Origin of the sequence: Rhizobium sp. BK008 (genome assembly GCF_014197345.1) — a bacterium.
GTDB classification, from domain to species: domain Bacteria; phylum Pseudomonadota; class Alphaproteobacteria; order Rhizobiales; family Rhizobiaceae; genus Rhizobium; species Rhizobium anhuiense.
Window position 1 is genome coordinate 2,019,721 of sequence record NZ_JACIFK010000001.1, and the last position, 56,236, is coordinate 2,075,956.

54 protein-coding genes, 3 tRNA genes, 1 pseudogene and 1 riboswitch (2 of these 59 running past the window's edge) are annotated in these 56,236 nt (G+C 61.3%); of the genes and pseudogenes, 19 read left to right on the top strand and 39 right to left on the bottom strand.

Annotation, left to right across the window (positions count from 1 at the left end; genetic code table 11):
- On the bottom strand, positions 1–1,171 hold the 5' portion of the coding sequence (proS, locus tag FHT69_RS09930; RefSeq protein ID WP_047616535.1) for a proline--tRNA ligase. It extends 152 nt beyond the left edge of the window; only the first 1,171 of its 1,323 coding nucleotides appear in the window; its start codon is at positions 1,169–1,171; its stop codon lies off the left edge, out of view.
- Between proS and FHT69_RS09935 the strand changes: the two genes are divergently transcribed.
- A complete protein-coding gene (locus tag FHT69_RS09935; RefSeq protein WP_164735936.1) occupies positions 1,170–1,322 on the top strand; it encodes a hypothetical protein in 153 nt (50 codons plus the stop codon). The genes proS and FHT69_RS09935 overlap by 2 nt on opposite strands.
- A gap of 439 nt (positions 1,323–1,761) precedes the next feature.
- Here the strand turns inward: FHT69_RS09935 and FHT69_RS09940 are convergent, their stop codons facing one another.
- From FHT69_RS09940 to FHT69_RS10045, 22 genes are all read right to left on the bottom strand, one after another.
- Positions 1,762–2,037 carry a DUF1467 family protein gene (locus tag FHT69_RS09940; RefSeq protein WP_047616533.1) on the bottom strand — a complete coding sequence of 92 codons (276 nt, stop codon included), beginning with the start codon at positions 2,035–2,037 and terminating at the stop codon, positions 1,762–1,764.
- A gap of 113 nt (positions 2,038–2,150) precedes the next feature.
- Complete coding sequence (gene mce / locus FHT69_RS09945) at positions 2,151–2,555, bottom strand: methylmalonyl-CoA epimerase (protein WP_183904023.1); 405 nt, start codon at positions 2,553–2,555, stop codon at positions 2,151–2,153.
- 2 nt (positions 2,556–2,557) lie between these two features.
- Complete coding sequence (locus FHT69_RS09950; RefSeq protein ID WP_047616529.1) at positions 2,558–4,228, bottom strand: ribonuclease J; 1,671 nt, start codon at positions 4,226–4,228, stop codon at positions 2,558–2,560.
- Positions 4,229–4,245: 17 nt separating this feature from the next.
- A complete protein-coding gene (locus FHT69_RS09955) occupies positions 4,246–5,010 on the bottom strand; it encodes a biotin--[acetyl-CoA-carboxylase] ligase (protein WP_183904021.1) in 765 nt (254 codons plus the stop codon).
- On the bottom strand, positions 5,010–6,455 hold the full coding sequence (gene nuoN / locus FHT69_RS09960) for an NADH-quinone oxidoreductase subunit NuoN (RefSeq protein WP_048338649.1): 1,446 nt from the start codon (positions 6,453–6,455) through the stop codon (positions 5,010–5,012). The genes FHT69_RS09955 and nuoN overlap by 1 nt, the downstream gene beginning before the upstream one ends.
- A gap of 18 nt (positions 6,456–6,473) precedes the next feature.
- Positions 6,474–7,985 carry an NADH-quinone oxidoreductase subunit M gene (locus FHT69_RS09965; RefSeq protein WP_047616524.1) on the bottom strand — a complete coding sequence of 504 codons (1,512 nt, stop codon included), beginning with the start codon at positions 7,983–7,985 and terminating at the stop codon, positions 6,474–6,476.
- Complete coding sequence (gene nuoL / locus FHT69_RS09970) at positions 7,985–9,985, bottom strand: NADH-quinone oxidoreductase subunit L (protein WP_047616522.1); 2,001 nt, start codon at positions 9,983–9,985, stop codon at positions 7,985–7,987. Before nuoL ends, FHT69_RS09965 begins: the two co-directional genes overlap by 1 nt.
- A 7-nt stretch (positions 9,986–9,992) precedes the next feature.
- Complete coding sequence (nuoK, locus tag FHT69_RS09975) at positions 9,993–10,301, bottom strand: NADH-quinone oxidoreductase subunit NuoK (protein ID WP_003547388.1); 309 nt, start codon at positions 10,299–10,301, stop codon at positions 9,993–9,995.
- A 23-nt stretch (positions 10,302–10,324) separates the two neighbouring features.
- Entirely contained in the window at positions 10,325–10,939 is a 615-nt protein-coding gene (locus FHT69_RS09980; RefSeq protein ID WP_047616520.1) for an NADH-quinone oxidoreductase subunit J, read from the bottom strand.
- Between the two features lie 141 nt (positions 10,940–11,080).
- Positions 11,081–11,572, bottom strand: coding sequence for an NADH-quinone oxidoreductase subunit NuoI (nuoI, locus tag FHT69_RS09985; protein ID WP_003547385.1), 492 nt, complete (start codon positions 11,570–11,572; stop codon positions 11,081–11,083).
- A gap of 40 nt (positions 11,573–11,612) precedes the next feature.
- Positions 11,613–12,656 carry an NADH-quinone oxidoreductase subunit NuoH gene (gene nuoH, locus FHT69_RS09990; protein WP_047616518.1) on the bottom strand — a complete coding sequence of 348 codons (1,044 nt, stop codon included), beginning with the start codon at positions 12,654–12,656 and terminating at the stop codon, positions 11,613–11,615.
- A 12-nt stretch (positions 12,657–12,668) separates the two neighbouring features.
- Positions 12,669–14,750 carry an NADH-quinone oxidoreductase subunit NuoG gene (gene nuoG / locus FHT69_RS09995; RefSeq protein ID WP_183905280.1) on the bottom strand — a complete coding sequence of 694 codons (2,082 nt, stop codon included), beginning with the start codon at positions 14,748–14,750 and terminating at the stop codon, positions 12,669–12,671.
- 218 nt (positions 14,751–14,968) lie between these two features.
- Positions 14,969–15,724: a hypothetical protein gene (locus FHT69_RS10000; protein WP_063474304.1), complete on the bottom strand. Its 756-nt coding sequence runs from the start codon at positions 15,722–15,724 to the stop codon at positions 14,969–14,971.
- 2 nt (positions 15,725–15,726) lie between these two features.
- Positions 15,727–17,031, bottom strand: coding sequence for an NADH-quinone oxidoreductase subunit NuoF (gene nuoF / locus FHT69_RS10005; protein ID WP_003547378.1), 1,305 nt, complete (start codon positions 17,029–17,031; stop codon positions 15,727–15,729).
- A 10-nt stretch (positions 17,032–17,041) separates the two neighbouring features.
- Positions 17,042–18,208: an NADH-quinone oxidoreductase subunit E gene (locus FHT69_RS10010; RefSeq protein ID WP_047616510.1), complete on the bottom strand. Its 1,167-nt coding sequence runs from the start codon at positions 18,206–18,208 to the stop codon at positions 17,042–17,044.
- A gap of 16 nt (positions 18,209–18,224) precedes the next feature.
- On the bottom strand, positions 18,225–18,497 hold the full coding sequence (locus tag FHT69_RS10015; RefSeq protein ID WP_097595125.1) for a hypothetical protein: 273 nt from the start codon (positions 18,495–18,497) through the stop codon (positions 18,225–18,227).
- Positions 18,497–19,687, bottom strand: a complete 1,191-nt coding sequence (locus FHT69_RS10020; RefSeq protein ID WP_183905281.1) for an NADH-quinone oxidoreductase subunit D — start codon at positions 19,685–19,687, stop codon at positions 18,497–18,499. The genes FHT69_RS10015 and FHT69_RS10020 overlap by 1 nt, the downstream gene beginning before the upstream one ends.
- A 63-nt stretch (positions 19,688–19,750) precedes the next feature.
- Positions 19,751–20,353 (bottom strand): NADH-quinone oxidoreductase subunit C, encoded by a 603-nt coding sequence (locus tag FHT69_RS10025; RefSeq protein WP_047616504.1) that lies wholly within the window; start codon positions 20,351–20,353, stop codon positions 19,751–19,753.
- Positions 20,354–20,372: 19 nt separating this feature from the next.
- The gene (locus FHT69_RS10030; RefSeq protein WP_003578567.1) at positions 20,373–20,957 is read right to left on the bottom strand and encodes a NuoB/complex I 20 kDa subunit family protein; all 585 of its coding nucleotides are present in this window, start codon (positions 20,955–20,957) and stop codon (positions 20,373–20,375) included.
- The gene (locus FHT69_RS10035) at positions 20,948–21,313 is read right to left on the bottom strand and encodes an NADH-quinone oxidoreductase subunit A (RefSeq protein ID WP_010055493.1); all 366 of its coding nucleotides are present in this window, start codon (positions 21,311–21,313) and stop codon (positions 20,948–20,950) included. The genes FHT69_RS10030 and FHT69_RS10035 overlap by 10 nt, the downstream gene beginning before the upstream one ends.
- 246 nt (positions 21,314–21,559) lie before the next feature.
- A tRNA-Asp gene (locus FHT69_RS10040) sits at positions 21,560–21,636 on the bottom strand.
- A gap of 85 nt (positions 21,637–21,721) precedes the next feature.
- Positions 21,722–21,798 (bottom strand) — tRNA-Asp (locus FHT69_RS10045).
- 428 nt (positions 21,799–22,226) lie between these two features.
- On the opposite strand from FHT69_RS10045, the gene FHT69_RS10050 reads away from it, so the two are divergent.
- The 3 genes from FHT69_RS10050 to FHT69_RS34640 all read left to right on the top strand — a co-directional run bounded on the left by FHT69_RS10050 (position 22,227) and on the right by FHT69_RS34640 (position 23,480).
- Positions 22,227–22,302: transfer RNA gene (locus tag FHT69_RS10050), tRNA-Val, on the top strand.
- 102 nt (positions 22,303–22,404) lie between these two features.
- A complete protein-coding gene (locus tag FHT69_RS10055; protein ID WP_127430623.1) occupies positions 22,405–22,803 on the top strand; it encodes a hypothetical protein in 399 nt (132 codons plus the stop codon).
- Between the two features lie 464 nt (positions 22,804–23,267).
- Positions 23,268–23,480 (top strand): hypothetical protein, encoded by a 213-nt coding sequence (locus FHT69_RS34640; protein ID WP_048338652.1) that lies wholly within the window; start codon positions 23,268–23,270, stop codon positions 23,478–23,480.
- 55 nt (positions 23,481–23,535) lie between these two features.
- Here FHT69_RS34640 and FHT69_RS10060 read toward each other — a convergent pair whose 3' ends face one another.
- Positions 23,536–24,084, bottom strand: a complete 549-nt coding sequence (locus tag FHT69_RS10060; protein ID WP_047616651.1) for a glutathione peroxidase — start codon at positions 24,082–24,084, stop codon at positions 23,536–23,538.
- 129 nt (positions 24,085–24,213) lie between these two features.
- Complete coding sequence (locus tag FHT69_RS10065; RefSeq protein WP_097543023.1) at positions 24,214–24,567, bottom strand: hypothetical protein; 354 nt, start codon at positions 24,565–24,567, stop codon at positions 24,214–24,216.
- Positions 24,568–24,731: 164 nt separating this feature from the next.
- On the opposite strand from FHT69_RS10065, the gene FHT69_RS10070 reads away from it, so the two are divergent.
- The gene (locus FHT69_RS10070) at positions 24,732–25,337 is read left to right on the top strand and encodes a class I SAM-dependent methyltransferase (RefSeq protein WP_047616496.1); all 606 of its coding nucleotides are present in this window, start codon (positions 24,732–24,734) and stop codon (positions 25,335–25,337) included.
- Positions 25,338–25,342: 5 nt separating this feature from the next.
- Here FHT69_RS10070 and FHT69_RS10075 read toward each other — a convergent pair whose 3' ends face one another.
- Positions 25,343–25,744: a cupin domain-containing protein gene (locus FHT69_RS10075; protein ID WP_245294555.1), complete on the bottom strand. Its 402-nt coding sequence runs from the start codon at positions 25,742–25,744 to the stop codon at positions 25,343–25,345.
- A 242-nt stretch (positions 25,745–25,986) separates the two neighbouring features.
- Here FHT69_RS10075 and FHT69_RS10080 point away from each other — a divergent pair, with 242 nt between their 5' ends.
- A complete protein-coding gene (locus FHT69_RS10080; RefSeq protein WP_183905282.1) occupies positions 25,987–26,973 on the top strand; it encodes an aldo/keto reductase in 987 nt (328 codons plus the stop codon).
- A gap of 181 nt (positions 26,974–27,154) precedes the next feature.
- Here FHT69_RS10080 and FHT69_RS10085 read toward each other — a convergent pair whose 3' ends face one another.
- From FHT69_RS10085 to clpP, 6 genes are all read right to left on the bottom strand, one after another.
- The gene (locus tag FHT69_RS10085) at positions 27,155–29,353 is read right to left on the bottom strand and encodes an esterase-like activity of phytase family protein (RefSeq protein WP_127430625.1); all 2,199 of its coding nucleotides are present in this window, start codon (positions 29,351–29,353) and stop codon (positions 27,155–27,157) included.
- Positions 29,354–29,448: 95 nt separating this feature from the next.
- On the bottom strand, positions 29,449–30,348 hold the full coding sequence (locus FHT69_RS10090; protein WP_127430626.1) for a DMT family transporter: 900 nt from the start codon (positions 30,346–30,348) through the stop codon (positions 29,449–29,451).
- A gap of 94 nt (positions 30,349–30,442) precedes the next feature.
- Positions 30,443–30,701, bottom strand: a riboswitch (FMN riboswitch).
- Between the two features lie 140 nt (positions 30,702–30,841).
- Positions 30,842–31,117 carry a DNA-binding protein HupB gene (hupB, locus tag FHT69_RS10095; RefSeq protein ID WP_003558438.1) on the bottom strand — a complete coding sequence of 92 codons (276 nt, stop codon included), beginning with the start codon at positions 31,115–31,117 and terminating at the stop codon, positions 30,842–30,844.
- Positions 31,118–31,323: 206 nt separating this feature from the next.
- The gene (gene lon, locus FHT69_RS10100; RefSeq protein WP_047616487.1) at positions 31,324–33,741 is read right to left on the bottom strand and encodes an endopeptidase La; all 2,418 of its coding nucleotides are present in this window, start codon (positions 33,739–33,741) and stop codon (positions 31,324–31,326) included.
- A gap of 404 nt (positions 33,742–34,145) precedes the next feature.
- Positions 34,146–35,423, bottom strand: coding sequence for an ATP-dependent Clp protease ATP-binding subunit ClpX (gene clpX, locus FHT69_RS10105; protein ID WP_003573940.1), 1,278 nt, complete (start codon positions 35,421–35,423; stop codon positions 34,146–34,148).
- Positions 35,424–35,726: 303 nt separating this feature from the next.
- On the bottom strand, positions 35,727–36,356 hold the full coding sequence (gene clpP / locus FHT69_RS10110) for an ATP-dependent Clp endopeptidase proteolytic subunit ClpP (RefSeq protein WP_003573944.1): 630 nt from the start codon (positions 36,354–36,356) through the stop codon (positions 35,727–35,729).
- A gap of 391 nt (positions 36,357–36,747) precedes the next feature.
- Here clpP and FHT69_RS10115 point away from each other — a divergent pair, with 391 nt between their 5' ends.
- Together FHT69_RS10115 and FHT69_RS10120 are read left to right on the top strand one after the other, a co-directional pair.
- A complete protein-coding gene (locus tag FHT69_RS10115) occupies positions 36,748–38,001 on the top strand; it encodes a GGDEF domain-containing protein (protein WP_047616484.1) in 1,254 nt (417 codons plus the stop codon).
- Positions 38,002–38,057: 56 nt separating this feature from the next.
- Positions 38,058–39,302, top strand: a complete 1,245-nt coding sequence (locus FHT69_RS10120) for a cytochrome P450 (RefSeq protein WP_183905283.1) — start codon at positions 38,058–38,060, stop codon at positions 39,300–39,302.
- A 20-nt stretch (positions 39,303–39,322) separates the two neighbouring features.
- Here the strand turns inward: FHT69_RS10120 and FHT69_RS10125 are convergent, their stop codons facing one another.
- The 4 genes from FHT69_RS10125 to FHT69_RS10140 form a co-directional block, all read right to left on the bottom strand.
- Positions 39,323–41,452 (bottom strand): bifunctional diguanylate cyclase/phosphodiesterase, encoded by a 2,130-nt coding sequence (locus FHT69_RS10125; RefSeq protein ID WP_183905284.1) that lies wholly within the window; start codon positions 41,450–41,452, stop codon positions 39,323–39,325.
- A 224-nt stretch (positions 41,453–41,676) separates the two neighbouring features.
- Complete coding sequence (locus FHT69_RS10130; RefSeq protein WP_047616480.1) at positions 41,677–42,027, bottom strand: cupin domain-containing protein; 351 nt, start codon at positions 42,025–42,027, stop codon at positions 41,677–41,679.
- 17 nt (positions 42,028–42,044) lie between these two features.
- Positions 42,045–43,328, bottom strand: coding sequence for an O-acetylhomoserine aminocarboxypropyltransferase (locus tag FHT69_RS10135; protein WP_047616478.1), 1,284 nt, complete (start codon positions 43,326–43,328; stop codon positions 42,045–42,047).
- 117 nt (positions 43,329–43,445) lie between these two features.
- Positions 43,446–43,874, bottom strand: a complete 429-nt coding sequence (locus FHT69_RS10140) for a CoA-binding protein (protein WP_048338657.1) — start codon at positions 43,872–43,874, stop codon at positions 43,446–43,448.
- Positions 43,875–43,995: 121 nt separating this feature from the next.
- Here FHT69_RS10140 and FHT69_RS10145 point away from each other — a divergent pair, with 121 nt between their 5' ends.
- The gene (locus FHT69_RS10145; protein ID WP_063474297.1) at positions 43,996–44,319 is read left to right on the top strand and encodes a hypothetical protein; all 324 of its coding nucleotides are present in this window, start codon (positions 43,996–43,998) and stop codon (positions 44,317–44,319) included.
- Positions 44,320–44,797: 478 nt separating this feature from the next.
- Complete coding sequence (locus FHT69_RS10150; protein WP_047616474.1) at positions 44,798–45,634, top strand: EamA family transporter; 837 nt, start codon at positions 44,798–44,800, stop codon at positions 45,632–45,634.
- Position 45,635: 1 nt separating this feature from the next.
- Here FHT69_RS10150 and FHT69_RS10155 read toward each other — a convergent pair whose 3' ends face one another.
- Together FHT69_RS10155 and FHT69_RS10160 are read right to left on the bottom strand one after the other, a co-directional pair.
- Positions 45,636–46,466 (bottom strand): enoyl-CoA hydratase, encoded by an 831-nt coding sequence (locus FHT69_RS10155; RefSeq protein ID WP_168332310.1) that lies wholly within the window; start codon positions 46,464–46,466, stop codon positions 45,636–45,638.
- 99 nt (positions 46,467–46,565) lie between these two features.
- Positions 46,566–46,796 carry a DUF1127 domain-containing protein gene (locus tag FHT69_RS10160; protein ID WP_183905285.1) on the bottom strand — a complete coding sequence of 77 codons (231 nt, stop codon included), beginning with the start codon at positions 46,794–46,796 and terminating at the stop codon, positions 46,566–46,568.
- Between the two features lie 73 nt (positions 46,797–46,869).
- On the opposite strand from FHT69_RS10160, the gene FHT69_RS10165 reads away from it, so the two are divergent.
- The 7 genes and pseudogenes from FHT69_RS10165 (at position 46,870) to FHT69_RS10195 (ending at position 53,678) form a co-directional block, all read left to right on the top strand.
- Positions 46,870–47,769: a LysR family transcriptional regulator gene (locus FHT69_RS10165; RefSeq protein ID WP_183905389.1), complete on the top strand. Its 900-nt coding sequence runs from the start codon at positions 46,870–46,872 to the stop codon at positions 47,767–47,769.
- 316 nt (positions 47,770–48,085) lie between these two features.
- Positions 48,086–48,550, top strand: coding sequence for a 50S ribosomal protein L13 (gene rplM / locus FHT69_RS10170; RefSeq protein ID WP_012483399.1), 465 nt, complete (start codon positions 48,086–48,088; stop codon positions 48,548–48,550).
- Between the two features lie 2 nt (positions 48,551–48,552).
- Positions 48,553–49,020, top strand: a complete 468-nt coding sequence (gene rpsI / locus FHT69_RS10175; protein ID WP_047616469.1) for a 30S ribosomal protein S9 — start codon at positions 48,553–48,555, stop codon at positions 49,018–49,020.
- Positions 49,021–49,339: 319 nt separating this feature from the next.
- Positions 49,340–50,525: pseudogene (cml, locus tag FHT69_RS10180) on the top strand (CmlA/FloR family chloramphenicol efflux MFS transporter).
- A 223-nt stretch (positions 50,526–50,748) separates the two neighbouring features.
- Positions 50,749–51,711 (top strand): agmatinase, encoded by a 963-nt coding sequence (speB, locus tag FHT69_RS10185; protein WP_047616465.1) that lies wholly within the window; start codon positions 50,749–50,751, stop codon positions 51,709–51,711.
- A gap of 61 nt (positions 51,712–51,772) precedes the next feature.
- Entirely contained in the window at positions 51,773–52,705 is a 933-nt protein-coding gene (gene argC / locus FHT69_RS10190; RefSeq protein WP_047616463.1) for an N-acetyl-gamma-glutamyl-phosphate reductase, read from the top strand.
- Between the two features lie 181 nt (positions 52,706–52,886).
- Positions 52,887–53,678, top strand: a complete 792-nt coding sequence (locus tag FHT69_RS10195; RefSeq protein WP_047616641.1) for a sulfite exporter TauE/SafE family protein — start codon at positions 52,887–52,889, stop codon at positions 53,676–53,678.
- 18 nt (positions 53,679–53,696) lie between these two features.
- On the opposite strand, the gene FHT69_RS10200 is transcribed toward FHT69_RS10195, so the two are convergent.
- Positions 53,697–54,800, bottom strand: a complete 1,104-nt coding sequence (locus FHT69_RS10200) for a COX15/CtaA family protein (protein ID WP_183905286.1) — start codon at positions 54,798–54,800, stop codon at positions 53,697–53,699.
- Positions 54,801–54,915: 115 nt separating this feature from the next.
- On the opposite strand from FHT69_RS10200, the gene FHT69_RS10205 reads away from it, so the two are divergent.
- Positions 54,916–55,125 carry a DUF2842 domain-containing protein gene (locus FHT69_RS10205; protein ID WP_047616460.1) on the top strand — a complete coding sequence of 70 codons (210 nt, stop codon included), beginning with the start codon at positions 54,916–54,918 and terminating at the stop codon, positions 55,123–55,125.
- Between the two features lie 118 nt (positions 55,126–55,243).
- A protein-coding gene (locus FHT69_RS10210; RefSeq protein ID WP_097631035.1) for a GNAT family N-acetyltransferase crosses the window boundary here: on the top strand, positions 55,244–56,236 show its 5' portion. It continues 249 nt past the right edge of the window; 993 of the gene's 1,242 nt are visible here — the first part of the coding sequence; its start codon is at positions 55,244–55,246; its stop codon lies beyond the right edge, outside the window.

Below are 56,236 nucleotides of genomic sequence, written 5' to 3' on the forward strand. Positions count from 1 at the left end.
TCGTACCGGCCCGATCGTCGGTATCGTCGTAGAGCACATCCTTGCCGGCCTTGCTCAGCGCGGCATAGATCAGCTCGCAGGTATCGTCGCAGGCCTGATCGCCCGCCTTCATGTTGATCACCACGACATCGAAGGGCGCGACCGATGCCGGCCAGATGATTCCGTTGTCGTCATGCGATGCTTCGATGATGGCGGGAACAAGGCGTGTCGGCCCGATACCATAGGAACCCATGTGGACGAAGTGTTCCTTGCCGTCCGGTCCCTGCACTTTTGCGCCCATCGGCTCGGAATATTTGGTGCCGAAATAGAAGATGTGGCCGACCTCGATACCACGCGCCGAAAGCCGGTCGCCTTCGGGAACGGCGTTGAAAGCCGCCTCATCGTGCATTTCCGAGGTCGCCGCATAGAGCGAGGTCCACTTGTCGAAGATCGCCTGCAGGCCCTCGACGCTGTCGAAATCGGTGTGTTCGCCGGGAATATCGAAACCGACGAAATCCTTGTGGCAGAAGACTTCGGATTCGCCGGTGTCGGCGAGGATGATGAACTCATGGCTGAGATTGCCGCCGATCGGGCCGGTGTCGGCGCGCATCGGAATGGCGCGCAGGCCCAACCGATCGAAGGTTCTGAGATAGGCGGCGAACATCTTATTGTAGGAATGCTCCGCCCCTTCGCGCGTCAGATCGAAGGAATAGGCGTCCTTCATCATGAATTCGCGCGAGCGCATGGTGCCGAAGCGCGGACGGATCTCGTCGCGGAATTTCAGCTGGATGTGATAGAGATTGAGCGGCAGGTCCTTGTAGGATTTGACGGAAGAGCGGAAAATATCCGTTACCATCTCCTCGTTGGTGGGGCCGTAAAGCATCGGCCGATCCTGGCGGTCCTTGATGCGCAGCATCTCCTTGCCGTAGGCGTCATAGCGGCCGCTTTCCTGCCAGAGTTCGGCCGATTGCAGCGTCGGCATCGACAGCTCGATGGCGCCCGCGCGGTTCTGCTCGTCGCGGATAATGGCGTTGACCTTGTCGAGCACGCGCTTGCCGAGCGGCAGCCAGGAATAGATGCCCTGCGACTGCTGACGGATCATGCCGGCGCGCAGCATCAGCCGGTGGGAGACGATTTCCGCCTCCTTGGGATTTTCCTTGAGGATGGGCATGAAAAAGCGAGACAGACGCATGGCGGATTCCGAAGCAGTTGAGATCCCGCAGCAAGCGGAATCGAAGGCAATTGTTGATGTGGGAGCGTTCATAGCCGCTTCGCGGCAGGAAGGAAACCCGCAACGGATGTTGGCAACCTCCCGGAAGCGCATGTTCGCACCCGCAAAATGAACGGGCCAGAAAAAGCGCGTGTTTATAAGGACTTGAACGAAAATCTTGTCAACAGAAAAATTTTGCTAGAGTGTAGCAAAAATGCAAAAAAAGCTGATGACAAAGCCCAATGTTTGAGCTAGCTTTAGCTCACAAAACAGGCAGGAAGGATAAATTCTTGCCGAATTCGCGGTCAAGTCTTGGGAGGATCAGATCTTAGGCGCGCTCGTCGCAGCCCCGGCAACGGTTACAGATCACGCGATACTTAAAACAAGGCTTCTAGCCTTGTTTTTTTTTGGCTTTTCGGCTCCCCACCTCATCCACGAAACTCGCAGCTTCCGTAGGGGATGATCCTCATTCCGTTACGTCAGCTCTGTGCCGCAACAGCATGACGCCGGTATGACGAAATTCGCTTTTCAATAGATTTGCATATGCTCAAAGTTTGAGCAAAAGCCACACTTCAATAGAAGCTGGGACCGAGTTGCGGCAGGGCGTCGAAGCCCCAACCGAAATAGGTGTCGCAAACGTACCAGAGGCCGTAGATCACAGCCGAAATCAGCGTCGTCAGCGAAAAGACGAAAGCGGCGCGAAACCGGGCGGGCGCACTCGGAACGGTGCCGAGCACGACATCATTGTCTTCCGCCTGGGTGCGCAGGCCGATCGGCAGAACGGCGAAAAGCGTCATCCACCAGATGATGAAGTAGACGGCAAATCCCTGAAGAAAGATCTCGAGCATTATCGGTCCCGTTGATGTCGCGCTGATATCGCGTCCTTATACGGCGGAATGGCGAGCAACTCAAAGCGAGCGAGGCGTTTAGTCGCCTTCGGGTCACTCTGCCGCAGCAGGGGTCAGGCCTGTTCAAGCTCGATCAGCGTGCCAAAGAAATCCTTGGGATGCAGAAAGAGCACCGGCTTGCCATGCGCGCCGGTCTTCGGCTTGATATCGCCGAGCACTCTGGCACCCGCCTCGACCAGCCGGTCACGGGCGAGAAGAATATCGTCCACCTCGTAGCAGATGTGGTGCATGCCGCCGGACGGGTTCTTTTCGAGGAAGGCTGCGATCGGCGAAGCGTCACCCAGCGGCTGCAACAATTCGACCTTGGTGTTCGGCAGTTCGACGAAGACGACGGTGACGCCGTGCTCCGGCAGAGCCTGCGGCTGCGATACCGCAGCCCCCAGCGTGTCGCGATAGGCGGCCGTCGCCACTGCCAGATCGGGAACGGCGATGGCGATATGGTTGACCCGGCCGAGCATGATCAGACCTTGGTGACGAAGGCGGTGACGACGGGCTTCTTACCCCAGGCGTGATTGGCGGCCGAGCGGATGGCGCGGCGCACGGCCTCCTGCAGCATGTCGATATCCTTGCGGCGGGCGCGCGGAATGCTTTCAATGGCGCTGACCGCCGCGTCGAACAGCGTATCTTCCATCTCCTCGCCCTCGTCGTCATAGACCGGCAGGCCGATCGACACGAGATCGGGATCGCCGACGATGTCATAGCGGGCGTCGAGCACGACGTTGACGGCGACATGGCCGACATAGGAGAGCTTCTTGCGCTCGCCGATGCCCATCTCGTCGAAATCGCCGATCAGCGTGCCGTCCTTATAGATGCGGCCATGTGGCGCTTCGCCAATCACCTCGACGGGACCGGGCGCCAGTCGCAGGATATCGCCGTTGCGCACGCGCGGCACGATCGCGATCCCGGATTGCTCGGCCAATTCCTTGTGCGCCGTCAGATGCGTCGCCTCGCCATGCACCGGCACGACGATCTTCGGCCGCGTCCACTCATACATCCGCTGCAACTCGTTGCGGCGGGGATGGCCGGACACGTGGACCAGCGCCTCGGTATCGGTGATGATGTGCACGCCCTGCTCGACGAGGCCGTTCTTGATATCCTGGATCGCCTTCTCGTTGCCGGGAATGGCGCGCGAGGAAAAGACGACGATATCGCCTGCCGCAAAGGCCACATTGCGCATTTCGTCGCGGGAGAGCTTGGCAAGGGCTGCCCGTGCCTCGCCCTGGCTGCCGGTCAGGATGACGACGACCTTGTCGCGCGGGATATAACCGTATTCCTCCTCGGAGATGAAGGGCTTCACGCCTTCCATCAGGCCGATATCCTGGGCGACATCGACGACGCGCTTCAGCGAGCTGCCGAGCAGCAGCACTTCGCGGCCGGCCGCCTCGGCGGCCTCGGCAACGGTACGGATGCGCCCGACATTCGACGAGAAGGTGGTGATCGCCACCCTGCCCTCGGCATTCTCGATGATCTTGCGCAGGCTTTCGGACACATCCTTCTCGGAGGGCGAAACACCGTCGCGCAGCGCATTGGTGGAATCGCACATCAGCGCCAGCACGCCCTCGTCGCCGAGCTGGCGGAAACGTGTCTCGTCGGTCAGCGGCCCGAGCGAAGGCTCGTGGTCGATCTTCCAGTCGCCGGTATGGATGACATTGCCGACCGGCGTGCGGATCATGAGCGACATCGGTTCGGGGATCGAATGGTTGACGGCCACGCCTTCGATGCTGAAGGGGCCGACATTGATCGTATCGCCCGCCTTGAACGGCGTCACCGGCACTTCGCCGATCGTCGCCTTCTCGAAATTGCGCTTGGCTTCGAGCAGACCTGCAGTAAAGCCCGACGCATAGACCGGCACATTGAGGCCGGGCCAGAGATCGGCCAGCGCGCCGTAATGGTCTTCATGCGCGTGGGTGATGATGATCGCCTTGAGGTTCTTCCGCTCGCTGGCGAGGAAGCGGATATCGGGCAGCACGAGGTCGACGCCCGGCAGGTCGGGGCCGGGAAAGGTGACGCCGCAATCGACCATGATCCACTGGCGGTGCTCGGGCGGGCCGTAGCCATAAAGAGCGAGATTCATGCCAATCTCGCCAACGCCGCCCAGAGGCAGGAATACCAGTTCGTCCTGTTTCGCCATAATTTTCGTTTGTTCCGCTATCCAAAAAACACATCACCGGCGGCAATGGGCACTATCCTGCCAGCGCCGGTATCGAGCATCAACAAGCCATTATCATCAATTCCGGCGAATTGTCCGGAAATCGATCGGTCCGGCAAATTCACCGTAATCTTTTCGCCGATGCCGCAGGCGATGGCGCGCCAGAGCGCCGTGATCTCGCCGATGCCGCGGCCCTCGTCCCATAGATCAAGCACTTCAGCCATTGCGGCGAAGAGATGGGCGAAGAGTTCCTCCGGAGAGGCCGCACTTCCCTGCTGACGCAGGCAGGTGACGGGGTAGAGCGGATTATCCGGCATCACCGAGACATTGATGCCGATGCCGACAATCAGCGCGTAACGGCCGTCCGGCAGCCTCTCGCCTTCGACGAGGATGCCGCAGGTCTTCTTTCGGCCGATAAGAATATCGTTCGGCCATTTGACCTCGAGCGGCTCGGCGCCCGGAGGCAGCACCATGCGGATCGCCTGGTGTACGGCAACGGCAACGGCCAGCGGCAGGGAGCTCAGGCGCTCCATCGGCGCCGGGTCGATCAGCAGAAGCGAAGCGTAGAGATTGCCGCGTTCGGAAACCCAGAGCCTGCCGCGGCGGCCGCGGCCGCCGGTCTGCCTTTCGGCGGTCACCCAGAGATTACCGCCGTCGCCCGCCCGGGCCCGGGCAAGGCATTCGCTGTTGGTGGACGATGTCTCCGACAGAGCCTCGTGCCTGAAATCGCCGAGCGATATCCGGCGCCGCCCGTCGGGAGCCATCAAAAGAGCGTCGCGGCGGCAAGCTCTGCCGCACCGCCGATCGGACCGCCGATGAGGACATAGACGGTGACGAACAGGCCGGAGAGACCGAAGACCAGACGCAGCGCACCGGAGACGCGGGCGAATTCGCCGGTCGCTTCATCGAACCACATCAGCTTGATGACCCGCAGATAGTAGTACGCGCCGACGACCGAGGCGAGAACGCCGATGATGGCAAGCGCATAGAGCTTGGCTTCGATGGCGGCGACGAAGACGAAGTACTTGGCGAAGAAGCCGGCGAGCGGCGGGATACCGGCGAGCGAGAACATCAGCGCCGTCAGCACCACGGCCATGAACGGGTTCGTTGTGGAAAGGCCGGCGAGATCGTCGACATTCTCGACGACGGTGCCGTCCTTGCGGCGCATCGACATGATGATCGCGAAGGTGCCGAGCGTCATGACCATGTAGATGACCATGTAAAGCATGACACCGGTGACGCCGGTCTGGTTGCCGGCGGCAAGGCCGACCAGCGCATAACCCATGTGACCGATCGAGGAATAGGCCATCAGTCGCTTGATGTTCTTCTGGCCGATGGCGGCAAACGAGCCGAGCAGCATCGAGGCGATCGAGATGAAGACGACGACCTGCTGCCAGTCCGCCAGAACCGGCTGGAAGGCGGTGATGACGATGCGGGTCATCATCGCCATGGCGGCAACCTTGGGGGCTGCGGCAAGGAAGGCGGTCACCGGCGTCGGCGCGCCTTCATACACGTCGGGCGTCCACATGTGGAAGGGAACGGCCGAAATCTTGAAGGCGATGCCGGCGAGGATGAAGACCAGGCCGAAGATGAGGCCGAGCGAACGCGCACCCTCGACCGACAGCGCCTGGGCGATCTCGGAGAAGTGGGTGTGGCCGGTGAAGCCATAGACCAGCGACATGCCGTAGAGCAGCATGCCGGAGGACAGCGCGCCGAGGACGAAATATTTCAGCCCTGCTTCGGTCGACTTCAGGCTGTCACGGTTGATCGCGGCGACGACATAAAGCGCCAGCGACTGCAGTTCCAGCGCCAGATAGAGCGAGATCAGGTCGTTGGCCGAGATCATCAGCAGGATGCCGAGGGTCGCAAGCACCAGCAGGACCGGGAACTCGAACTTGTCGAGCTGGTTCTCGCGGGCGTGACCGATCGTCATGAACAGGGCGACCAGCGAACCGATCAGCGCCACCAGCTTCATGAAGCGGGAGAAGCCGTCGGCCATGTAGACGCCGCCATAAGCAAGGCCTTCTGCGGGCACGAAGAGCAACCACAGGCCGGAGGCCAGGAGCAGGACGATGGCGAGGCCGGTGACGACAAGGCCCGACCGCTCGCCTGAGAAGACGCCGACCATCAACAGGACAAGGGCGCCGACCGCGAGGATGAGCTCCGGCGCGGAAAGATGCAGACTGAGGAGAATTGTTTCAGCGGTCATGTCCAATAAGTCCCGTCATCATTTCATAGACAGCGCAACATTCTGCGCTGCGTGCACGGCGGCCGTGTAGTTGTTGACCAGCAGATCCACCGAGGCGGCCGTCGCATCGAAGACCGGAGCCGGGTAAACGCCGAAGAAGATGGTCAGCGCGACCAGCGGGTAAAGGATCAGTTGCTCACGCGGCGACAGATCGAGCAGCGCCTTCAGCTTCTCCTTCTCCAGCGCGCCGAAGATCACCCGGCGATAAAGCCAGAGCGCGTAGGCAGCCGAGAGGATGACGCCGGTGGCGGCAAAGAGCGCGACCCAGGTGTTGACCCGGAAGACGCCCATCAGCGTCAGGAATTCGCCGATGAAGCCCGACGTGCCGGGAAGCCCGACATTGGCCATGGTGAAGACCATCATCGCGACGGCATATTTCGGCATGTTGTTGACGAGGCCGCCATAGGCGTTGATCTCGCGGGTATGCGTGCGGTCGTAGACGACGCCGACGCAGAGGAAGAGCGCGCCGGAGACGATGCCGTGCGACAGCATCTGGAAGATCGAGCCCTGAACGCCCTGCATGTTGGCCGCAAAGATGCCCATGGTCACGTAGCCCATATGAGCCACGGAGGAATAGGCGATCAGCTTCTTGATGTCGTCCTGCATCATCGCCACCAGCGAGGTATAGATGATGGCAATCACCGACATGGCGAAGACGAGCGGCGCGAAATAATCGGAGGCGACCGGGAACATGCCGAGCGAGAAGCGGATAAGACCGTAGCCGCCGAGCTTCAGGAGCACGCCGGCCAGAATCACCGAGCCTGCCGTCGGCGCCTGAACGTGGGCATCGGGAAGCCAGGTATGGACCGGCCACATCGGCATCTTCACCGCGAAGGAGGCGAAGAAGGCAAGCCATAACCAGGTCTGCAGCGCCGGCGGGAATTTGTAGGCGAGCAGCGCGGTGATGTCGGTCGTGCCGGCCTGCCAATACATCGCCATGATGGCGAGCAGCATCAGCACCGAGCCGAGCAGCGTATAGAGGAAGAACTTGTAGCTCGCATAGACGCGGTCCTTGCCGCCCCACACGCCGATGATCAGGAACATAGGAATGAGGCCCGCTTCGAAGAAGACGTAGAACAGCACGATATCGAGTGAGACGAAGACGCCGACCATCATCGTTTCCAGGATGAGGAAGGCGATCATATATTCCTTCAGTCGCTTCTCGATCGAGAGCCAGCTCGCCAGCACGCAGAAGGGCATGAGGAAGGTCGACAGGATGACGAACAGCATCGAGATGCCGTCGACGCCGACGTGGTAGCCGATGCCGGTGCCGAGCCAGTTATGCTTCTCGACCATCTGGAAGCCCGGATTCGCGTTGTCGAAGCCGGTCCAGATCAGGAGCGAGACGACGAAGGTGAAGACGGTGGTGATCAGCGAGATCCACAGCACGTTCTTCCGGCCGGTTTCGCTCTCGCCGTTCATCAATAGCAGGAGCACCACGCCGACGAGCGGCAGGAAGGTGACCGTTGAAAGAATAGGCCAATCGGTCATCAGAAGGAACTCCCGAGCATCATCCAGGTAACGAGCGCCGCAATGCCGATCAGCATGGCAAAGGCGTAGTGATAGAGGTAACCGGTCTGCAGGCGGACGACGCGGTCGGTGACGGCGACGACGCGGGCGGCGACGCCGTTCGGGCCGTAGGTGTCGATGACGCCGACATCACCCTTCTTCCACAGGAAGCGGCCGAGCGCCTTGGCGGTGCGGACGAAGAGGAAGTCGTAGAGCTCGTCGAAATACCACTTGTTCAACAGGAACTGGTAGAGCACGCGATGCTGCTGCGCGAGGATGCGCGGCGTCTGCGGCGAGCGGATATACATGTACCAAGCCGTGACGAAGCCGAGCACCATGGCGATGAACGGGCTCAAAGCCACGAGCGCCGGCACATGGTGGAACTCTTCGACCAGTTCGTTCTCGGCGCCGGTAAAGAGCGCGCCCTTCCAGAACTCGGCATATTCCTCGCCATAGAACCGGCCTTCGAAGATCACGCCCGCAAGCACCGCGCCGAGCGCGAGGATATAGAGCGGCACCAGCATGACCTGCGGCGACTCGTGAACGTGGTGCATGACCTCGTGCGAAGCGCGCGGCTTGCCGAAGAAGGTCATGAAGATCAGGCGCCAGGAATAGAAGCTCGTAAACAGAGCCGCGATGACCAGCAGCGAGAAGGCAAAGCCCGCGACCGGCGAATGCGATGCATAGGTCGCCTCGATGATCACGTCCTTGGAGAAGAAGCCGGCAAGACCGAACGGCGTGAAGGGAATGCCGACACCGGTGATCGCCAGCGTGCCGATGATCATGAGGCCGGCTGTAACTTTGATGTGCGGCCACAGGCCGCCCATGTAGCGCATGTCCTGCTCGCCATCGACGGCGTGGATGACCGAGCCGGCGCAGAGGAAGAGCAGCGCCTTGAAGAAGGCATGGGTGAAGAGATGGAAGATCGCCGCGCCATAGGCCCCTACCCCGAGCGCCACGAACATGTAGCCGAGCTGCGAGCAGGTGGAATAGGCGATGACGCGCTTGATGTCGTTCTGCACCAGGCCGACGGTGGCCGCGAAGAAGGCGGTGATCGCGCCGATCACGGTGACGACGACGAGCGCATCCGGCGACAGTTCGAACAGCGGCGACATGCGGGCGACGAGGAAGACGCCGGCGGTGACCATGGTGGCGGCATGGATGAGGGCCGAGACCGGAGTCGGGCCTTCCATGGCGTCCGGCAGCCAGGTGTGCAGCAGGAACTGCGCCGACTTGCCCATCGCGCCCATGAACAGCAGCAGGCAGATGCCGGTCAGGGCATGCGCCTTGTCGAGCTGCATGCCGAAGAGGTTGAGGATCACCTCGCCCGCCTCGCCGCCGCCTTCATGCGGGGCGAAGTTCGAGGCATTGGCGAAGATCGTGTCGAAATTGATCGAGCCGAACAGCACGAAGACGCCGGCAATGCCAAGCACGAAGCCGAAGTCGCCGACGCGGTTGACGATGAAGGCCTTCATCGCCGCCGCCGTCGCCGACGGCTTCTTGAACCAGAAGCCGATCAGCAGATAGGAGGCGAGACCGACGCCTTCCCAGCCGAAGAACATCTGGGCAAGGTTGTCGGCGGTCACCAGCATCAGCATGGCGAAGGTGAAGAGCGAGAGATAGGCAAAGAAGCGCGGGCGATGGGGATCGGTGTGCATGTAACCGATCGAATAGACATGCACCAGCGTCGAGACCGTGTTGACGACGATCAGCATGACCGAGGTCAGCGTATCCACGCGCAGCGACCAGGAGACGTCGATGCCGCCGGACTGGATCCAGCGCAGCACCTCGACCTTGATCGGGCCGCCTTCGGCGTGGCCCATGCCGACGGTGAAGAAGACGATCCAGGACAGGATGGCGGCGATGATCATCAGGCCGCTGGTGACATATTCCGAAGCCTTGGCGCCGATGGCGCGGCCGAAGAGGCCGGCGACGATCGCACCGATCAAGGGAAGAAAGACGATAGCCTTATAGAGGAACATGAGCCACTCAGCCCTTCATCATATTGACGTCTTCGACCGCGATCGAGCCGCGGTTGCGGTAGAAGACAACGAGAATTGCAAGACCGATCGCCGCTTCGGCTGCCGCGACCGTCAGGATGAACAGCGCGAAGACCTGGCCGACGATGTCGTTCAGGAAGGAGGAGAAGGCGACCATGTTGATGTTGACGGCAAGCAGGATCAGTTCGATCGACATCAGGATGACGATGACGTTCTTCCGGTTGAGGAAGATGCCGAAGACGCCGAGCGTGAAGAGGATGGCGCTGACCGTCAGGTAGTGGGAAAGTCCGATGACCATGTTCTTTGTTCCTTGACCTGCCTTTAGACGCCCTGCCCGGGCTTGACCGACACCACCTCGACGGCGGTGGCGGGCGTGCGGGCAACCTGCCGGGGGATATTCTGCCGCTTGATGTTGGTGCGGTGCCTGAGCGTCAGCACGATCGCGCCGATCATGGCCACCAGCAGCACCAGACCGGCGATCTGGAAGAAATAGACGTAGTTGGTGTAGAGCACGTCGCCGAGGGCGGCCGTATTGGTGCGCTCCGTCAATGCCGGTATCGGCATGGCGACCGATTTGGCGATCTCAGGCGAAATCACGCTGCCGCCGATGACGACGATCAGTTCGGCCGCCAGGATCACCCCGATCAGCCCGCCGATCGGCGCATATTCGAGAACGCCGGCCCTCAGTTCGGTGAAGTCGATATCGAGCATCATCACCACGAAGAGGAAGAGCACGGCGACGGCGCCGACATAGACGACCAGCAGGATCATCGCCAGGAATTCGGCACCGAGCAGCAGGAAGAGGCCGGCCGCGTTGAAGAACACCAGGATCAGGAACAGAACCGAGTGAACCGGGTTCTTCGCCCAGATGACCATGAACGCCGACGCCACCGCGACAAAGGCGAAAAGATAGAAAAATAGAGCCTGCAGACCCATGTTGGTGCCTTTTTCATCTTCCCCCGGGCAGCCGGGAGTTTCCCTGCCCGATAGAGCTTTGCGCGGCGCGAACCGTCAAAGCTCCTGTGCATATTGACCGCGATCGTAGCCGTTGCTCCATCGCGGCATTTCAAATCTCAATCAGCGGTACGGCGAGTCGATCGCGATGTTGCGGGCGATTTCGCGCTCCCACCGGTCTCCGTTGTCCAGAAGCCGCGCCTTGTCGAAATAGAGTTCTTCGCGGGTTTCCGTCGCAAATTCGAAATTCGGGCCTTCGACGATCGCGTCGACCGGGCAGGCTTCCTGGCAGAAGCCGCAATAGATGCACTTCACCATGTCGATGTCGTAACGCACCGTGCGGCGCGTGCCGTCATTGCGGCGCGGACCCGCCTCGATGGTAATCGCCTGGGCAGGACAGATCGCCTCGCAGAGCTTGCAGGCGATGCAGCGTTCCTCGCCGTTCGGATAACGGCGCAGCGCATGCTCGCCGCGGAAACGCGGGGAGACCGGGCCCTTTTCGAAGGGATAGTTGATCGTCGCCTTCTGGCGGAAGAAATAGCGCATCGACAAGAAGAACGCGCCGACGAATTCCTTGAGAAACAGCGAGCTGATGGAGCCGGACAAGCTTGCCATCTTCAACCTCCAATTTTGCCGGAAACGAGAGCGGACATGATCATGCCCAACCCGTCAGTTTCAGCACGAATGCAACGATGACGACCATGGCGAGCGACAGCGGCAGGAAGACCTTCCAGCCGAGGCGCATGAGCTGGTCGTAGCGGTAACGCGGAACGAAAGCCTTGACCATCGCGAACATGAAGAACACGAAGCAGGCCTTCAGCATGAACCAGATGATGCCCGGCACCCAATTGATGAGCCAGAAATCGACCGGTGGCAGCCAGCCACCGAGGAACAGGATGGTCGTCAGCGAGCACATCAGGACGACGGCCGCATATTCGCCGAGCATGAACATCATGTATGGCGAGGAACCGTATTCGACCATGAAGCCGGCGACGAGTTCCGATTCGGCTTCCGGCAGGTCGAAGGGCGGACGGTTCGTCTCGGCAAGTGCGGAAATGAAGAAGATGATGAACATCGGGAAGAGCGACAGCCAGTGCCAGTCGAGGAACGACGACGGCAGGCCGAGCATGGTGCCAAGGCCGGTATGCTGGGCATTGACGATATCGGTCAGGTTCAGCGAGCCGACGCAGAGAAGCACGGTGACGATGACGAAGCCGATCGAGACTTCATAGGAGACCATCTGGGCCGCCGATCGCAGCGCGCCGAGGAACGGATACTTCGAGTTCGAAGCCCAGCCGCCCATGATGATGCCGTAAACCTCGAGCGAGGAGATGGCGAAAATATAGAGGATGCCGACATTGATGTTGGCGATCACCCATCCGTCGGCGAGCGGCACCACGGCCCAGGTGGACAGCGCCAGAAGCACCGTCACCAGCGGGGCCAGCAGGAACACCGCCTTGTTGGCGCCGGCCGGAATGATCGGCTCCTTGAAGACGAACTTCAGAAGGTCGGCGAAGGACTGGAACAGGCCGAAGGGGCCGACGACATTCGGGCCGCGGCGCAGCTGCACGGCCGCCCAGATCTTGCGGTCGGCAAGCAGCACATAGGCGATGAAGACGAGCAGGCAGACCAGAAGCAGCAGCGATTGACCGATCATGATGATCGCCGGCCAGACATAGGTCGAAAAGAAAGAATCCATAGTCCCCTGCCCTTACTCTGCCGCGACTTTGAAGTTGTTGCGGGCCAATGCCGAGCACTCCGCCATGACAGCCGAGGCGCGCGCTATCGGGTTCGTCAAATAGAAGTCTTTGACCGGCGACGCAAACCCTGACTTGTTCATCTTGCCGGCTTTTTTCGCAACTGCGGCAATTTGGGCGCTATCGCTTTCGGCGATCTCGTCGATGGCAGCGAAATGCGGGAAAGCGGCATAGAGCCGGACGCGCAGTTCGCTCAGCGAATCGAAGGGAAGCTTCTTGCCGAGCACGTCGGACAGGGCGCGGATGATCGCCCAGTCTTCGCGGGCGTCGCCCGGCGCAAAGCCGGCGCGGTTGCCCATCTGGACGCGGCCCTCGGTGTTGACCCAGGTGCCGGACTTTTCGGTATAGGCTGCAGCCGGCAGGATGACGTCGGCATGATGCGCGCCGTTGTCGCCATGCGAGCCGATATAGACGGTGAGCCTGGCCTTCTTGGCGGCGAAATCGAGTTCGTCGGCGCCGAGCAGGAAGAGCACGTCCATCGCGCTCAGCATTTCGGCGGCATTGGCGCCGGCAGCACCCGGCACGAAGCCGAGGTCGAGGCCGCCGACACGCGACGCTGCGGTATGGAGGACGGCAAAGCCGTTCCAGCCCTCGACGACCGCGCCGACCGAACCGGCAAGCTTGGCGGCACTGGCGAGAACGCCGGCGCCGTCGCTGCGCGACAGCGCGCCCTGGCCGATGATGATCATCGGTTTGGCGGCGTTCTTCAGCACATCGGCGAAAGCGTGGTTGCCGTCGATCAGATCCTTCAGCGTGTCGGGACCGCCACCGAGGTAATCATAGCTGTAGCGCAGTTCGCCCGGCTCGCCGATCACGCCGATCGGGAACTTGCCGCGGCGCCAGCGCTTGCGGATGCGGGCGTTGAGGATCGCCGCCTCGAAGCGCGGATTGGCGCCGATGATCAACAGCGCATCGGCCTGGTCGATGCCCGAAATGGTCGGGTTGAACAGGTAGCTTGCGCGGCCGAGCGACGGATCGAGTGCCGCCCCATCCTGGCGACAGTCGAGATTGGTCGAGCCCAGCGACTTCACCAGTTCGGAGAGCGCATACATTTCCTCGACGGAAGCGAGATCGCCCGCGATCGCGCCGATCTTGTCGCCCGAAGTGGCGCTGACGGCGGCCTTGATGGCGCCGAAGGCTTCGGCCCAGGTGGCGGGCTGCAGGCGGCCGTCGCGGCGCACATAGGGCCGATCGAGGCGCTGGGTCTTCAGTCCGTCCCAGATGAAGCGGCTCTTGTCTGAGATCCACTCTTCGTTGATCGCCTCGTTGACGCGCGGCAGGATTCGCATGACTTCGCGGCCACGGGTGTCGACGCGGATCGCCGAACCGACGGCATCCATGACGTCGATTGATTCGGTCTTGTTCAATTCCCACGGGCGCGCGGTGAAGGCGAAGGGCTTGGAGGTGAGCGCGCCGACCGGGCAAAGGTCAACGACGTTGCCCTGCAGCTCGGAGGTCATCGCCTGTTCGAGATAGGTGGTGATCTCGGCATCCTCGCCACGGCCGATCAGGCCGAGTTCGGAAATGCCGGCAACCTCCGTCGTGAAGCGAACGCAGCGCGTGCAGTGGATGCAGCGGTTCATCACCGTCTTGACGAGCGGGCCGATATACTTGTCTTCGACGGCGCGCTTGTCTTCCTGATAGCGCGAGGTGTCGATGCCGAAGGCCATCGCCTGGTCCTGCAGGTCGCATTCGCCGCCCTGGTCGCAGATCGGGCAATCCAGCGGATGGTTGATCAGCAGGAATTCCATCACGCCTTCGCGGGCCTTCTTGACCATCGGGGTGTTGGTGAAGACCTCGGGCAGTTCGCCGTTCGGGCCGCCGCGAATGTCGCGCACGCTCATGGCGCAGGAAGCCTGCGGCTTCGGCGGGCCACCCTTCACCTCGACGAGGCACATGCGGCAATTGCCGGCAACCGACAGGCGCTCGTGGAAGCAGAAGCGCGGAACCTCGGCGCCGGCATCCTCACACGCCTGCAATAGCGTGAAATGATCCGGAACTTCGATCTCGTTGCCGTCAATCTTCAGTTTTGCCATCGTCGCTCAGTCCTGTTTCCCGTTTGCCTGATGACGGCAAACAAACCCATTTTTGCAACATTCTCATTGCCAAGCCGGATCTTTCGTCCTGCCGACACCGGATGTCGCCGAAATTCTCTGTCACGCGTTCCAGACCCGGAACCCGCACCGGCATCGAAAGGCCCCCGCCCGTCCGCCGATCTGCCCATTCTTCCGGCCGATTGACACGGCCGGACAGTTCATTTCTTCCTGCGGCCTCGCCCTGCCAGAACTTTTGCCTGACCGGTCCAGTCGTCACGGCCGATGCGGCCGTTGAAGCCGAGTTCGGCGTCGAGCCGGGCGATTTCCGCGTCGGTCCAGGCGGCAATCTCGGCGAAGCTGCGAATACCCTTGGCGTTCAGCACCTGCTCCAGCTTCGGGCCGATGCCGGCGATCAGCTTGAGATCGTCGGCCTTGACAGCCCGCGCAGCCGGTCTTGCCTTCACGGCCGGCTTCAGCTGGCCCGGCTTCGTATCGCTAACCGACTTCGTTTGGCCGACAGACTTCGCTTCAGTGACCGGCTTCGCTTCAGTGACCGGCTTCGTCTGGCTGGCCGGGATCGGTTCGCTGACCGGCCTGACGACAGTCAGTGTCGGCCCTGCCTTCTTCCCGGCCGCCGGCTTGGTGAAAGCCTTGACGGCAGGGCGAATATTCTCCGGCCGGATTTCGACATCGGGCGCCGGCTCGTCCGGCGGCGTGTCATCGAGAGCGGCAGCGACTTTGCTCGTGGTTTCCAGGGCGCTCTGCCAGGCGCCGAAGAAGGCGCCGGCCATCTGCGTCGAGAAACCGAAGCCGATCGCCGTTGCCGCGGCAAAGGCTGCAGCCGGATGCGCCATCAGCGGATGCACCGGCATCGCCTGTGCATTTTCAAGCATCTCGGCGGCAAGGCGGCCGAAACCGGCCGCGAAATCGGCGACTTCTTCCTTCTTCCCAGCCTTGGATGCATTGTCCGCCATGATTATTCAGCCGCCTCCAGAACCGCGCCGTGATCGAGCGCGCTCGCCGTATACTGGTCGATGCGCTTTTCGATCTCGGGACGGAAGTTACGGATCAGACCCTGCACCGGCCATGCGGCTGCGTCGCCCAGCGCACAGATGGTGTGGCCTTCGATCTGCTTGGTCACCTGGAACAGCATGTCGATTTCGCGCTTCTGGGCATTGCCCTTGGCCATGCGTTCCATCACCCGCCACATCCAGCCCGTGCCTTCGCGGCACGGCGTGCACTGACCGCAGCTCTCGTGCTTGAAGAAGGCGGAGATGCGGGCGATCGCCTTGATGACGTCGGTGGACTTGTCCATGACGATCGCCGCCGCCGTGCCGAAGGAGGAGCCGACGCCGCGCAAGCCGTCGAAATCCATCGGGCAGTCGATGATGTCCTTGGCCGGAACGATCGGGCAGGATGCGCCGCCCGGAATGACGGCGAGCAGATTGTCCCAGCCGCCGCGGATGCCGCCGGCGTGGCGATCGACCAGCTCGCGGAAGGTGATGCCCATTTCCTCTTCGACCGTGCACGGCTTGTTGACGTGGCCGGAGAGCATGAACAGCTTGGTGCCGACATTGTTCGGGCGGCCGATGGCGGAGAACCAGCCGGCGCCGCGGCGCAGGATCGTCGGTGCAACAGCGATCGATTCGACGTTGTTGACAGTCGTCGGGCAGCCGTAGAGGCCCATATTGGCCGGGAATGGCGGCTTCAGGCGCGGCTGGCCCTTCTTGCCTTCGAGGCTTTCGAGCAGCGCGGTTTCCTCGCCGCAGATATAGGCGCCGGCGCCATGATGGACGAAGATGTCCATGTCCCAGCCGAGCTTGTTGTTCTTGCCGAGCAGGCCGTAATCATAGCATTCGTCGATCGCCGCCTGCAGCGCCTCGCGCTCTCTTATATATTCGCCGCGCACATAGATGTAGGCCGCATTGGCGCCCATGGCGAAGCTCGCGATGACGCAGCCTTCGATCAGCGTATGCGGATCGTGGCGCATGATGTCGCGGTCCTTGCAGGTACCGGGCTCGGATTCGTCGGCGTTGACGACGAGGTAATGCGGGCGTCCGTCGCTTTCCTTCGGCATGAAGGACCATTTGAGACCCGTGGGGAAGCCAGCGCCGCCGCGACCGCGAAGGCCGGATGCCTTCATCTCGTTGATGATCCAGTCACGGCCCTTTTCGAGGATCTGCTTGGTGCCGTCCCAGTGGCCGCGGCTCATCGCGCCCTTCAGGGACTTGTCCTTGAGGCCGTAGATGTTGGTAAAGATGCGGTCTTTATCTTGTAACATGCTTCACCTCTTACCGCGGCTTCTTGCCGAAGACCTTGATATATTCCGCTTCCCCGCCCTTGGCGAGCGCCTTGGCCTGCTTGACCCAGTCATCGCGCTCGATGCGGCCGCGGAAGTTCAGGTAGCCGTCGACCCATTCGCGTTCGGCCTTCTTCCAGCCCGCGACCTGCGCGAAGGTGAAGATGCCGATTTCGTTCAGCGTCGCCTCGATCTTCGGACCGACGCCCGAGATCATCTTCAGATCATCCGGGGCTGCGGGCTTTTCGATGCCGGACGGACGGTTCTTGTCGGTTAGGGAAGGCTTGGCCGACGGGGCGGCTTCGGCCTTGACGGTAGCTTTCGGCGCCGGTTCGGCAGCCGCCGTGCCCGATATCGGCTGCTCTTCGGCGGCCTTGGCGTTCTTCGCCGCCGCCTTCGGTGCGGTTGCCGGCGTCTTCAGCGCTGCATTGGTCTCGGCATCGGTGCTCTTCGGGCGGGCGGCCTCGGAAGGCGGAACCGGCGCGGCATCGACCGGAGCCGACACGGTTTCGGCATCGGCCTTCTTGGCGCGCGTCCTGGCCTTCGGCTCTTCCGTCGTCAGCGAGGTCGGGCCGCCTTCGGGCGCTGAAAATATCCGGTCGATCTGGGTGCCGGGCTTGATGCTGGCGCCATTGCCGGCGGCAAAGACGTCGATGATCTCTTCGAGACGCTCTGGCGTCAGGTCCTCATAGGTGTCCTTGCCGATCATCACCATCGGCGCGTTGACGCAGGCCCCGAGACATTCGACCTCTTCCCAGGACAGCGTGCCTTCGGCATTGCGCTCGAAGGCATGGGCATGGATCTTGCTCTTGCAGACCGACATCAGCGCTTCCGAGCCGCGCAGCATGCAGGGCGTCGTGCCGCAGACCTGGACATGGGCGCGCGTGCCGACAGGATGCAGCTGGAACTGCGTATAGAAGGTCGCGACCTCGAGCACTCTGATATAGGCCATGTCGAGCATGTCGGCGATCTTTTCGATCGCCGCGCGCGTGACCCAACCGTCCTGCTCCTGCGCCCGCATCAATAGCGGAATGACCGCCGATTGCTGGCGGCCGGCGGGGTATTTCTGGATCGTCTTGTCCGCCCAGACCGCATTCTCATCGCTGAAGGCGAATGCGGCAGGCTGAAATTGATCTTCGGCTAATCGACGAACGGACATTCTTTCTCACGCCTTGTCAGTTTAGGGTTCCACACCGCGAAGCGGTCAAAGACTGCATTTCGCAGGCATAGGCCGACTGGTCTTTCTGCATAAACACTACGAATTTGCCGCCGTTCGGAACGGCAGCCTTGATCTGATAGCCCTTGGACAAAAGCTCGCCCATGGACGATTGCTGCGCCGGCGGCGTCTCTTCCTTATGGCCCAGCGGCGTGCCGAGGCTATCGGCCTCCTGAGCCGAAACTCCGGATGCCGAAAGAAGGAATGCGACGGCCAGCGGCAGAAGCTGCATCAGCGGTCCACCTCGCCGAAGACGATGTCGAGCGAGCCGAGCACGGCCGCGACGTCGGCAAGCTGATGGCCGCGGCACATGAAGTCCATCGCCTGCAGATGGGCATAACCCGGCGCGCGGATCTTGCAGCGATAAGGCTTGTTGGAGCCGTCGGAGACGAGATAGACGCCGAACTCGCCCTTCGGCGCCTCGACGGCGGCGTACACTTCGCCGGCCGGCACGTGGTAGCCTTCGGTATAGAGCTTGAAGTGGTGGATCAGCGCTTCCATCGAGCGCTTCATCTCGCCGCGCTTCGGCGGTACGACCTTGCCGTCGATCGACGAGAAGGCGCCGGTCTTGGCATCGGACAGCAGGCGATTGACGCATTGCTTCATGATGCGGACCGATTCGCGCATCTCGATCATGCGGATCAGGTAGCGGTCGTAGTTGTCGCCGTTCTTGCCGATCGGAATGTCGAATTCGAGATCGGAATAACATTCATAAGGCTGGGCGCGGCGCAGATCCCAGGCAGCGCCCGAACCGCGCACCATGACGCCGGAAAAGCCCCAGGCCCAGCAGTCTTCCAGCGAGACGACGCCGATATCGACGTTGCGCTGCTTGAAGATGCGGTTGCCGGTGAGCAGGTCGTCGATGTCGTCGAGCGCCTTCAGGAAGGGGTCGCACCAGTCGCCGATATCCTGCACGAGCTGTTCCGGCAGGTCCTGATGGACGCCGCCCGGGCGGACATAAGCAGCGTGCATGCGCGAACCGCTGGCGCGCTCGTAAAACACCATCAGCTTTTCACGCTCTTCGAAGCCCCAGAGCGGCGGCGTCAGCGCCCCGACGTCCATGGCCTGCGTGGTGACGTTCAGAAGATGCGAGAGGATGCGGCCGATTTCCGAATAGAGCACGCGGATCAGCTGGCCGCGGATCGGGATCTCGATGCCGAGCAGCTTTTCGACGGCCAGCGCATAGGCATGCTCCTGGTTCATCGGCGCGACATAGTCGAGGCGATCGAAATAGGGCACGGCCTGAAGATAGGTCTTGGTCTCGATCAGCTTCTCGGTGCCGCGATGCAACAGGCCGATATGCGGATCAACCCGCTCCACAATTTCGCCGTCAAGCTCCAGGACAAGACGAAGAACGCCATGCGCCGCCGGATGCTGCGGTCCGAAGTTGATGTTGAAGTTGCGGACGTTATGTTCTGTCATGGCGATGGCTCGCGTTCTCAGATAACCGATGAGTGGCGGCGAAAGCCGCCAGCCGCCTTTAATTTATTGCTTCGCTTTTTCATCACCGGGCAGCACATAGTCGGTGCCTTCCCATGGCGACATGAAGTCGAAGTTGCGGAATTCCTGCTTCAACTCGACCGGCTCGTACACGACGCGTTTCGCGGCGTCGTCGTAACGGACCTCGACGAAACCTGTCGTCGGGAAGTCCTTGCGCAGCGGGTGGCCTTCGAAACCGTAGTCGGTCAGGATGCGGCGCAGGTCCGGGTGACCGGTGAAGAGCACGCCGTACATATCCCAGGTCTCGCGCTCGAACCAGTCGGCGCCGGGATAGACGGCGCAGGCCGAGGGAACTGGCGTATCTTCGTCGGTCGCGACCTTGACGCGGATGCGCAGGTTCTTCTTCGGCGACAGCAGATGATAGACGACATCGAAACGCAGCTCGCGCTGCGGCCAGTCGACGCCGCAAATATCGATCAGGTTGACGAAACCGCATTTGGCGTCGTCGCGCAAAAAAGTCAGCAGCGCGACCAGGTTTTCACCCGTCGTCGTCACCGTCAGCTCGCCATACTTCGTCTGCGATGCGGCGACCAGGTTGCCGCGCGCTTCACCAAGGTAGGACGCAAGCTCAGTCAGGGCTTCACTCATATTGCCTTGTCCTTAACCCTTAGCGTTCGATCGTGCCGGTACGCCGGATCTTCTTCTGCAGCAGAAGCACGCCGTAAAGCAGCGCCTCCGCCGTGGGGGGACAGCCCGGCACGTAGATGTCGATCGGCACGATGCGGTCGCAACCGCGCACCACCGAATAGGAATAGTGATAATAGCCGCCGCCATTGGCGCAGGAGCCCATCGAGATGACGTAGCGCGGCTCGGGCATCTGGTCATAGACCTTGCGTAGCGCCGGCGCCATCTTGTTGGTCAGCGTGCCGGCGACGATCATCACGTCGGACTGGCGCGGCGAGGCGCGTGGCGCAAAGCCGAAGCGCTCGACGTCGTAGCGCGGCATCGACAGCTGCATCATTTCGACGGCGCAGCAGGCCAGACCGAAGGTCATCCACATCAGCGAGCCCGTGCGGGCCCAGTTGATCAGCTCGTCGGTCGAGGTGACAAGGAAACCCTTGTCGGCGAGCTCATTGTTGATCTCGCCGAAGAAGGCGTCGTTGCTGCCGATCGGCTTGCCGGTCGAGGGATCGATGATCCCCTTCGGCTGCTGGGCGACGAGGGGCTGATTGCTCACAGGGGCTACTCCCATTCCAGGGCTCCCTTCTTCCATTCATAGATAAAGCCGATGGTCAGCACGAGAAGGAAGACCATCATGGACCAGAAGCCGAACCAGCCGATGGCGCCGAAGGAAACGGCCCAGGGGAAGAGGAAGGCGACTTCGAGGTCGAAGATGATGAAGAGGATCGACACGAGGTAGAAGCGGATGTCGAACTTCATGCGGGCGTCGTCGAACGCGTTGAAGCCGCATTCGTAAGCCGAGAGCTTTTCCGAATCAGGCGCTTTGAAAGCCACGGCGAACGGCGCAATGAGCAGCGCCAGGCCGATAACGAGCGCGATAGCGATGAAGATAGCGATCGGAATATAAGAACTGAGCAGTTCAGTCATCATGTTCATCCCTGCTTGCCGGAGGCGCCAGGCGCGCATTTGGGCAAATGCCCGGCAAGCGAACGTGCGTTGCAACAAGCCGTGGTTAGCGCAGCCGACGCCCCGGCGCAAGAGATTTACAGAGGCAATTCGACGCGTCGCGCGCGGACATTATCAAGCAGATGCAACGATGTCGCGACAAATCCACGCAAGCTGCCTGAAGCTGCATGTCTGACCATTGGAAACTGCATGGCTTTCGGAAGAAAATGGCGCGAGTGACGGGGCTCGAACCCGCGACCTCCGGCGTGACAGGCCGGCACTCTAACCGACTGAGCTACACCCGCGCATATGATCGGCCATTGGCGGCCGCGAGGATGAAGAAAACCGGACAAACGACAAATCGCATTTGCGTTTTACAAAGACTTGAAATGGCGCGAGTGACGGGGCTCGAACCCGCGACCTCCGGCGTGACAGGCCGGCACTCTAACCAACTGAGCTACACCCGCAATTCATTTCAAGCAGTCCGGATGCCTTCGCACCCTCACCAAAACGGCTGCCCGTTTCGATGAGCGGCTAACTACGGGGTTCGTCTTTTAGTGTCAAGCAGGTTTGGAGACAAAACCATGACAGTCTGTGAAATGTTTCGGCGGGTTGGGTGCCAGACGAACAAAAGCCGGCACTTCCGTGTTCCGCAGCGATGCTCAGGCGCAGACGCAGCGCCTTCGAAACGGAGATGCTCGCCACCCTCCCCTCACTTTTCCACAGCCGAGCCGAACCTAAGCGGCATTGCCAGACACGGGGCAAGACACGGGGCAAGACACGGGAGCACCACCAAAAAAATCAAAAAATCTTCACAAACACTCTTGCGGTTTTGCCGCGTTCCGCATAGATCACGGCCACCAACGCGGCAGGCCGATCCGGCTTCGTTTGCGATGGGCGATTAGCTCAGTTGGTAGAGCGCCTCGTTTACACCGAGGATGTCGGGAGTTCGAGTCTCTCATCGCCCACCATTTCCAAACTTTCCCGCTGCTTGTCCATCCGATTCGGGATTCCGAATTCGCTCGCTAATGCGCTCGCGATCTGTGCAAGGTGTTCCGGTCAGGAGACACCTCATGAAAATCGTTGCCATCACCTCCGCACTGCTTCTCGCCAGCGTGGCTGCGCCGCCGTGCATTGCCAAGGAGCCCGCGCAAGAGGTGTTCCTGTCTGTCGGAGACCAGACGATGACGACGTCGGGAGAAACTCCGGGCCGCGAAGCCAGAACATATCTCCTGAGAATGCAGTCGGATCTGCCGATTGTTTTTTCGGTCGATGCCGACAATTCAGCCTGCAGCCTGGAAATCATGAAAGCCAGCCAGCGCGGCGTCTTCAGCAAAATCAGCCGATTCCCCGCATCTTTTAGAGACAGCGGTCAAAGTGGCGATGAATATAGGTTTTCGTTTTTCCAGAACCGCGTCTCATTTATGAGCGGCGCCCGATGCGCCTTCTCATTTTCTCTGAAGCAGAAGTGATTGCGTGATTGGGGTGATGGGTACGCCTTCCGTCTGGCGGGCACTCATCGTTACGCTTCGCCAGTTGTTGATCCACCGCCGAAACCAGCTGCGAATCGTCTTCCGGTGGATCGACGCAAAGCGAAACGGTGATCCTTCCTAAACCCCATACGCCGCCTGTCGGTTGTCACGATTCTCCGTGCCCGGTGCAATCGGCTGGCCGATGCCCGGCTCGCCGCATGATCCGAATTGTGGGCGGGTCTACATTCTCGAGGCGGCATTCGGCGAGACGTTCCGGCGCAGTAAGGCGTTACGCCCGGCAGCTTCAGATGCGCGCCATCGCGACAGCACTCCACCAAAATGGACTACTCCTGGCCGCCGCGCCACCTCCTATTGGGCGAATGGATGGGGCTCGGCAAAAGTGGGAATATTTGCCGCCCGGAAAGTTTCCGCGCTTAAAGGCTTACGACGCCTGGAGGTGTGCCATGAAGGCCCTGTGCTCCGCCTTGACGCTGTGCATCGCTATTGCCCTTTGTACGCCAAGTGCCATCTATGTCAGCCTGCCCGGATACGCCTTCAAGACGAATCCGAAATGCCAGCGCCACGAACCAAAAACGCGATTCGACAGAAGGTGTGACTGGCCGAGACTGGGCTACAAGGACTTTACGCCCCCGCTTGTGACCGTGCTTGGGATCTGAACACCGGCCGAGCACTCATCGCAGTCCAGACGCCACTGGTGTCGCCCGAGGGCCTTCATCTCTTCGCCAATTCCTTATCCACCGCCGAAACCAGCCGCGAATCATCTGCGGTCACGTCAGGCGCGAAACGGGCGGCGACTCTGCCGTCGCGGCCGATCAGGAATTTTTCGAAGTTCCAGAGGATGTCGTCCTCGTCGCCGCCTGTCATGCCGTGGGATTTCAGGCGCTCGCGCATCGGTCCGTCGCCGGTCGTCGCGACACCCGATTTGGTCAGTTGCCGGTAAAGCGGATGCTGCGCCTCGCCCTTGACCGAGATCTTCGAGAAGATCGGGAAGGTGACGTCATAGGCGCTGGTGCAGAAGTCGAGGATCTCGGCGTCGGTGCCGGGTTCCTGGCCCTTGAAGTCGTTGGCGGGGAAAGCGGCGATGACGAAGCCGCGCTCGCGCTTTTCGCCATAGAGCTTTTCCAGCCCCTCATATTGCGGCGTGAGCCCGCATTTCGAGGCGACATTGACGACCAGGAGCACCCTGCCCTTGTATTCGTTGAGCGTGGTCTCGCGACCATCCACAGTCTTGACCGGGATATCCAGCACGTTGCCTGTCACGGGAACCTCCAATTCGTAAGGATATGGTTCGCCCAAGTTAGCGATATCGCCGCCGTTGTCATCAGCGTCGGGATCAACTTGGCTTCCACAGGACGCCGGTGCGGCTTCCGGCCGCACCGGGCCACAGCCTCAGGCGGGAGACGTTTCCTTCACATCGTCGAGCAGGAAGTGCACGATGAGATAATCCGTCTTGTAATGGCGGCCGCTGTCCGACACGGAATCGACGCTGCCGCCGTCCTTCGGGTGCCAGGCGTGGTAATGGGGATTGGTGGTGATCAGGGTGATGGCCTTGCCATCCCTTTCGCCAAGCCGGAAGCGCATCTCGGCGAGCGGCCAGATCCGCTCATAATCCTGCATGGTGATTCGCGCCTTCAGCGCCTTGCGCTGCAGAGGCGCTTCGCCGGCCTCGGCTGGTGTTTCCAACATCACCTCCTCAGCACCGCTGATGATGGCGTTGAATTCTTCAGGCCACATGCGTCTCATGAAATCGCTCCTCCCGAGGCTTTTTCGTCAGTTCACAGATGGAACTTAGCGGTTTGTCGAAAAGAAGCAAATTCCCGTCATGCGGTTGTCATCGGCACCAGTCGCTCCTACCTTCCCGTCAAACCGCATCAGGGCCGTCGTCGCCCGCAATCCCGAGATCAGAGATGAAGACACGTGAAGAAAGGCAGGCGCTCCGGGCGAGCATGCCGCGCACGCCGCTCAGCGCCCATCATATGGAAAACGCCCGGCTGCTGCCGGACCGCGGCGAATTGCTCTATCGCATCCCGAACGGCGGCATCGGCGTCGAGGTCGGCGCAGCCTTCGGCGAATATACGGCGGAGATCCTGGAAAAGAACCGTCCGGCGCAGCTCTACCTCATCGATCCCTGGTCGATGGATCGCTACAGCTCCGGGTTAGACGCGATCCACACGAACTTCGCGGCCGAGATCGCGGCCGGCCGGTTGCACCTGATGCAAGGCACATCGCTGGAGAAGCTTGCCGAATTCGAGGACGATTTCCTCGACTGGGCCTATATCGATACCGACCATTCCTTCGACCTCACCTGGCAGGAACTGCTGCTCTGTGACAAGAAGGTGAAGCGGACGGGGCGCATTGCCGGGCATGATTTCTGCACCGGCAATACGGTCAAACCGATCGTCTATGGCGTCGTCGAGGCGGTCACCAAGTTCTGCAAGGATTACGGCTGGCAATTCGAGTTCCTGACGGTCGAATCGCACGCGCATTTTTCCTATTGCCTGAAACGGCTCTGATCCGCTCACACTTTGCCGGAATATTGCTCGTCGCTGACCTTTTCCATCCAGTCGACATGGCTGCCGTCCAGCGCCTCGTGCACGGCAATATGCGTCATCGCCGTATCCGGGGCAGCACCGTGCCAATGTTTTTCATCAGGTGCGAACCAGACGGTATCGCCGGGGCGGATTTCGCGGATGTCCCCGCCCCAGCTCTGGGCGAGGCCCTTGCCTGATGTGACGATCAGTGTCTGGCCGAGCGGATGCGTATGCCAGGCCGTGCGGGCGCCGGGTTCGAAGGTGACGGAGACCGCCCTCGCCCGGGCCGGCGCCGGCGCTTCCATCAGCGGATCCTGGCGGACGGCGCCGGTGAAATAGTCGGCCGGTGGCTTCGTCGAGGGGCGAGAGCCGGCGGGTTTGATCTCCATGATCTTTCCTTTTCCATTCATTGCGGTTGAAGCCTTGTGGCGGAACGATATTTCATCGAGGCGGCCAATCAAAGCCGGATCGACAATTGCCGCAAAGTCGCCCGACTGATAATTCCAATGTCTTTCATCACCAAAGCGCATCGCATCGCGCTTGCTTCATGCGACGCGCCTTGGCTCTTTGTTTTTATGCATGTCGTTATCCCTACACAGTTTCAGGCGACATGCAGTAGGGAGGATTTTTCATGAAACACCATGCTTTTGGCCGCATGCCCTTCACCGTCACCAATGTCGGCTTCGGCGCCTGGCAGATCGGCGGCTCCTGGGGCGATATCAGCGAGGCGGACGGACGCGCCGCCCTGAATGCCGCACTCGATGCCGGCATGACATTCATCGATACGGCTGATGTCTACGGCGACGGCCGCTCGGAAAAAATCATCGCCGACGTGCTGAAGACGCGCGGCGGCGCCCGCCCGATGGTCGCCACCAAGGCCGGCCGCCGCCTCAACCCGCATGTCGCCGAAGGCTACACCACGGCCAATCTCGAAGGCTTCATCGATCGCAGCCTCAAGAACCTCGTGGTCGACAGCCTCGACCTCGTGCAACTGCACTGCCCGCCGCGCGAGGTGCTTTACCAACCGGAGGTCTTCGAGAGCCTGGACGCGCTGCAGAAGGCCGGCAAGATCAAGGGTTACGGCGTCAGCGTCGAAAAGGTCGAGGACGGGTTGAAGGCGATCGAATATCCCGGCGTCGTCAGCATCCAGATCATCTACAACGTCTTCCGCCAGCGCCCCGACCACCTGTTCTTCCAAGAGGCGCGCCGCAAGAACGTGGCGATCATCGCCCGCGTGCCGCTCGCAAGCGGTCTCCTCTCCGGCAAGATCACCCGAGACACGCACTTTGCCAGCGACGACCACCGTAATTTCAATCGTCACGGCGAGGCCTTCGATGTCGGCGAGACCTTCGCCGGCGTGCCCTTCGAGGTCGGCCTGCAGGCGGTGGAAGAGGTGCGCAAGCTGGTGCCCGCAGGCGCCACGATGGCCGCCTTCGCGCTCCGCTGGATCCTGATGGCTGAAGCCGTCACCGTCGTCATCCCCGGCGCCCGCAATGCCGAGCAAGCCAGAGCCAACGCCGCCGCCGCCGACCTTGCCCCGCTTTCGGCCGACATCATGGCCGCAACCCGCGAGATCTACGAGCGGCTGATCGCGCCGCATGTGCATCAGCGCTGGTAGGGTTGGAGTGCTGATTCTTTGCTGGGGAGGCCAGATGGCCCCTCATCCGGCTTCCGCCACCTTCTCCACGCTCGCGGGGTGAAGGGACCATGCCGCAACGCCTCCGTTCCCCGTATACCTCTCGCAGGGCACGTCCCCTCTCCCCGTTTTACGGGGAGAGGGCTAGGGCGAGGGGCAGGTTTCAGTTTGTCGCATTCAGCTCGACCGGGAAGAACAGTGTCTCGCCGGAGGAGTCGCTGACGCCGTCATTGTCGGTGACCGCGTAGGGTTTGCCCGAGGCGTCGAAGGTGAAGCCTTCGAGCTTGTCGAGCACATAGCCGTTGGTCGCGGTCTTGAGTTCACCGAGGAAGTCGTGTGCTTCGGTCTTCTTGACGACCGGCAGTGCACCGCCAAGCTTGGCGGGCTTCAGCTCCGATATCGCGACCTTGTAGAGCTTCTTCAGCCTGGCGGCATCGCCGACCAGGTTGTCGCGCTCGATGATGTAGACGCTGTCGCCCTGGGCCGAGATTTCCGACAGGCCGACCCAGCCGCTTTCCGTCTTGTCGAGCGGATAGCGCACGGCGCCCCATTCCTTCCTCTTCGGATTGTAGGAGACGAGCTTGACGAAGCCCTTCTCGTCGTCACCCCACTCGCGCTGCACCGCCATCCAGAGTGTCGTATCGTCACCGGTGCCGACAATGGTCACGCCTTCGAAGCCGTAGCGGATTTCGTTGGCGGCAAGCTCCTTCGGCAGGGCGATCTCGGCCTTGATGTCGCCCTTGGCATTGACGTTATAGAGGGCGTGCGGAACGAGACGTTCACTGTAGCCTTCCGAGGCGAGCCAGAAGGAGCCGTCGGCGGCAGCCGCGATGCCTTCGATGTCGAGCTTCTGGGCCGGAGCGCCGTCACGCCTGACGACAAGGGCCTCGGTGATGACGGCCGGCTTCTTGCTGGCATCGATCGTGTAGATCGTCGGCTGCGAGCCGAGAACGCTGTCGCTGACGGCATAGAGCATGCCCGGCTTGCCCGGAACGGCAGCAAGACCCGAAAGAGCTGCAAAGCCGATCGGATTGCCGTCCTTGTCGGCGGAGACGATCTGCGGATAGGCCTTTTCGCCTTCCGAGCGCTCATAGATCATCACATGCGAGCGCGCACCGCCGTCCTTGCCGAGGTCGAGTTCGTTGGCGGTCGCAAGCAGATTGCGCGCAGGAATGGCGATCGCGCCTTCCGGCGAAATGCCGGACGGCAGCAACTGGACGAGTTCGGGATCGGCGCCGGTATCCTTATAGACGCCGACGACCGAGGCGCGTTCGGCGAGCAGGAAGAAATATTGCTCGTCGCCGAATTTGGCGGCTTCGAGACCTTCGGGCTCGACGCCCTTCGATCCCGACCGGCTTTCCGGATAGTGGCCGATATGGGCGACAGCGCGTTCGAAGGATGCGCCCGATTCGTAGAGAAGCTTGCCCGTCTTGTCGAAGATGGTGAAACCACGCGAGCCGCCCTGGTAGTCGCCTTCATTGGCGACGAGGAGGCGGTTGTCGTCGAGCCACTTCACGGCGTCGGGCTCGCGCAGCACGCCCTTGGATTCGCCTGAAAATTTCAGGGCGCCGTCACGCTTGGTGTCGATGCCGGTCAGATCGACGCTGCCGGCGGAGAAATGCGTCTTCACCGCGGCCGTATTGGCGTCGATGATGACAATCTCGTTGTTTTCCTGCAGCGTCAGCGCAATCTCGTTCAACCCGTTGAAGGCGACGAATTCCGGCTCCGGATCCTCCGGGGCGACGCCGGCAAGGCCGGTCAGCGCCACATGCTTGATGGTGCCGCAATCGACGGTGCCGTTCCTGACCTGGAAGACGACGAGGTCGCCGGCCGGCATCTGCGGGATCTTGCCGTCATTGACCTCTTCGTCACGCTCGTTTTCGATGGCGATGGCGCCGAGCGTCTTGTCCTTGTTGAGGGCGATCGAATCCGGCTGGCCGCCGAGATCGCAAGTGCTCTCGATCTTCCTGGTCGCGACATCGACGATCGCGAGACGCCCCGAGGGCTTTGCCTTGCTTTCGGAGGTGTTGACGGCGACGAGCGCCTTGCCGGCGCTCGAGGTGACCGAGGTCGGCTCACCGTCCATCATGACAGCGCCGCCGGCTTTCGGAGCCTTGGCGTCGGTGATGTCGATGAAGCCGATCGCGCCGAGCGGGCTGTCGCTATAGATCAGCGTGTTGCCGTCGTCGGTCGCAGTGATGATTTCGGCGGAGCTGACCGACAGCTTGTCCTTGTCATCAGGCAGGTTCTGGGCGACCGGGAAGGAAGCGATGCGGTTGAAAACTGGTTCGGCCGCGGCCGGAAAGGCGACGGATGCGAGAAGCACGGCAGCAAGCGCTGCCTTGCGCGATGAAATGGTCATGAAATCCCCCATGTGTCGAATATTCGAAACATGAGTTTTCTGCGGGAGCGGCATGACAGAGGCATGACAGAGGCGGCATTTTTCGCCGGATCACCTCAGGCGGGTTTGCGCTCCCTGCGCATCTCGTTTCGCATGATGAAAAGCGACGCGGAGAGGATCAGAGCCGCTCCCAACCAGAGATAACCCGCCGGCGCATAACCGAAGAACAGCCAACCGGCCAGCACGTTCAACGGCAGCTTCAGATCGTCGAAAGGCTGGACATAGGCGGCATCGGCTGCGGCATAGGCAAGAGTGAGGAAATACTGGGCTGCCGCGGTCAAAAGCCCCGCCAGCAGGAACAGGGCAAGGGTCGCCCCGGTCGGCACGGCAAAGCCTGCCGCGAGCGCCAGCCCGCCATTGATCGGCGTCAGCAGCACGAGCAGCCAGACGGTGATCGTCTCCGGTCGTTCGATGCCCGTCAGGCTCTTGGTGATCAGCGACGAGGCGCCCCATAATAGCGCCGAGAGCACGGGCAGGAGAGCCGCCCAGCCAAAACCGTCCGACCAGGGCTGCAGAATGATCATCGCTCCGGTGAAACCGGCCGCGGTCGCCGCCCAGCGGGCCGGGCCGACGCGCTCGCCAAGGAAAAGCCGGGCGCCCAGAATGATGAAGAAGGGTGAGGTCATCACCAATGCGATCGCCTGCCAGATCGGCACCGAAGCAAGGCCGGCGATCCAGGCCTCGACGCCGAGCGCGGCAAGTGCGACGCGCGCCAGGTGACGCCAGGGATAGCGCGTGCGCATCGCCGCAAGGCCGAGCCTGCGAAGGAAGGGCAGCGAGAACAGGAAAGCGAAGCCATATTGCCAGAAGGCGGCCGGGGCCGAGGGGAAGGCAAGCTTCATCGTCAGCCATTGGGTGACGACGTTGAGAAGCGAAAAAGCAATGCCGGCAAGGACCATCCAGAGGGCGCCGACAACGGCGCGAGACGGCTCTGCGGCTAGGGAAGTCTGATTCATGTCTCTCATCCGAAACCAGGGACCAACATAAATCAGGACGCATGAGCCACGACCAAGCGACACGGGGCAGACCCCTGCCCTTCGCACAGCCGACACTCATTCTCTTCCATCCGGACTTTAACCGTCGGCTCCGGAATCGCACCGGATCTGCTGACCCCTCCCCCGCTTCGACATGAGAGAAGGCGCTCGCGGGCTTGAGCCTACTGGATAATTTCCTTAAATCGGAACCGATTTAAGGGAAAAATTATGCAGCAACTTAAAATGCTACAGCGTCCTTTGCGCGTCTGAAAAGACGCGCGGCGCTGTAGACCCTTACCGCCGGTGGGGAGTTTCACCCCGCCCTGAGAACAGAAATGTCGTAGATCAAAGCCCGCGCGGCGGCAAGATCAACCAAAGCAAAAAGGTCCGGCAAAGCAAAAGGGGTCCGGCAAGCCGAACCCCCTCTCAAATCCTGCACAACCGGTCTCGTTTCCGGTTGGCGGATAATCTCAGATCAGCCGTTGACGGCATCCTTCAGGCCCTTGCCGGGCGTGAATTTCGGCACGTTGCGAGCCGGAATGTCGACTTCAGCGCCCGTGGACGGGTTACGGCCCTTCGTTGCAGCGCGATGAGAAACGGTGAAGCTGCCGAAACCCGCGAGGCGGATGTCGCCCTTGTTCTTGAGTTCAGCCTGGACAACGTCGAAAACCGCGTCAACAGCGGAAGCCGCGTCAGACTTCGTCAGTCCTGCCTTTTCGGCTACTGCGGACACGAGTTCATTCTTGTTCATGTTTCCACCCCTTTCTAAATGGTATGAAACGACTCAAATGTAAGCTAGGCGCAGAATAGGTTTCATCAGGCCCGCCGGAAACCCAAAAGCCCTGCAAATCAAGGAAAAGCAAGCGTCTACATGACGTTTTCACAAAAAAGGCTGGCGTTTCCGCCAGCCTTTTTGCGTGTTTTGTCCCAATGGGGCATAAATGTGGCACAGGCCACTCAATGCGCTATGGTTGCGCCCGTCTCATCGAGGCCTTCGACCGTTGCGATGACGGGCGTTTCCACCGTGCCGTCCCATTCGATCGGCTCCGGCCGCCGGATCAGCGCATGCTTGATCACCTCGCCCATGCGGGATACCGGGATGATCTCCATGTTGTTCTTCACGTTGTCCGGAATCTCCGCCAAGTCCTTGGCGTTTTCTTCCGGGATCAGCACCTTCTTGATGCCGCCGCGAAGCGCTGCGAGCAGCTTTTCCTTGAGACCGCCGATCGGCAGCACACGGCCGCGAAGGGTGATTTCACCGGTCATGGCCACATGCCTGCTCACCGGGATACCGGTCATGATCGAGACGATCGCGGTTGCCATGGCGACGCCGGCCGAGGGGCCGTCCTTCGGTGTCGCGCCTTCCGGCACGTGCACGTGGATGTCGCTCTTGTCGAAGCGCGGCGGCTCGATGCCGAAATCGACGGCGCGCGAGCGGACATAGGAGGCCGCTGCCGAGATCGATTCCTTCATGACGTCCTTCAGATTGCCGGTGACCGTCATGCGGCCCTTGCCCGGCATCATCACACCTTCGATGGTCAGCAGCTCGCCGCCGACCTCCGTCCAGGCAAGACCGGTCACGACGCCGACCTGATCCTCGCCCTCGGCTTCGCCATGGCGGAAGCGCGGGACGCCCAGATAGTCGGAGATGTTGGCGGCCGTCACGTGAACGGACTTCGTCTTGCCCTTGATGATCTCGGTGACCGCCTTGCGGGCGAGCTTCATCAATTCGCGTTCGAAGCTGCGGACACCGGCTTCGCGGGTGTACTGCTGGCTGATCGCCATCAGGGCGTCGTCGCTGACCGAGAATTCCTCCGGCTGCAACGCATGTTCCTTGATGGCCTTCGGCAGCAGGTGCCGCTTGGCGATCTCGCGCTTTTCATCCTCGGTGTAGCCGGCGATACGGATGATTTCCATGCGGTCCATCAGGGGTGCTGGAATGTTCAGCGTATTCGCCGTCGTGATGAACATCACGTCCGACAGGTCGTATTCGACTTCCAGGTAGTGGTCCATGAAGGTCGAGTTCTGCGCCGGATCGAGCACTTCGAGCAGAGCCGAGGACGGATCACCGCGGAAGTCCATGCCCATCTTGTCGATCTCGTCGAGCAGGAAGAGCGGGTTGGACTTCTTCGCCTTCTTCATCGACTGAATGACCTTGCCGGGCATCGAGCCGATATAGGTGCGGCGGTGACCGCGGATTTCGGCTTCGTCGCGAACGCCGCCGAGTGCCATGCGGACATACTCACGGCCGGTCGCCTTGGCGATCGACTGGGCGAGCGAGGTCTTGCCGACGCCCGGAGGGCCGACGAGGCACAGGATCGGGCCCTTGATCTTGGTGGCGCGGGCCTGCACGGCCAGATATTCGACGATGCGCTCCTTGACCTTGTCGAGACCGAAGTGATCGGCTTCGAGGATCTTCTCGGCATTGTTGAGATCGGCCTTGATCTTCGACTTCTTGCCCCACGGAATGCCGAGCAGCCAGTCCAGATAATTGCGCACGACGGTGGCTTCCGCCGACATCGGGCTCATCTGGCGCAGCTTCTTCAGTTCCGCATCGGCCTTTTCACGGGCTTCCTTGGACAGCTTGGTCTTGGAGATGCGCTCTTCCAGCTCGCTCATCTCGTCGCGGCCTTCCTCGCCGTCGCCGAGTTCCTTCTGGATCGCCTTCATCTGCTCGTTAAGATAATATTCGCGCTGGGTCTTCTCCATCTGGCGCTTGACGCGCGAGCGGATACGCTTTTCGACCTGCAGGACCGAGATCTCGCCTTCCATGAAGCCGAGAGCTTTTTCGAGGCGCTGTTTGACGCTGGTCGTCTCCAGCATCTCCTGCTTCTCGGTGATCTTGATCGACAGATGCGAGGCGACCGTATCGGCGAGCTTGGAATAGTCGTCGATCTGGCTGGCGGCGCCGACCACTTCGGGCGAAATCTTCTTGTTGAGCTTCACATAGCTTTCGAATTCGGAGACGACCGAACGCGACAAGGCTTCCAGTTCGACCGGATCGTCATGCGGCTCCTCGAGCACATGGCCGAGCGCCTCATAGAAATCCTCGCGGCTGGTATAGGTGTCGATCTCGGCGCGGGCGCGGCCTTCGACCAGAACCTTGACGGTGCCGTCGGGCAGCTTCAGGAGCTGCAACACGTTCGCCACGGTGCCGACATTGTGAATCGCGGACGGATCCGGATCGTCGTCACTGGCGTTGATCTGCGTCACCAGCATGATCTGCTTGTCGGAACCCATGACCTCTTCGAGCGCACGGATCGACTTTTCCCGTCCGACGAACAGCGGCACGATCATATGCGGGAAAACCACGATGTCGCGCAGGGGCAGAACAGGGTAGGCAGTGCTGCTCGCTACAGACGTTTTCTTCGTCATTTTATGTCCTTTCCATCGTCCCGTTACCGGGCTCTCTGCACGGCCGCTTGGGACCGGCCGGCACTCTCACTTGTTGCTACAAGTGGAGGTTCTGACTACGCTTTTCAAGCCACGCTAACGCCCGCGTTCCCCGGATGTGACGGCTTTGTTACAACGGAACGCCAACACTATGAAGCGCGTGGCTGGACCGGCGCTTACCACTTCCGACCCGGCTAAAATACAAACGCCAACAATAGGCTTACGGAATCACCGCATCATTGCCAAGCACTCCCCTTTGCGCAACATCGGCAAAGGCAATTCCGGTTCCCACCGGCAAAATACTAACAGCGCCTCGCATGGTTTTTCAAATAGAAAGGGGCCTGCCGATGGCAAGCCCCCAAAATAATCATAGGAAAGCAGCAAGATCACGCCGAAGCGTTGGCCTTTTCTTCCTGACGATCGGCATAGATGTAAAGCGGACGGGCCGAACCGCGCACCACTTCCTCCGAGATGACGACCTCGCGCACGCCTTCCAGCGTCGGCAGTTCGAACATCGTGTCGAGCAGGATCTTCTCCATGATCGAGCGAAGGCCGCGGGCGCCGGTCTTGCGCACGATCGCCTTGCGGGCGATTTCGCGCAGGGCATCCTCGTGGAAGGTCAGTTCCACGTCTTCCATCTCGAACAGGCGCTGATACTGCTTGATCAGCGCGTTCTTCGGCTCGGACAGGATCTGGATCAGCGCATCTTCATCGAGATCCTCGAGCGTCGCCAGAACCGGCAGACGGCCGATGAACTCGGGGATGAGGCCAAACTTGACCAGGTCTTCCGGCTCCAGTTCGCGCAGGACTTCGCCGACGCGGCGGTCGTCCTGGGCCTTGACGGTGGCGCCGAAGCCGATCGAGGTCTTCTCGCCACGGGCGGAGATGATCTTGTCGAGGCCGGCGAAGGCGCCGCCGCAGATGAACAGGATGTTCGTCGTGTCGACCTGCAGGAATTCCTGCTGCGGGTGCTTGCGGCCGCCCTGCGGCGGTACGGAAGCGACCGTGCCTTCCATGATCTTCAGCAGCGCCTGCTGCACGCCCTCGCCCGAGACGTCGCGGGTGATCGACGGGTTGTCGGACTTGCGCGAAATCTTGTCGACTTCGTCGATGTAGACGATGCCGCGCTGCGCACGCTCGACGTTGTAGTCGGCAGACTGCAGGAGCTTCAGGATGATGTTTTCGACGTCCTCGCCGACATAACCGGCCTCGGTAAGCGTCGTCGCATCGGCCATGGTGAAGGGAACGTCGATGATCCGGGCCAGCGTCTGGGCAAGATAGGTCTTGCCGCAGCCCGTCGGGCCGACGAGCATGATGTTCGACTTCGCCAGCTCGACTTCGCCGTTCTTGGAGGCGTGCGCCAGGCGCTTGTAGTGGTTGTGCACGGCGACCGACAGGATCTTCTTCGCCTGCCGCTGGCCGATGACATATTCGTCGAGGACCTTGATGATGTCCTGGGGCGTCGGAACGCCGTCGCGGGACTTGACCATCGAGGACTTGTTCTCCTCGCGGATGATGTCCATGCACAATTCGACGCATTCATCGCAGATGAAGACGGTCGGTCCGGCAATCAGTTTCCGGACTTCGTGCTGGCTCTTTCCGCAGAACGAACAATAGAGAGTGTTCTTGGAGTCGCCGCCGTTGCTGCCGCTGACCTTGCTCATATCATTTTCCTTCCAGCACGCCGCATTTCAAGGCGAAATCGCGGTCCACTCTATCAGCTCCTGGCGGCACTCCGTTTCCGGAGCCTTTGCCGAGAAGGGCTTCAGGGGGTACGAACCGGTCCCAACCAATCATGTCCGGGTTCCGGCGGCAACGAATTCCCCTTCGAATGCCGAATGCTATGTCATAAAAATTCAACATAGCATTAATAGTTACTATTAGCGTCTTCGTCGCCGGATGAAAGCCCTTGTTCAATCACAAATGGGATAGAACTGTGGCGACAAAAACACCATCCCAATTAATTACTAGGCCTGTTCGCCTTCCATTTCGAGGCGCGACGTCAGAACCTTGTCGATGACGCCCCAGCCCTGGGCTTCGTCCGCATCCATGAAATGGTCACGATCGAGCGTCTTTTCAACTTCTTCATAGGTGCGGCCGGTGTGCTTGACATAGACCTCGTTCAGGCGGCGCTTCATCTTGAGGATGTCGCGGGCGTGGCGCTCGATGTCCGAAGCCTGGCCCTGGAAGCCGCCCGAGGGCTGATGCACCATGATGCGGGAATTCGGCGTGGCGAAGCGCATGTCCTTGTGGCCGGCGGCCAGCAGCAGCGAGCCCATGGACGCGGCCTGGCCGATGCAGAGCGTCGAAACCGCGGGCTTGATGAACTGCATCGTATCGTAAATCGCCATGCCTGCGGTGACGACGCCACCGGGCGAATTGATGTAGAGGGCGATTTCCTTCTTCGGGTTTTCGGCCTCGAGGAAGAGAAGCTGGGCGCAGACGAGCGTCGCCATGTGGTCTTCGACGGCGCCCGTCAGGAAGATGATGCGTTCCTTCAACAGGCGGGAATAGATGTCGTAGGAGCGTTCACCGCGGTTGGTCTGTTCCACGACCATCGGCACGAGGGCCATAGCGGTATCGACTGGGTTTCTCATGTGCGTCCTTTGTCAACGTCTCGCCGGCCGGCGCCGGGAATCAAAGAAAAATGTCTTATCCCTACATAGAGTGTCCCTGCCCTCCTCTTCAAGACACGCCTGAGGATAACGTTAAGAAGGCGGGGCCGGGCGGTTCCTGGTAGCCTCTTTCCCCCAAACGCCTGTTAACGGCGAGCCCTCGGCATTGTCTCCCCCGGTTTTTCTCCATGACAGGATGAAGGAAGGCTTACTTCATTCGACCGTGCTTATACACGTTTACCCAACGGAAAGCCTACCGGCAGATATCGGCCCAAAACCATGCCGCAGCGCAGCGACATTAAGGAAGTGGCGAGCTTCCTCGGCAAGGATGCAAGCCAACTGAAAAGGGCCGACAGACGAGGGGTTTGCTGCCGTGTTCAATATTGCTACAGGTCTCGCCATCTGGTGTTCCGAGGCCATGACGCTTGCTTTGGTGCTGTTCGTCGCCTGGCGCCACAACGTCAGGAACGAGGCCTATCTCTATTGGGGTCTCGGCTTCCTTCTGACCGGCATCGGCTTTGCGATGATTGCCTTGCGCAGCGAAATCCCAAGCGTGCTTTCCATCGAGGCGGGCAATGCCATTGCGCTGCTCGGCCAGAGCGCCTGGGTGGCGGGTTTTCTCGCACTCGACCGCAAGAGGATCGAATGGTGGGCGCTGCTGCCGCCGGTCATCTGGCTGGCCGGGGTTTTCCTGCCCTGGGTCAACAGCGATTATTCGAACCGCGTGGTGCTCTACAATCTCGCTTCGGCGACAGGTGCGACGGCACTCGCCATGGCGGTTGCCGCCGGCGACATGCGCCGCGAGCGCACCCGCGTCAAACTGATGGGCGTCTTCGTCATCCAGGGCTGCCTGTGCTTCGGCTCGGCGCTGACGACGGCGCTGACGCTGCCGAGCGACATCGAGGCGACCAATCTCGGCGGCGTCTCCGCCATGGCCAGCGCCTTCCTGCTGACCATCGCCTTCGCGTTCACGTGCCGGCTGATCATGGAGCGCTCCGAACGGCACCTGCGTGCGCTGACCCTGACCGATTCGCTGACCGGCGTGCTCAACCGCCGCGGCCTGCTCGGCTATTTCGACGCCACCCAGGAAAAAGCCCATAACGAGCAGCGCCAGGTCGCAGTGATGCTCTTCGATCTCGACCATTTCAAGCGCGTCAACGATCGTTTCGGCCACCAATCCGGCGATGCCGTACTCACCGCGTTTGCCCGCATGGCCCGCCAGTATATTCCGAACAGCATCTTCGGCCGCATGGGCGGCGAGGAATTCGCAGCCTTCGCCGCGGTTACGGACCAGACGGAAGCCGAGGCGATCGCCGAAGCCATCCGCACCGAATTCTGCCGCCTGCCCGTCAGCACCGGCGAAGCGATCGTCCCGGTCACGGTCAGCATCGGCATCGCGCTCGCCTCCTCGATCGAAGCCAATATCGACAAGCTGATCTCGGCTGCCGACCGGGCGCTCTATGCCGCCAAGGCCGCCGGCCGCAACTGCACGGTCACCTTCGGCGAAGCGGAGGCCGCAGCCCCTGCACCGGCCACACCGAGCAGCACCGCCGGCGAACTCGTGCCGACGGTCGACGATCAGGTCGAGGCCCTGCGGCGCATGGGCACGCTGTCGCGGGCCGGCTAGCCCGCTTCTTCACCCGCATCTTTCCGAGGCACGGCAAATCCGCTAAGCCTCGGGACATGATGATACCGTCCTTTCTCTCGATCGATCCGGCTCGCCGCCACGTCTCGCTGGACGGCCGCAACCCGGCCTTCTACGGCAACCCGAATGCCGCCTATGCAGCACTTCACGCCCATTGCCCGACCTTCTACTGGAGCGAGCAGAAGCAGTGGTTCTTCACAGGCTACGACCATGTGAACGCGCTGCTGCGCGATCGCCGCTTCGGCCGGCAGATCCTGCATATCGCCAGCCGCGAGGAGCTCGGCCTTGCCGAGCCGATGCCGCATCTTGCCAGTTTCGATCTCTCGGAACGGTATTCCCTGCTCGAACTCGAACCGCCCGAGCACACGCGGCTGCGCACGCTCGTCAACCGCGCCTTCGTCTCCCGCCATGTCGAGAAGATGAAACCGGAGCTTGCCGAACTCGCCAACCGGCTGATCGACGGCTTCGCGAAAAAGGGCGAGGTCGAGCTGCTCTCGGCCTTTGCCGACATCATCCCGGTGACGATGATCGCCCGGATGATCGGCATTCCCGAGGAGATGGGGCCGCAGCTGCTTGCCTGGTCGCACGCCTATGTCCGCATGTACATGTTCGGCCGCACGCGCGAGCAGGAGGAAGAGGCCGAACGGGCGGCCAAGGAATTTTCCGACTACGTCAAGACGGTGATCGCAGAACGCCGCGCCGAGCCGCGCGACGACCTGCTTACCCACATGATCCATACCGAGCACAAGGGCCAATATCTGACCGAGGAGGAGCTCGTCTCGACGACGATCGTGCTGCTCAATGCCGGGCATGAGGCGACCGTGCACCAGATCGGCAATTCCGTGCGCATCATCCTCGACAGCGGCTGCGATCCCTCGGAACTCTTCCGGGACGAGGCGACGACGGAACGCACGGTCGAGGAAACCTTGCGCATCGGCGCGCCGGTGCACATCTTCCAGCGCTGGGCGCTGGAGCCTGCCGAAATCGACGGCGTCTCCTTCAAGCGCGGCGACAAGGTGAGCCTCATCCTCGCAGCCGCCAATCTCGACCCGGCGAAATTCAGCGATCCCCTCACCTTCCGGCCTGACCGCAACGAGGCGGCGAACCTCTCCTTCGGCGCCGGTATCCATTTCTGCATCGGCGCGCCGCTGGCCCGGCTTGAGCTCAATGTCGTGCTGCCGATCCTGTTCGAACGGCTTCCCGGTCTCAAACTGTCAAAGACGCCGGTGGTCAAGGACGTCTACCATTTCCACGGGCTGGACCGGCTGGATCTGCAATGGTGATCACCGCCGCGCCTGGAAAGTCATGCGGCTGACTCTTCTTCCAGCTTGCTGGATATGTCGTGTGCCGACATAGGTCTTCCAAGCAGATATCCCTGCAGCTGATCACAGCCGGCGTCGCGCAAGATCGCCGCCTGGCGGGTATTCTCGATCCCTTCGGCGGTCACCGGAATCTGCAGGGCGGTCGCCAGGGAAATGGTCGCCCGAAGAACATCGGCGCCATTTGCGCCTTCGTCGAGAGCCGACACGAGCGAGCGGTCGATCTTCATGCGATCAAACCCGAACTGCCGCAATGCGCCAATGCTGGCGTAGCCGCAGCCGAAGTCATCGAGCGCAAACTTGATGCCGACGCGCTTCAGCTGATCTATCGATCGCCGCGCCTGGTCCGGATTTGTCATCAGGACACCTTCGGTGATCTCCAGCGTCAGCCGGCTTGGATTGAAATCGAGTTCCTGCAGCACCGAGATCACTTCGGCGGCAAATTCCGGATTGCAGAGCTGGATCGGCGAAACATTCACCGACAATGCCAGATCGGGCCAGTTCTTGGCATGCTCGATCGATGTTCTGAGCATATGAACGCCAAGCGCATCGATGAGGCCGCATCTCTCGGCAAGCGGGATGAAAATCTCCGGACTGATGTTGCCCGTCGCCGTTCGCCAGCGTGCCAACGCCTCAAGACCAGTGACGGCGCCTGTTGTGGCGGAGACGAGAGGCTGGAAAACGGCTTCGATCGCGCCACTGCTGATGGCGTGCTTCAACAGGCCTTCCAGCTCGGCGACGCGTTGGCGTTCCTGGTCCAGTTCAGGATCGTATTCGATCGCCTGACCCCTGCCATTTGTCTTGGCGCGATAGAGGGCCATATCCGCTCTGCGGAGCAGCTCCAAAGGCGGAATGTCTCCGTTGAGCGCGGCCGCTCCGATGCTTGCGCCGACTTCGATCGTTCGTCCGTCGATTTTGAAGGGCTCGGTAAACAACGCCAGAATGGTCTTTTCCATGTCTTCGCACGTAGCGGATCCGACGTGCACCAATGCAAATTCGTCGCCCCCCAGCCGGGCCGCGGCAACGACTTCGGGGTGGCAGGCGGTCAGCGCGTTCGAGACCAGCCGGATCAAATCGTCCCCCACCGCATGCCCCCAGGCATCGTTGACGGCCTTGAAGCCATCAAGGTCGACCAGATAGAGCCGGAGTGGCGTAGAGCCCACATCCTCGAGGTCTTCCAGCAGGCTGAGAAGCCCATGCCTGTTCAACAGGCCGCTCAGGCTATCATGGCCCGCCTCGAAAAGTGCTGCTTGCGCCAACTGGCGCAGGCGTCGCGCCTCGGACGCGCCAACCATAAGAACGCCGATCAGGAACAGCGCAAGGATGGCGATAGCGGCCGCGACGTAAGGAGCAACCTGATGAAACACGGTGCTTCCGGGCGCCTTGCTCGGCCAGACGAGATAGCCGATGACGGCCCCCTTCATGTCGGTGATCGGCGCGTTCAGGAACGCCGGCTTGGGCGTCATCTCGAGGTGCAGGCCTTCGAGTTCATGTTCGTTCGAGAGCGTGTCGAGAACCTCAGGCGTGATGTCCTTGTAGAAGCTCAACGTGCTGAGCTTCGGAAGCTCGCCGCTCGCCTCGAACGGCTGGATTGCCTGCGAGGCGATCAGCGCGACGCCGCTCTCGGTCTTGATGAAATTGACCACCGGCGCCCGCCCAGGATCAGCGGCCGCATTGATCTGCTGATCAAAGGTTTCGCCAAAAAACGCGCTCGGCTGGAAGGGCTTGCCTTTGGCATAGGCCGAGACAACCGAAGACCGGTCGGGGCCGATGACGATCGCGCCGTCATAGAGCGCGTAATCCTCGCTGGTTTTTCCCCAATTCTCATAGGCCCAATCGGCGGCGGTCGGCGATGAGGTCGCACGATAGGCATCGTCCCATACGGCATTGTCAGTCGTTGTCGAACCCAGGCGAGCCACAAATGCGCCGATTGCGGCGCGGGCAGCGCGATTGGCCCTGGCATCGTCGATCTCGTTTGCCGACCGGGTCATCTTGACGACGACATGAGCCATAAGGCCGGTCAGGACGAGAGCGACGACGAGGAAGCAGACGGTTGTCGCAATGATGGAAGACGTCTGAGTCCGAACGTGCCTACCTGCAAGATTCGACGACATGCAAATTCCGCAAAGATTAATTGCAAGGCCATGTCTGTGAGACGGCAGGAGACATCATGTCCGCAATGCGCTGCAGATAAGATCTAGCATTTGACGATGTAGGCCCGATTAATGGGATTGGTTAAAAGCGTTCTATCCGGCAAGGAAGCGCTGTCATTGGCGGAAAAACGGGCCATTATCGCCGCAAACCGGGACAGGCCCCGGGGTCGCCGGCGTCGATCTGCTCAAACCTTGATCACATAATCCTTGCGAGTCGTTTCAACGACTTCCCACGTTCCCCTAAAGCCGGGCCTGAGGATCATCCGGTCACCCGCCTTCAGATGCACCGGCTCGCCGCCCTCCTCCGTCACGATCGAATGGCCGGAGAGCAGGCTGAAATATTCCCACTCTTCGTAGACAATCCGCCACTTGCCCGGCGTCGCCTCCCAGATACCGGAATAGAGGCCGCCTTCGGCCTCCTCCAGGTTCCAGCTACGGAATTGCGGATCGCCCGAGATGATCCGGCCGGGCTCCGGGGCGCCGAACTCCGGTTGGACGCCGTCGATGCTGAAGGTGATGAAATTTGCCGTGGTCATTATGGACCCCTTTGATCTCAGATCTTCGAGAGCGCCTGTTCGAGATCGGCGATGATGTCCTTGACGTCCTCGATGCCGACGGAAAGGCGCACGACGTCAGACCCGGCGCCGGCGGCGATCCTCTGCTCGTCGGTCAATTGCCGGTGCGTCGTCGAGGCCGGATGGATGACGAGCGAACGGGTGTCGCCGATATTGGCGAGGTGGGAGAAGAGCTCCAGTCCCTCGACCAGCGTCTTGCCCGCCTCATAGCCGCCCTTGACGCCGAAGGTGAAGATGGAGCCGGCGCCCTTCGGCGAATAGCGCTGCTGCAGGGCATGGTTCGGGTCGTCGTCGAGGCCGGCATAATTCACCCAGGCGATCTTGCTGTGCGCCTTCAGCCACTTGGCGACGGCGATCGCATTGTCGCTGTGGCGCTGCATGCGAAGCGGCAGCGTCTCGATGCCGGTCAGGATCAGGAAGGCGTTGAAGGGCGAAATCGCCGGCCCAAGATCGCGCAGGCCGAGCACGCGGGCAGCGATCGCAAAGGCGAAATTACCGAACGTCGCGTGCAGGACCATGCCGTTATATTCCGGCCGCGGGCTCGACAGCATCGGGTAATTGCCGGATTTCGACCAGTCGAAGGTGCCGCCGTCGACGATGAGGCCGCCCATGGAATTGCCGTGGCCGCCGAGAAATTTCGTCAGCGAATGTACGACGATGTCGGCGCCATGCTCGATCGGACGGATGAAATAGGGGGTCGCCAACGTGTTGTCGACGATCAGCGGCAGGCCGTTGCGGTGTGCGACGTCGGCAATGGCGGCGATATCGACGAAGGTGCCGCCGGGATTGGCCAGGCTTTCGATGAAGATACCGCGCGTCTTGTCGTCGATCTGGCTTTCGAAGCTTGCCGGATCGTCGGAATCGGCCCAGCGCACCTGCCAGCCGAAATTCTCGAAGGCATGGCCGAATTGGTTGATCGAGCCGCCATAGAGCCTGCGCGCAGCGATGAAGTTCTCGCCGGGGCGCATGATGGTGTGGAAGACGATCATCTGCGCTGCATGGCCGGAGGCGACGGCAAGTGCTGCCGTGCCGCCCTCGAGCGCTGCGACACGCTCCTCGAGCACGGCCTGGGTCGGGTTCATGATGCGGGTGTAGATGTTGCCGAAGGCCTGCAGGCCGAAGAGGGCGGCGGCATGATCGGAATCATTGAAGACGAAAGCGGTCGTCTGGTAGATCGGCGTTACCCGCGCGCCGGTCGCCGGGTCGGGCTGTGCGCCGGCATGGATCGCCAACGTGTTGAATCCCGGATCGTTCTTGGCCATGTCGTCCTCCCGTTATTGCTGACGAGCGGGATCATAACCACTCACGAACGAAAGTTAATCGCGATCCGTTTCAACCCGCGGGCGTTCCGTGGAAAATCCGTCTCCGCCAACAGCAACTCAGGCAATGAGACGAGGATATTCGATCGCCGGGCAACGGTTCATCACCACCTTGACACCGACGGCCTCCGCCTTTGCCGCCGCCGCATCGTCGCGGACACCAAGTTGAGACCAGATGATCTTCGGCAGCGGGCTCAGCGCCAGCGCCTCCTCGATGACCCCGTCCAGATATTCGGAGGCGCGAAATACGTCGACCATGTCGATCGGCACGGGAATGTCGGCGAGCCGGGCATACACGGTACGGCCCTGAATCTGCTTACCCGCCTGCCCCGGATTGACAGGAATGACCTCATAGCCGCACGACAGCAGATAACCCATGACGCCGTTGCTCGGCCGGGCCGGATTGGGCGAAGCGCCGGTCAGAGCGATGGTCTTTACCGAATGCAGGATTCCGGCGAGGTAGTCATCCGTGTAAGCGTCGTGATTCATGTCCGTGTCTCCACTCCCGAAAGCCCTTCAGCACGGCCCCGCATGTTTTTTTGCATTTCCGTGAAACCGGCTGGGCGTCTTTTCCGTATATATGAATTGGATACTCCCTGAGGATGATTCGATGAAAAAAATCGCTCTTGCCCTCATGCTCGTGCTTGCCGCATCGCCGGCGCTGGCGATCTCGCGCTACAATCCGCTCGCCATGAGCTGTGCCAGCGTGCGCGCCGCCATCCACAATCAGGGCGCCGTCATCTTCCGCTACCAGTCTCCCCGCGGCTTGCCGCTCTACGATCGCTATGTCCGCAACAGCAATTATTGCGACGCGACCGATTATGCGGAATGGACGCATATTCCCTCGAAGGACGATCCCCGCTGCCCGGTCCTGAACTGCCAGAACATCGACAACCTTGACGGGATGCTTTTCGTTCCTCATCATCAACTTTGATGGTTTTAACGGTTGTAACGGCCGCGGGAAACTATACGTCTTTCGCGCTTGCGAAAGGTTTGGGGCTCAATCCCGCGCTGCGATTTTTTGAAGATTGCACAATCAAAAGCTTTAATTTTCCCCTATGTCAAAGTTATAGAATAATATCTATATTTCAGCAGCATAGGATAATCTGCTTCCGAGTTCCGACAGCTTGTTTCTCCTTTTGTTCATGATAATGCCGCGCTATGTTCTTATGTCCATTAGAAACATCTCATAGTTGAAAGGAGCGCCTGGATTGAACGCATGTCGCGCGCACGTAAAAATTGCTCCAATGAGCCACCATTGTTCACCTACTGAAAGAATGCTATTCGACACATGACCGCATAAGCGGCCGCCGCCGTGCATTTTCGTGCAAATCTCAGTTGTCTTTTCAGGAATTCGAAACGCTGAAGCGAGGCGTGTTCCGCTTCTTCTCATCCTTTCCGGATTTACTCCCTTGCCTCTCGACGTCATCCTGCTCGTTCTCTTCGGCGCACTGCTGCACGCGACATGGAACGCCATCGTCAAGGCGGGGAGCGACAAATCCCTCGATGCGGCACTGATCTCGGCCGGCGGTGCGGTTTCGGCGCTGCCGTTCCTGGCATTCCTGCCGCTGCCGCAAGCCTCAGCCTGGCCGTTCATCGGCGCCTCGGCCATCCTGCAATTCGCCTATTTTCAATTGGTCGCCGCCGCCTACCGCGCCGGCGATATCGGCCTCGTCTATCCATTGATGCGTGGCAGCGCACCGCTGCTGATTGCCGCGACAAGCGGTTTCATCCTCAAGGAAGATCTTTCCTGGGGCGCTCTTGCCGGCACGATGACGATTTCGGCCGGGGTGCTGACGCTGGCTTTGGAGGCGCGGCGCGGCAGCAGCCGCGCCGTCATGTTCGCGCTTGCCAATGCCTGCGTCATCGCCAGCTACACCTATGTCGACGGTATCGGCGCACGCATCTCCGGCAATGCGGTTTCCTACACTTTGTGGATGTCGCTGTTGCCGCCGGTGCTGCTGTTTGCCTGGGCAGCGTCGCAGCGCGGCGCTGCCGCCGTCGCGCGCCACGTCCGTCGCAACTGGTGGCGCGGCCTCATCGGCGGCGCCGGCTCGATCGCTTCCTACGGGCTGGCGCTCTGGGCGATGACGAAAGCCCCGGTCGCGACCGTCGCCGCTCTGCGCGAAACCGCGATCCTCTTTGCGCTGGTGATCTCGATCACCGTCTTCAAGGAAAAGGCCAGCATCTGGCGCTACGTCGCCGGCGTGGTTATCGCAATCGGCGGACTGGTTCTGAAACTGGCGTGAGTCATTCGCCCTTCCATTCCGGCATACGCTTGCCGAGGAAGGCGCCGATCCCTTCCTGCGCGTCCTGCGTCAGCATGTTTTCGACCATCACCTTGGCGGTATAATCATAGGCCGCCTCCACCGGCAGTTCGAGCTGGCGGTTGAAGGCTTCCTTGCCGATCCTCAGCGCCATCGGCGATTTGCTGGCGATCACCGCCGCATATTTGGACACGACCTGCACCAGATACTGTTTCGGCACGATGCGGTTGACGAGGCCGAAATCCTTGGCGGTCGAGGCGTCGATCGTCTCGCCGGTCAGCAGCATTTCCATTGCCTGCTTGCGGTGCGCGGCACGGGAAACGGCAACCATCGGCGTCGAACAGAACAGGCCGATGTTGACGCCCGGCGTGCAGAATGTCGAACTGTCGGTGCAGATCGCCAGATCGCAGGTGGCAACCAGCTGACAGCCGGCAGCCGTTGCAAGCCCGTCAATCTCGGCGATGACAGGCTTCGGCAGATGGGCGATCTTCAGCATCAGATCGGCAGCGAGCCGGAAGGACTTTTCGAAGAAGCCGGCCCCCTGATCTTCATCGGCGCGATGGGTCGTGAGTTCCTTGAGATCATGCCCGGCGGAAAAGACGTTGCCGATCGAAGCGATGACGACGACGCGCACATCCGAATCCGCCCCGGCCGTCTCCAACTCGTGCATCAGCGCTTCGAGAAGCGCGATCGAAAGCACATTGGCCGGCGGATTGTTGAGCACCAACCGCAGCACGCCGTCGCGCAGCGAGCGGGTCAGCAATCCGCCCTCTTCTGCCCTGGCTGCGTCCGGGAAGGATACGATTTCGGCCATGATGCTGCTCCCTGCGCCCGCTCGATTCCAGCAGACGTTTTGCCACAAGGCGCTGGCAATTTCGAGCAGGATCCGCACGCCGCGCGTAAGCCGCTGCCGTCAGGACCAGAACCACGACTTCGATGCCTCGGCACTTGCCTGCGCACGCGTCAGACCGACATCGCGAAGCTCGTCGTCGGTGAGTTCGGACAGCGTGCGGCGGCTACGACGCTTTTCGAGATGATGTTCGATGACGGCCACCCGCCGCAGGCCCCAACGCGCCAGGCGGCGCAGTTTCGATCGAGCGATATCGCGAGGCGCCACAAAGATCCCGCTTGTTTCCAAAGCCATCTGTTCTTCCTTCCTTCAACGGATGAAAGATGCGCTGGAAGACGCCATGAAAGAAGCTTATAGATATTATGATATGTATAAGGATTTCTTTGGCATGGCGCTCAACCTCGATCAACTCGCGACCTTCGTCAATGTTACCGATCTCGGAAGCTTTACGGCTGCAGCCGACAAGGAGGGCCTGACTCAACCGGCCGTCAGCCTGCAGGTAAAGGGCCTCGAACAGCGGCTCGGCGTCCGGCTGATCGAGCGCGTCGGGCGACGGGCGCAGCCCACCGCGGCAGGTCTCGATCTTCTCGCGCATGCACGACGCCTGCTGCAGGATTCGGCGGCGGCGGAAGAAGCGATGCTGCCGTACAGAGATGGCGCAAGCGGCCGCGTGCGCATCGGCAGCGGCGGCACGGCGTCGATCCATCTGCTGCCGCGCGCCATCGCCGCCGCCAGAAAACGCATGCCCGGCCTCGAAATCACCGTGCGCATCGGTGATGCCGACGACGTTCTGCGCGATCTGGAGGACAATAGCCTCGACATCGCCGTCATCGCCCTGCCGGCATCGGGACGGAACTTCGAGATCGAACCCTTCTACGAGGAGGAACTGCTGGCCGTCGCTCCCGCAGGCAGTCTCATTCCCGAAGGCGGGCCGGACGCCGCCTTCATGCGCGACAGGACGCTGCTGCTTTACGAGGGAGGCAATACGCGGCGGGCAATCGATGGGTGGCTGGCTGCTCCCAATACCAGAATCCGCCCCGCGATGGAGTTCGGCAGCATCGAGGCAATCAAGGAACTGGTGGCGGTGGGGCTCGGCTGGTCGATCCTGCCGGGACTGGCGCTGAAGCGCGAACGCGCCGGTCTGGTGACGACATCATCGCTGAATCCGCGGCTCACGCGCCGCCTCGGCGTGGTGCTGCGCCGGGACAAACATCTGACACGCGGCCTTCGCGAAATGATGAAATGCCTGCGCGAGTTCAAAGGTTAGGGCCGCTTTCGACCGCGGGATGCTGTTTCAAAAGCCGGCAGCGACGAGATAAAAAACGTCAGCCTCCCCAGTTCATGACCTAACAAATGTGAGGTATCATAATACCATACATCTAACATATTGTTTTCGCTTGGAATTTTTTACAGGCGTCGGAAGAGTCGATATTGACCCGATGTCACATTCCCTTTATACACCGCGCCAGAACGCAGCCTGTCCGGGCTGCTTTCTTTTTGGCATGCCTCGCGCCTGCCAATCCAAGCAACAAGAAACGCCCTTTAAGCCCTAGGGCCAAGGGTCCCAAAAGAGAGTATTCACTATGGCAACCTTCTCCCAGAAGCCTGCAGAGGTGGAGAAGAAGTGGGTGATCATCGACGCCGAAGGGCTGGTCGTTGGCCGTCTCGCTTCCATCATCGCTATGCGCCTGCGCGGCAAGCACAAGGCAACCTTCACGCCCCACGTTGACGACGGCGACAACGTCATCGTCATCAATGCCGACAAGGTCGTTTTCACCGGCAAGAAGTATTCCGACAAGGTCTACTACTGGCACACCGGTTATGCCGGCGGCATCAAGGAACGCACCGCACGCCAGATCATCGAAGGCCGCTTCCCGGAGCGCGTCCTCGAAAAGGCCGTCGAACGCATGGTTCCGCGTGGCCCGCTCGGCCGTCGCCAGATGAAGAACCTGCGCGTTTACGCCGGCTCCAACCATCCCCATGAAGCCCAGCAGCCGGTCGCCCTCGACGTTGCCGCGCTCAACAAAAAGAACGTAAGGAGCGCCTGATCATGGCTGACCTCTCCTCCCTGAAGGATCTCGGCACGGCTTCCGAAGCTGCTGCTCCGGCCCACGTCCGCAAGGTCGATTCGCTCGGCCGCTCCTACGCGACCGGTAAGCGCAAGAACGCCGTCGCCCGCGTCTGGGTGAAGCCGGGCTCCGGCAAGATCATCATCAACGGCAAGGAATTCGCGGAATATTTCGCCCGTCCGGTGCTGCAGATGATCCTGCGCCAGCCGATCGTTGCGGCTGCCCGTGACGGCCAGTTCGACATCGTCGCAACCGTTGCCGGCGGTGGCCTGTCCGGCCAGGCCGGCGCTGTTCGCCACGGTCTCTCCAAGGCGCTGACCTACTTCGAACCGGGCCTGCGCTCGGTGCTGAAGAAGGGCGGCTTCCTGACCCGCGACAGCCGCGTCGTCGAACGCAAGAAGTACGGCAAGGCAAAGGCCCGCCGCTCCTTCCAGTTCTCCAAGCGTTAATCGCTTCGGACAAATGGAATTACGAAGGCCGGGGAAACCCGGCCTTTTTGTTTGCGCTATTTAACCCAGGCGGAAGCGTGCCGGCTGCCATTGTCGCATTTCGGTTCGGCTGGTAGAAACTCTGCTGGTAGAAACTGGGCAAGGCGCTTCGCGAATGAGCGAAGCCGCAGTCAGGGTCGCATCATGGGAACAACCAAGTCCGCAGACAAATAGGCCGCAACAACCCTGCCCTGTTGTTGCGGCGTCTGTCCGGCCAATTCCGATACTGATGAAAAGACAGATCGCCGCCGAATGAAATCATTTGAGCGGATGCTTCCCCATGTCTTATCCCAAAATCCAGCGCTGGACCTATTCCATGCCGGCAGCCTTGCTGCTGATGGCGCCTTTCGACATCCTGACCTCGCTTGCCATGGATATCTATCTGCCGATTGTGCCGATCATGCCCGAGGCACTCGGCACCTCGCCGGCCGTCATCCAACTGACCCTCAGTCTCTACATGCTCGTGCTCGGCGCCGGGCAGATCATCTTCGGCCCGATTTCCGATATTGTCGGACGGCGGCCTGTCCTGCTCGCAGGCACGGCACTCTTTGCCGCTTCCTCCTTGCTGCTTGCCGGCACCTCGTCGGCACCGCTTTTCGTGACCTGGAGATTGCTGCAGGCAGTCGGTGCATCGGCGGCCCTCGTCGCAACCTTCGCAACAGTGCGCGACGTCTACGCCGGACGTCCCGAAAGCAGCACGATCTATAGCTTGCTCGGCTCCATCCTCTCCTTCGTGCCGGCACTGGGCCCGATCGCCGGAGCCTTGATCGCGGATCGCTTCGGCTGGCGGGCCATCTTCCTCGTCATCGGCCTCCTTTCGATTGCCGCCCTTTTCAATGCCGGTTTTCGGTGGCATGAAACCCGGCCTGCCATCACCGCGAAGATCGCCCTTCGCCCGATCCTCAGGAGCTTTCCCTTCTGGGTCTATACATCAGGCTTCAGCACGGCGATGGGTGCCTTCTTCGTCTTCTTCTCGACGGCACCCCGCGTCCTGATCGACAGAGCCGGTTTCTCCGGCATCGGCTTCAGCGTTGCCTTTGCCACGGTAGCGCTGGTGATGGTCGTGACCGCGCCTTTCGCCAAACGCTTGGTCATGCGCTGGGGGATTGCAGGCAGCCTTGCCGGAGGCATGGCGACGCTGCTTCTCGGCGCCACGCTGCTTGCCTTTGGAGAGTTATTTTCTGCAGCCCTCATTTGTCAGCTTCGTCGTGCCGATGTGGATCATCGCGATCGGCATCGTCCTTGCGACGGCGGTGACCGCCAATGGCGCGCTTGAGGCCTTTGGCGATACGGCAGGAACGGCGGTAGCGTTCTATTTCTGCATCGAGAGCATCATTGTCGGCTTTGCCGGAACGGTCTTCGTGCTTCTGCTCGGCGGTGACAGCGCCTGGCCGCTCGTCGGCTATATCTCAGCGAGCGCGCTGGCGACACTCGCCGGATTGTGGTCGCTGCGGCAGCGGGCCTGACAGCAGATGGTCAAGAACGGCCGCTCGACCGGACCGGGCGGCCGTCATCCGATCGATGGCTTGAAATCTGCCCGCAGCTCGCCTACCCCTTTCTGCGCGCAAGGGATCAGCCAATTCCTTCGCGAGACCGCCACCCGACGCTTTGGCGTCGAACGGTGATCATGCAACGCAGCGTCCGCACCGAACGCGACTATGGTTTTGCGACCGAAAAAAGGAGCATGACTTGGCGAACAGATCGATTGACCACGCCTTCACGGCGACCAGCCTCACTTCCGCCGCCAGCGACCCGACCTTTGCCGGCGCGCTGTCCTTCATGCGCCGCCGCTTCACCAAGGAGCTCGCCGGCGTCGACGTCGCCGTCTGGGGCATTCCCTTCGATGCCGCGACATCGAACAGGCCGGGCACGCGCTTCGGGCCGCAGGCGATCCGGCGCGCCTCGGCGATCTTCGACAATGATGCGCAATATCCCTTCCACCGCGATCTCTTCGCCGACATGGCGGTGATCGACTACGGCGACTGCCTGCTCGACTACGGCAATCATCAGGATACGCCTGCCGCCATCGAGCGCCAGGCGAATGTCATCCTCGACAGCGGCGCCTTCCTGCTGACGCTCGGCGGCGATCATTACGTCACCTGGCCGCTGCTGAAAGCCCATGTGGCAAAACATGGGCCGCTGGCGCTCGTGCAGTTCGACGCGCACCAGGACACCTGGTTCGACGAAGAACGGCGCATCGACCATGGCTCCTTCGTGGCGCGGGCGGCTCGCGAAGGCATCATCGATCCCGACCGCTCGATCCAGATCGGCATCCGCACCCATGCGCCGGAGGATTGCGGCGTCAATATTCTCTACGGTCATCAGGTCGAAGAAATGAGCGCCGGCGATATCGCCTCGGCGATCATCTCCCATACGCGCGGGGCGCCAGCCTATCTCACCTTCGATATCGATTGCCTCGATCCGGCCTTTGCGCCAGGTACCGGCACACCGGTTGCCGGCGGGCCGTCGAGCGCCAAGATCCTCTCGGTGCTGCAGCGCCTGCACCAGCTCGATATCCGTGGCGCCGATGTCGTCGAGGTATCGCCGCCCTATGATCATGCCGATATCACCGCCATTGCGGGGGCAACGGTGGCGATGTATATGCTGGGGCTTCACGCCGAGCGACGCGCCATCGCCGTGTCACAAGGCTGACTTATCATCGCTCAAACTGAATCCGGAAACCTTCATAACCCATTGAAAGCGCAGGTTTAACATGGCACCGAAAATCTTCATCGACGGCGAACACGGCACGACGGGTCTGCAGATCCGCACGCGCATGGCCGGCCGCCGCGATGTCGAGCTTCTGTCCATCCCCGAAGCCGAGCGGCGCAACGCCGCCCTGCGCGAGGACATGCTGAACAGCGCCGATATCGCTATTCTCTGCCTGCCCGACGACGCGTCGAAGGAAGCGGTTCAGATGGTTTCGGCCAACAACAATGTGCGCGTCATCGACACCTCGACCGCCTTCCGCGTCAATCCCGGTTGGGCCTATGGCTTTGCCGAGATGGACGGTGCGCAGGCCGACAGGATCAAGGCCGCCCGTTTCGTCGCCAATCCCGGCTGCTATCCGACGGGAGCGATCGGTCTCATCCGGCCGCTGCGCGCCGCCGGCATTCTGCCGGACGGTTATCCCGTCACGGTCAACGCGGTCTCCGGTTATACCGGCGGCGGCAAGCAGATGATCGCGCAGATGGAAAACCCGGATCACCCGGATGCGATCACCGCACCGCATTTCCTCTATGGCCTGCCGCTCACCCATAAACATGTGCCGGAGATGACCGTGCACGGCCTGCTCGACCGCGCGCCGATCTTCTCGCCATCTGTCGGCAAGTTTGCTCAAGGGATGATCGTGCAGGTGCCGCTGCATCTCGACGATCTCGCCGAGGGCACGACGATGGAGAGCATCCATGCCGCCCTCGTCGCCCATTATGCCGGCCAGGATATCGTCAGTGTCGTGCCGCTGGCCGAAAGCAAGGGGCTTGCCCGCGTCAACGCCGTCGAGCTCGAAGGCAAGGACACGATGAAGCTCTTCGTCTTCGGCACCCCAGGCGCTTCGCAGGTCAATTTGGTGGCGCTGCTCGACAATCTCGGCAAGGGCGCATCGGGCGCCGCCGTCCAGAACATGGACCTGATGCTCGCCTCGTAAGGGCGTGAATGGCGGCATCGAGATGATGCCGCTCACGCTTCGTGTCGATCTCGTTATCATGATCTCGTGGCCGCCTGCCTCGGCGGCCGCAGCATCGCTTTCGGCTCGATCATCGGCGACGATTGGGCTATGAGGGCGGACCTTCCTCGCCTGCCGTTCCCGAATCACGGAGCCTGATGTCATGACGCTCGATGCGCTGGTCGATGGCGTGCACGCATGGTTTACCGCCGCCCTGCCCGACCAAGGCATCTATGCGCTGATGGTCTTTGCCTTCATCGCCGGGCTTGCCCGCGGCTTTTCCGGCTTCGGCGCCGCCCTGATCTTCGTTCCGCTCGGCGGCGCGATCGTCGGGCCGAAGCTGATCTCGCCGATCCTGCTCGTCATCGACGGCGTTGCCTCGCTCGGGATGATCCCGCCGGCCTGGCGCGGCGCCAACCGGCGAGAAGTTTTCGTCATGGCGGCAGGTGCTGCGCTCGGCATTCCGGCCGGCACGGCGATACTGGCGTTGCTCGACCCGCTGCTCTTGCGCTGGAGTATCACGATCATCGCCAGCTGCCTGCTTGCGCTGCTGGTATCGGGATGGCGCTACCACGGCGAGGCATCCGCACCGCTCACCAGCGGCGTCGGGCTGATCGCCGGGCTTTTCAGCGGCGCCGCGCAGCTCGGCGGGCCGCCGGTTGTCGCCTATTGGCTCGGCGGCAAGAGCGACTTCACCCGCGTCCGGGCAAATGTCGTGCTCTATTTCTCGATCTCGTCCGTTTTCAGCGCCATCAGCTATTATTTCGGCGGACTGTTCGTGCCTGCCGTCTTCGCGCTCACCGTCGTCATCCTGCCGAGTTATGCGGTCGGGCTCTATGGCGGGTCGAAACTGTTCGGGCTTGCCGAAGAACGGACCTTCCGTATCGCCTGCTACGTCCTGATCGCCGCCGCCGCGATCATCGGCATGCCACTGCTCGATGGGGTGCTGCGGTAGAACCCAACAGCGACGGCTTCAATCGCGTTCGGCGATCATCGTCCCATGCGGATATTCGCCGTAAAAGCCGCGCCAGTTGGCGACGGCGAAACCGAAAACCACCAGCGCACCGGCCTGATGCAACAGGCCCCAGTGGAGTGGCACCTGCATCAGCAGCGTGGCGATGCCGATCGCCGCCTGCAGCGTCACCAGTGCGAAAAGCAGCACGGCGCGGCGTGCATGGGTGGTCCAAGGTGCCGCGCGAAGGGCGATCACCATGTTGATCAGCGTCAACGCGAAGAGCGTGTAGGCGCCGATGCGGTGGATGAACTGCACCGTCTTCGGGTTCTCGAAAACATTGATCCAGAAGGGCTGCTGGATCAGCAGATCGGAAGGGATAACGGCGCCATCCATCAGCGGCCAGGTATTGTAGGAAAAACCGGCATCGAGCCCCGCCACCAGCGCGCCGAGATAGATCTGGAACAGCGAGAAGATGGCGATCGCGGCGGCAAAGGCGCGCGAGCTTCTGGCCGGCGGCGGATCGTCGGAGTGCGGTGAGAGACCGCGCATGACCCACATGCAGCCGGCAAAGATCAGGCAGGCCATAACGAGATGCGTGGCGAGCCGGTACTGGCTGACGTCGGTGCGGACGGAAAGGCCCGAAGACACCATCCACCAGCCGATAAAGCCCTGCAGGCCGCCGAGCGCCAGGATGCCGACGAGCGGCCAGCGCAGGCGCTTTTCGATACGCCCCGTCAGCCAGAAATAGATCAGCGGCAGCGCGAAGATCACGCCGATGCCGCGGGCGATCAGCCGGTGCGCCCATTCCCACCAGAAGATGCCCTTGAACTCGTCGACGGTCATGGAACTGTTCAGCTGCTGAAATTCGGGAATGCGCTGATAGAGGCGGAATTCCTCCTCCCACTCGGCGGCCGACAGCGGCGGGATGACGCCATGGATCGGCTTCCACTCGGTAATCGACAGGCCGGAATTGGTCAGTCGCGTGGCGCCGCCGACGAGCACGAGACAGAAGAGCGCCAAAAGCACGAAGCCGAGCCAGAGGCGCAAGGCGCGGCGGTCGCGATTCTGCTTGCGCATTTCGCTCAGGATCGCCTGTTCCGTGGTCGGGTTTGCGACGGCCATGATGTCTCCTTCTATCCGGCAGTTGATTTGCCCCACCGGCTCATGCAAAACAAGCCCCGAACCTTTGCGGCATGCCGTCGCGCCGGTTCGCCCCCTCCATGCCGAGAGATAACCGATGCCCGTCCGCCTCCGCAAATTCATCGGCACGATCCTCATCATCGTGCTCGTGCTCGTCTATGCGCTGGTGGCGAACACGATCGCGGTGGCAACGCTCGGCAACGCGCCCTGGTGGGGACATCTGCTCTATTTCTTTCTCACCGGCCTGCTCTGGGTATTGCCGGCGATGGTAATCATCAAATGGATGGCCGGGCCGCCGCAGCGGTAGGCCATTAACGGCCGAATAACCGTGATGCGCGGAAAACCTCGCTCACCGCCTGCGATTAAACCAAATATACGTCTGCCATACCTACCCTCCCGTTCAGCATTCTTGACCGGAGAAAACCGTGCAGACGCAAAAGCTCGATGTCCATGAACAGCCGTCCGACAAGGTGGCGCTGGCCGATATGGCCATGTCGCGCCTGCGCCAGCTGAGCATGAAACTCGCCATGGCTGAAATCGACATCGACGTCTTCGACGCGATGCAGCCGCTGGAAGATGACTGGCGGGCTCTGGAGCGCGACAATCTGCAATCACTCCATCAAAGCTACGACTGGTGCGCCGCCTGGGTGAGCGCCTTCCAGCGGCCGCTTGCAATCCTCAAAGGCACCCATGCCGGCCAGACGGCTTTCATTCTGCCGGTCGAAATCGTCAAGTCCCGGGGACTGGCGATCGCGAAGTTCATCGGTGCCGATCACAGCAACATCAATACCGGCCTGTTCTCCGAGAGTTTTGCGGAAAGCGGCGGATCCATTGATGCCGGCAAGTTCGCCGGCCAGCTACAACAGGCGCTCAGGGGCCAAGCCGATCTGCTGCTGCTGCAGAACATTCCGCTGGAATGGCGGGGGCGACAGACCCCGCTCACCGGACTGCCGATGGTGCAGAACCAGAATCATGCCTACCAGCTGCCGTTCTTCTCGACTTTCGAGGAAACGCTGAAGCAGCTCAACGCCAAGAACCGGCGCAAGAAATTCCGTGTTCAGTCGAAGCGCCTCGAGGCAGCCGGCGGCTTCGAATACGTCATTCCCGAGACATCGGAAGAGCAGCATCGCCTGCTCGATATCTTTTTCCGCCTGAAGAGCGCACGCTTTGCCAGTCTCGGCCTGCCCGACGTTTTCGCCGACAGGGAAACGCAGGCCTTCCTGCATGGCTTGCTCGACAGGGTGGATGACAGCAGGCAGTATTTCGGGCTGCAGATGCAGGTGCTCCGGCTCAAGGGCGCGCTTGAGGGCAGGATCGCCGCGATATCAGGCATCTCGCGCAAGGGTGACCACATCATCTGCCAGTTCGGCGCGATCGATGAAGAGCTCGTGCCTGATACCAGCCCCGGCGAATTCCTC

Coding starts and splice junctions, on each gene's coding strand:
- FHT69_RS09950 (WP_047616529.1), bottom strand. CDS start 4,228: ATGGCGAAACAGGACGAACTGGTATTCCTGCCTCTGGGCGGCGTTGGC.
- FHT69_RS10015 (WP_097595125.1), bottom strand. CDS start 18,497: ATGCAGCTTCTGCCGCTGGCCGTCGCATTCCTTCTTTCGGCATCCGGA.
- nuoH (WP_047616518.1), bottom strand. CDS start 12,656: ATGGATTCTTTCTTTTCGACCTATGTCTGGCCGGCGATCATCATGATC.
- lon (WP_047616487.1), bottom strand. CDS start 33,741: ATGACGAAGAAAACGTCTGTAGCGAGCAGCACTGCCTACCCTGTTCTG.
- nuoF (WP_003547378.1), bottom strand. CDS start 17,031: ATGTTACAAGATAAAGACCGCATCTTTACCAACATCTACGGCCTCAAG.
- FHT69_RS09940 (WP_047616533.1), bottom strand. CDS start 2,037: ATGCTCGAGATCTTTCTTCAGGGATTTGCCGTCTACTTCATCATCTGG.
- FHT69_RS10085 (WP_127430625.1), bottom strand. CDS start 29,353: ATGACCATTTCATCGCGCAAGGCAGCGCTTGCTGCCGTGCTTCTCGCA.
- FHT69_RS34640 (WP_048338652.1), top strand. CDS start 23,268: ATGAAGGCCCTGTGCTCCGCCTTGACGCTGTGCATCGCTATTGCCCTT.
- rplM (WP_012483399.1), top strand. CDS start 48,086: ATGGCAACCTTCTCCCAGAAGCCTGCAGAGGTGGAGAAGAAGTGGGTG.
- argC (WP_047616463.1), top strand. CDS start 51,773: ATGGCACCGAAAATCTTCATCGACGGCGAACACGGCACGACGGGTCTG.
- FHT69_RS10020 (WP_183905281.1), bottom strand. CDS start 19,687: ATGACAGAACATAACGTCCGCAACTTCAACATCAACTTCGGACCGCAG.
- nuoL (WP_047616522.1), bottom strand. CDS start 9,985: ATGTTCCTCTATAAGGCTATCGTCTTTCTTCCCTTGATCGGTGCGATC.
- FHT69_RS10075 (WP_245294555.1), bottom strand. CDS start 25,744: ATGGAGATCAAACCCGCCGGCTCTCGCCCCTCGACGAAGCCACCGGCC.
- nuoG (WP_183905280.1), bottom strand. CDS start 14,750: ATGGCAAAACTGAAGATTGACGGCAACGAGATCGAAGTTCCGGATCAT.
- FHT69_RS10090 (WP_127430626.1), bottom strand. CDS start 30,348: ATGAATCAGACTTCCCTAGCCGCAGAGCCGTCTCGCGCCGTTGTCGGC.
- FHT69_RS10205 (WP_047616460.1), top strand. CDS start 54,916: ATGCCCGTCCGCCTCCGCAAATTCATCGGCACGATCCTCATCATCGTG.
- FHT69_RS10145 (WP_063474297.1), top strand. CDS start 43,996: ATGAAAAAAATCGCTCTTGCCCTCATGCTCGTGCTTGCCGCATCGCCG.
- nuoN (WP_048338649.1), bottom strand. CDS start 6,455: ATGACCGCTGAAACAATTCTCCTCAGTCTGCATCTTTCCGCGCCGGAG.
- FHT69_RS09955 (WP_183904021.1), bottom strand. CDS start 5,010: ATGGCTCCCGACGGGCGGCGCCGGATATCGCTCGGCGATTTCAGGCAC.
- FHT69_RS10070 (WP_047616496.1), top strand. CDS start 24,732: ATGAAGACACGTGAAGAAAGGCAGGCGCTCCGGGCGAGCATGCCGCGC.
- FHT69_RS09935 (WP_164735936.1), top strand. CDS start 1,170: ATGGCGGATTCCGAAGCAGTTGAGATCCCGCAGCAAGCGGAATCGAAG.
- FHT69_RS10080 (WP_183905282.1), top strand. CDS start 25,987: ATGAAACACCATGCTTTTGGCCGCATGCCCTTCACCGTCACCAATGTC.
- FHT69_RS09965 (WP_047616524.1), bottom strand. CDS start 7,985: ATGACCGATTGGCCTATTCTTTCAACGGTCACCTTCCTGCCGCTCGTC.
- FHT69_RS10065 (WP_097543023.1), bottom strand. CDS start 24,567: ATGAGACGCATGTGGCCTGAAGAATTCAACGCCATCATCAGCGGTGCT.
- FHT69_RS10000 (WP_063474304.1), bottom strand. CDS start 15,724: ATGGCGGACAATGCATCCAAGGCTGGGAAGAAGGAAGAAGTCGCCGAT.
- FHT69_RS10010 (WP_047616510.1), bottom strand. CDS start 18,208: ATGTCCGTTCGTCGATTAGCCGAAGATCAATTTCAGCCTGCCGCATTC.
- FHT69_RS10160 (WP_183905285.1), bottom strand. CDS start 46,796: ATGGCTTTGGAAACAAGCGGGATCTTTGTGGCGCCTCGCGATATCGCT.
- FHT69_RS10125 (WP_183905284.1), bottom strand. CDS start 41,452: ATGTCGTCGAATCTTGCAGGTAGGCACGTTCGGACTCAGACGTCTTCC.
- FHT69_RS10135 (WP_047616478.1), bottom strand. CDS start 43,328: ATGGCCAAGAACGATCCGGGATTCAACACGTTGGCGATCCATGCCGGC.
- hupB (WP_003558438.1), bottom strand. CDS start 31,117: ATGAACAAGAATGAACTCGTGTCCGCAGTAGCCGAAAAGGCAGGACTG.
- FHT69_RS10035 (WP_010055493.1), bottom strand. CDS start 21,313: ATGACTGAACTGCTCAGTTCTTATATTCCGATCGCTATCTTCATCGCT.
- FHT69_RS09980 (WP_047616520.1), bottom strand. CDS start 10,939: ATGGGTCTGCAGGCTCTATTTTTCTATCTTTTCGCCTTTGTCGCGGTG.
- clpX (WP_003573940.1), bottom strand. CDS start 35,423: ATGAGCAAGGTCAGCGGCAGCAACGGCGGCGACTCCAAGAACACTCTC.
- rpsI (WP_047616469.1), top strand. CDS start 48,553: ATGGCTGACCTCTCCTCCCTGAAGGATCTCGGCACGGCTTCCGAAGCT.
- nuoI (WP_003547385.1), bottom strand. CDS start 11,572: ATGGCAAGCTTGTCCGGCTCCATCAGCTCGCTGTTTCTCAAGGAATTC.
- FHT69_RS10055 (WP_127430623.1), top strand. CDS start 22,405: ATGAAAATCGTTGCCATCACCTCCGCACTGCTTCTCGCCAGCGTGGCT.
- nuoK (WP_003547388.1), bottom strand. CDS start 10,301: ATGGTCATCGGACTTTCCCACTACCTGACGGTCAGCGCCATCCTCTTC.
- FHT69_RS10030 (WP_003578567.1), bottom strand. CDS start 20,957: ATGGGAGTAGCCCCTGTGAGCAATCAGCCCCTCGTCGCCCAGCAGCCG.
- FHT69_RS10155 (WP_168332310.1), bottom strand. CDS start 46,466: ATGGCCGAAATCGTATCCTTCCCGGACGCAGCCAGGGCAGAAGAGGGC.
- clpP (WP_003573944.1), bottom strand. CDS start 36,356: ATGAGAAACCCAGTCGATACCGCTATGGCCCTCGTGCCGATGGTCGTG.
- FHT69_RS10140 (WP_048338657.1), bottom strand. CDS start 43,874: ATGAATCACGACGCTTACACGGATGACTACCTCGCCGGAATCCTGCAT.
- mce (WP_183904023.1), bottom strand. CDS start 2,555: ATGCTCGGCCGGGTCAACCATATCGCCATCGCCGTTCCCGATCTGGCA.
- FHT69_RS10165 (WP_183905389.1), top strand. CDS start 46,870: ATGTATAAGGATTTCTTTGGCATGGCGCTCAACCTCGATCAACTCGCG.
- FHT69_RS10025 (WP_047616504.1), bottom strand. CDS start 20,353: ATGAGTGAAGCCCTGACTGAGCTTGCGTCCTACCTTGGTGAAGCGCGC.
- FHT69_RS10120 (WP_183905283.1), top strand. CDS start 38,058: ATGATGATACCGTCCTTTCTCTCGATCGATCCGGCTCGCCGCCACGTC.
- FHT69_RS10130 (WP_047616480.1), bottom strand. CDS start 42,027: ATGACCACGGCAAATTTCATCACCTTCAGCATCGACGGCGTCCAACCG.
- FHT69_RS10195 (WP_047616641.1), top strand. CDS start 52,887: ATGACGCTCGATGCGCTGGTCGATGGCGTGCACGCATGGTTTACCGCC.
- FHT69_RS10200 (WP_183905286.1), bottom strand. CDS start 54,800: ATGGCCGTCGCAAACCCGACCACGGAACAGGCGATCCTGAGCGAAATG.